Genomic DNA, 56,503 nt, shown 5'->3' with positions numbered 1-56,503 from the left:
ACGCCGTCGTTGAGCTGATCGGCGAAGATGACGCTGCCGATTCCGGCCATCGCGAACCACAGGATGTTGGCCAGAGCGAGCACGATCTCGGCGCGGAGCGTGCCGCCGAGCAGCAACCCCAGCGCGGCGAACGTGACGGTCCCGAGCGCGATCACGACCGCGCCGAGCGCGAGGCCGAGGACACTGGGCCGCCAGCCGAGCGCGAAGCCGATTGCCCCCAACAGCACCGTCTGCAACGCGACGACGATGACGACCGCCGCGCTCTTGCCGGCGATGATGCCCCAGCGTGGCAGGGGAGTGGCCCCGAGTCGTTTCAGTGCGCCGTAGCGTCGGTCGAAGCCGACGGCGATCGCCTGGCCGGTGAACGCCGTCGACATGATCGCGACCATCATCACCGCGGGGACGATGGTGTCGACGCGGTCGGTTCCGAAATCGCCGATCGGGAGCAGGGTCAGGCCGATCAGGAGGGTGATCGGGATGAACATGGTGATGAGCAACTGCTCGCCGTTGCGTAGCAGCAGTGTGAGCTCGAGCCGTGTCTGCGCGGCGAGCATGCGGGCCGCCGGCGCCGGCTGCGGGCGCGGGGCGAACGTGCCGTCGGCGAAACGGTTGTCGGCCAGGCGGTCGTGGTTCGTCACGGTCATCCCCTAATGTCCCGTCCGGTGAGTTCGAGGAAGACGTCCTCGAGTCGGCGCTGGTCCACCCGGAGTTCCGTGGCGAGCGCGTCCTGTCCGGCGCACCACGACGTCACCGCCGCGACGATGTGCGGATCGATGGTGCCGCGCACCACGTAGTTGCCGGGAGTGCGCTCCAGTGCCTGGTAGTCGGCCGGCAACGCCGCCCGCAGGGGCCCGAGGTCGAGACCGGGTGGCGCGACGAGACTCAGCTGACCCTCGGCGCCGGTGCGGGTGACCTCCGACGGCGTACCGGACGCGACGATCTGCCCGTGGTCGATGATGACCAGTTCGTCGGCGAGTTCCTCGGCCTCGTCCATCAGGTGCGTGGTCAGCAGGACGCTGACGCCGTCGCGGCGCAGGGCGTCGATCAGCTCCCACACCAGCAGACGCGCCTGCGCGTCGAGTCCCGCGGTCGGCTCGTCGAGGAAAACCAGCTCGGGACGCCCGACCAGTGCGCAGGCGAGTGCCAGACGCTGCTGCTGGCCACCCGACAGCCGCCGGTACGGCGTCCGGCGAGCGTCCTGTAGTCCGAGGCTCCGCAGGAGCCATTCGGGATCGAGCGGGTCGGCCGAGTACGACGCGACGAGGTCGAGCATCTCCCCGGCCTTCGATCCCGGGTAGGCGCCGCCGCCCTGGAGCATGACGCCGATCCGCGGGCGCAGCGCGGCCGAGTCGGCGATCGGGTCGAGACCGAGTACGCGCACCGATCCCGCATCGGGGGAGACGAAGCCTTCGCACATTTCGACGGTCGTCGTCTTTCCGGCGCCGTTGGGGCCGAGCAGGGCCAACACCTGCGCGGACTCGAGTGTGAGGTCGAGTCCGTCGACCGCGCGCAGGTCTCCGAACGACTTGACGACGCCCTCGAGTCGTACGGCGGGCCCGCCCCTGTTGGACGTCGTGTTCGACGATCTGACAATCACGAGCAACCAGCCTAGGCCCCGGCCGGATCGGTCCGAGCCGGCGGTCCGGCCGGAGCCCGCCACAGCAGCTGATTCCGGGTCAGGACGATCAGGGCGATACTCGTCACCGCGGTCGCGATCGCGGCCTGGACGATCATGAACGGCTCGTACTCGGCGCCGTTCGGCATCAGGATCACGCTGACGAACGATGAGAACGCGATCGCGGGGATGCGGAAGACGGGCCGGGTGGCCCACGCGGCCAGCGGGATCACCGCCCACAGCAGATACCAGGGCTGCACCACCGGGAAGAGCAGCACGATCGCGCCCAGCGAGACGCCGAGCGCGCCCACCGGATGGATCCGGCCGACGAGGACGGCGATCAGCATGCGGACGGTGATGAAGGCGGCGATCAACGACGCGATCGGCCGTGTGAGACTGAGCACAGCGGTGGTGTGGTCGCCCAGGCCGAGGAGGACGCCGGCGAGGCCGGTGCCCAACCCGAGCAGCGTCGGGATCGACATCCAGCTGCGCACCTCGGTCGCGGTGCCGAGGGTCTGGGTCCAGCCCATGCCGAGTCCGCTCGCGACGCTGACGAACACCGTCACCGCGATGGTCACCGCGCCGAGGAGGGCCGCGGCGGACGCCAGGGCCTTGACATTGCCGCCCCATCGCCGGGCCAGGGCCATGCCGACGAAACCGAGCGCCAGCAGCGAGGGAATCTTGATCGTCGACGACAGGGCGATCAGCGTCGCGCCCGCGATCAGCAGGAGTAGCACCCGCCCGCGGATCGGGTCCACGCTGGCGACGGCTCGCAGGGCCAGTTCGACGCCGGCCAGCATGAGCCCGATCATGAGGGCCTCGTTGTGGATGCCGGCGACGAGGTGGAACAGCACCAGTGGATTCGCAGCGCCCAGCCACAGGGCGCTGACGGCGGACACGCCGCAGCGTCGGGCGAGTCGGGGCAGCGCCCATACGATCAGTGCCACGCCGGCGAGGGCGAGAATGCGGTGCAGGAAGATGCCGGCCACGATGTTGTCGCCGGTCAGTGACGTGATTCCGCGGCCCATCCAGAGGAACAGTGGACCGTACGGCGCCGGCGTCTCGCGCCAGATGTTCGGCACCGTCCGGGTGAGGACGTGATCGACGCCGAGCGCGCCCGCCGGTCCGATCTCGTAGGGGTCGAGGCCGCGGGCGGTGATCTCGCTCTGCGCGAGATAGGAGTACACGTCCCGGCTGAACATCGGGGGAGCGACTGTGAGGGGAATCACCCACAGCAGCAGGGTGCGGTCGAGTTGCGACCGGCTCAACTGTCGGGGTGCGCGGCCCCCGCGGATGTTCCCGACCGCGAAGCGGCCGAGCAGCAGCCAGGCCAGTACCACCATCACGGTGCCCGTCATCGCCATGCTCAGCGTCGCGCTCGGCATGCGCGCCGGCAGCCCGAGGAGCCGCAGGCCCTGGACCGGGTTCTGCAGAACGGGCTGAGCGCCCGCGCCCAGCGCACCGACGGCCATGAGGACGGCACCGGTCGCGCCGAAGAGTCGGATGTGGTGCAGTTGGCGGTTCTCGCGGGCGTTGAGACCTGGCGACTCCGGTTCGTCGCCGTGTAGGGCGTCGCCTACGGACGGGCGGGGGGAACGCCCGTCGATTCCGAGCGCCCGCTTGGCGAAGGTCGTCGCCCGCTCGGCCCGAGATCGGGCCGGGGCGTCCGACTCGTTGTCGATCTCGGTCTGCGGCACACGGTGCAGCGTAGCGGGGCGTGCGGGATGCTCCCGTCACGGCGGATCGGCGACTGCTCGCGCCGGTGTGGCGCCCGTTACACAGGCAACCCTTCGTGGACCGTCGGGCCTAATTCCGTCACACTGGTGTTGTGAAATCGGAAGCGGCTCGACGTTCGAGTGGAGAAAGCGCAGCTCACGTGACTGCGTCGTCCTCCGCTGGTTCCGTGGTGTCCGTTGCCGGTACTCACGAAGGGCATACCCGCGCTGCGGTCGTTCAACTGCTCGTCGAGGAGGGGCCCATCTCGGCCACCGACATCGGCGCCCGGCTCGGACTCAGTGCGGCCGGTGTCCGACGGCATCTGGATGCGCTCATCGACGCGGGTGAGGCCCAGGCGGCGAGTGCCGCCAGTTGGCGGCAGCGTGGCCGCGGCCGTCCCGCCAAGCTGTTCCAGATCACCGCGGCGGGGCGGGGCAAGCTCGGCCACACCTACGACGACCTCGCCGGCGCCGCGATGCGGCAGTTGCGTGAGATCGGTGGCGACGCGGCCATCGAGGACTTCGCCCGACGTCGGGTGCAGTCCATCGTCGGCGACGTCGCGCCGGTGGCCGACGACAAGCCGGAGGAGGTGGAGTCCACCGCCGAGGAGATCGCGGAGGCGTTCACCTCGGCCGGGTTCGCGGCGTCGATCCGTCCGGTCGGCAACGGCGTGCAGATCTGCCAGCACCACTGCCCGGTCTCGCACGTGGCCGAGGAGTTCCCCGAATTGTGCGAGGCGGAGCGGGCCGCGTTCGCCGCCTTGCTCGGCCGACATGTGCAGAGATTGGCGACCATCGCCAACGGGGACTGCGCCTGCACCACCCACGTCCCGCTCGCGTTACCCCGAACGACCGAATAGATGTTCTCGATGTTCTCCTCGCCGGTGTCCAGCTCTCACCGGTACGTACCAAGACTCCGGAAGGAGCTCGCATGACCGTCACATCAGACCAGGTGACACCCGAGGCGCCGCTGACGCAGGAAGAGACGATCGCCTCGCTGGGCAATTACGGCTACGGCTGGTCGGACTCCGACGCCGCCGGTGCCAGTGCACAGCGAGGCCTGTCCGAGGACGTCGTGCGGGACATCTCCGGGAAGAAGAACGAGCCCGAGTGGATGCTCGACATCCGTCTCAGGGCGCTCAAGACCTTCGACAAGAAGCCGATGCCGCACTGGGGTTCCAACCTCGACGGCATCGATTTCGACAACATCAAGTACTTCGTGCGCTCGAGCGAGAAGCAGGCCGAGAGCTGGGAAGACCTGCCCGAGGACATCAAGAACACGTACGACAAGCTGGGCATCCCGGAGGCGGAGAAGCAGCGCCTGGTCGCCGGTGTCGCGGCGCAGTACGAGTCCGAGGTGGTCTACCACTCGATCCGCGAGGATCTCGAGGCTCAGGGCGTGATCTTCCTCGACACCGACACCGGTCTGCGTGAGCATCCGGAGATCTTCCAGGAGTACTTCGGCTCGGTCATTCCGGCCGGCGACAACAAGTTCTCCGCGCTGAACACCGCCGTCTGGTCCGGCGGATCGTTCATCTACGTCCCCCCGGGCGTGAAGGTCGACATCCCGCTGCAGGCCTACTTCCGGATCAACACCGAGAACATGGGCCAGTTCGAGCGGACGCTGATCATCGTCGACGAGGGCGCCTCGGTGCACTACGTCGAGGGCTGCACGGCCCCGATCTACAAGTCGGACTCGCTGCATTCCGCGGTCGTCGAGATCATCGTGAAGAAGGGCGGCCACTGCCGCTACACGACGATCCAGAACTGGTCGAACAACGTCTACAACCTGGTGACCAAGCGCACCAAGGTCGAGGCGGGTGGCTCGATGGAGTGGATCGACGGCAACATCGGCTCCAAGGTCACGATGAAGTACCCGGCCGTGTGGATGATGGGCGAGCACGCCCGCGGCGAGGTTCTCTCCGTCGCGTTCGCCGGCGAGGGCCAGCACCAGGACACCGGTGCGAAGATGCTGCACCTGGCGCCGCACACGTCGTCGACCATCATCAGCAAGTCCGTCGCCCGCGGCGGCGGCCGCGCCTCGTACCGCGGCCTGGTTCAGGTCAACAAGGGTGCGCACGGGTCGAAGGCGACCGTCAAGTGTGACGCCCTCCTCGTCGACCAGATCAGCCGTTCCGACACGTACCCCTACGTCGACGTCCGCGAGGACGACGTGACGATGGGTCACGAGGCGACGGTGTCGAAGGTCAGCGACGACCAGTTGTTCTACCTCATGAGCCGCGGTCTGACCGAGGACGAGGCGATGGCCATGGTGGTGCGAGGGTTCGTCGAGCCCATCGCCAAGGAGCTGCCGATGGAGTACGCCCTCGAGCTCAACCGCCTGATCGAACTGCAGATGGAAGGGGCGGTGGGCTAGTGAGCACCCCCGTGACGGGAGTACAGGGTGCGGTGGCCGGCGAGAACGCCGCCCCCGCGACCAACAAGGGTGAGGTCTTCACCTCGTTCGACGTGAATGCGTTCGAGGTGCCGGCCGGACGCGACGAGGCGTGGCGGTTCACGCCGCTGCGCCGCCTCCGTGGTCTGCACGACGGCACGGCTGCGGCCGGGGCGCTGGGCTCCGCGAAGGTCGAGGTCACCGGCGGCGACGTCGCCGTGGAGACCGTCGGTCGCGACGACGCGCGCCTCGGTGAGGGCGGCGTGCCGTTCGATCGTGTTGCCGCGCAGGCGTACTCGTCGTTCGAGACCGCGACCGTCGTGACCGTCGGCCGTGAGGTCGAGGTGGCGGAGCCGATCAACATCGTCGTCACCGGACCCGGTGAGGGCCAGGTGGCGTTCGGGCACCTGCAGATCCGCCTGGAGACCTTCGCGAAGGCGACCGTCGTCCTCGATCAGAAGGGCAGTGGAACCTACGCGGAGAACGTCGAGTTCGTGCTCGGCGACGGCTCGTCGCTGACCGTCGTCGCGGTCCAGGACTGGGCGGACGACGCGGTGCACGCGGCGGCCCACCACGCGATGCTCGGCCGGGACGCGGTGCTACGGCACACCTCGGTGAGTTTGGGCGGCGACCTCGTCCGCATCACGCCGACGGTCAAGTACGCGGGCCCCGGCGGCGACGCCGAACTGCTCGGCCTCTACTTCGCCGACGCCGGTCAGCACTTCGAACAGCGCCTGCTGGTGGACCACTCGCAGCCGCACTGCAAGTCGAACGTCGTGTACAAGGGCGCGCTGCAGGGCGATCCGGAGTCCGGCAAGCCCGACGCGCACACCGTGTGGATCGGTGACGTGCTGATCCGTGCCGAGGCCGAGGGCACCGACACGTTCGAACTCAACCGCAACCTGGTGCTCACCGACGGCGCCCGCGCCGACTCCGTGCCGAACCTCGAGATCGAGACCGGCGAGATCGTCGGCGCCGGACATGCCAGCGCGACCGGACGTTTCGACGACGAGCAGCTGTTCTACCTGCGCGCCCGGGGCATTCCCGAGGACCAGGCGAGGCGACTGGTCGTTCGTGGCTTCTTCCACGAGATCATCAACCGCATCGCCGTCCCCGAGGTGCGCGAGCGCCTCGAAGCCGCGGTCGAGGCCGAACTCGCCGCCGTCGGCGTCTGATCCGGTCAGCCGCCCTTCCACCGATACGTCGCCGATACCCTTCTAGGAAATCGAATGTCTGCACCTGAAAACTCGGTTCTCGAAATCAAGGACCTGCACGTCAACGTTGCGAGCTCGGACGAGAACGCCGAGCCGATCAACATCCTCAAGGGCGTGAACCTCACGGTCCGCTCGGGAGAGACCCACGCCATCATGGGCCCCAACGGCTCCGGCAAGTCGACCCTGTCGTACGCGATCGCCGGCCACCCCAAGTACGAGGTGACCTCCGGTTCGATCACCCTCAACGGTGAGAACGTCCTGGAGATGAGTGTCGACGAGCGCGCCCGCGCCGGACTCTTCCTCGCGATGCAGTACCCGGTCGAGGTTCCGGGTGTGTCGATGTCGAACTTCCTGCGCACCGCCGCCACCGCGGTCCGTGGCGAGGCCCCCAAGCTGCGCCACTGGGTCAAGGAGGTCAAGGAGTCCCTGAACGAGCTCGAGATCGATCCGTCGTTCAGCGAGCGCAGTGTCAACGAGGGCTTCTCCGGTGGCGAGAAGAAGCGCCACGAGATCCTGCAGCTGGGTCTGCTCAAGCCGAAGATCGCGATCCTCGACGAGACCGATTCGGGCCTCGACGTCGACGCGTTGCGCGTGGTCTCCGAGGGCGTCAACCGTTACAAGGAGCGTGAGAACGGCGGCATCCTGCTGATCACGCACTACACGCGGATCCTGCGCTACATCGAGCCCGAGTTCGTGCACGTGTTCGTCAACGGCCGCATCGTCGAGTCCGGTGGCCCCGAGCTCGCCGACGAGCTCGAGACCAACGGCTACGTGCGGTTCACCCAGGCTGCGGCGTCCGGGGCAGAGGCGTAGTTCGGATGACCACCACGGTGCCCGCGCTGGACGTCACCAGGATCCGGGAGGACTTCCCGATCCTGGGACGGACCGTGCGCGACGGAAAGCCCTTGGTGTACCTGGACTCCGGTGCCACGTCGCAGCGTCCGGTCCAGGTGCTCGACGCCGAGCGGCACTTCCTCACCACGTGCAACGCTGCAGTGCACCGCGGTGCGCACCAGTTGGCCGAGGAGGCCACCGACGCGTACGAGGGTGCCAGGGCCGCGATCGCGTCGTTCGTGGGCGCCGACGCGGACGAGTTGGTGTTCACCAAGAACGCCACCGAGTCGCTCAATCTCGTGGCGCACGTGTTCGGCGACGACCGGTTCTCCCGGGTCGTCGGGCCCGGTGACGAGATCGTGGTCACCGAACTCGAACATCACGCGAATCTCGTTCCGTGGCAGGAGCTTGCTCGTCGCACCGGCGCGACCCTGCGCTGGTACGGCATCACCGACGACGGGCGTATCGACCTGGACTCGCTGGAGCTGACCGACAAGGTCAAGGTCGTCGCGTTCACGCACCAGTCGAACGTGACGGGCGCGATCTCGCCGGTCGCCGAGCTGGTTCGGCGGGCGCAGGCCGTGGGTGCGCTGACGGTGCTCGACGCGTGCCAGTCCGTGCCGCACATCACGGTCGACTTCCATGCGCTCGACGTCGACTTCGCCGCGTTCTCGGGACACAAGATGCTCGGGCCGTCCGGCGTCGGTGTGCTGTACGGCAAGCGTGCGCTGTTGGCGTCGATGCCGCCGTTCATCACGGGCGGCTCGATGATCGAGACCGTGACGATGGAGGGCAGCACCTACGCGGCCCCGCCGCAGCGGTTCGAGGCCGGAGTGCCGATGACCTCGCAGGTGGTCGGGCTCGGGGCGGCCGTGAAGTACCTCGAGGATATCGGCATGGACGCCATCTCGGTACACGAGCACCGGCTCGTCACCGCGGCGCTCGAGGGCCTCGCGGGGATTCCCGGCGTCCGCATCGTCGGACCCACCGACGGAATCGACCGCGGGTCCGCGGTGGCGTTCCTGGTCGACGGGATCCACGCCCACGACCTGGGGCAGGTGCTCGACGACGACGGTGTGGCCGTGCGTGTCGGACATCACTGCGCGTGGCCGATGCACCAGCGGTTCGGCATCGCCGCAACCGCGCGGGCGTCGTTCGCGCTGTACAACACCCTCGACGAGGTCGATGCGCTGGTCGCCGGTATCCGGCGGGCGCAGGACTTCTTCGGTGTCGGCGGAGGAGCCTGAGCGTGCGTCTGGAGCAGATGTACCAGGAAGTGATCCTGGACCACTACAAGCATCCGCTGGGCCGTGGGCTGCGCGATCCGTTCGGCGCCGAGGTGCACCACGTGAACCCGACGTGCGGCGACGAGATCACGCTGCGCGTGCACCTGTCGGAGGGTGAGGACGGCCGGCTCGTCGTGGCCGACGTCTCCTACGACGGCCAGGGCTGCTCGATCAGCCAGGCATCGACGTCGGTGCTGTTCGACCAGATCGTGGGGATGCCCCTCGACGACGCTTTGCGCACGGTCGACGCGTTCAACGAGATGGTGAGCAGCCGCGGCACCGTCGAGGGCGACGAGGATGTGCTCGGCGACGGCATCGCGTTCAGCGGGGTGTCGAAGTACCCGGCACGCGTGAAGTGCGCGCTGTTGGGGTGGATGGCTTTCAAGGATGCCGTTGTTCGAATAGTCGACGGTGAGAACGACCTTGCGCGAACCGGAGGACAGACATCATGACCGAGACCCAGGCCGAGCAGGCCCAGCCCGAGAACTCGGCGACCGCGGCCGAGGGTGGCGCCGAGTACGGCGCGACGCTGACCCCGGAGCGCCTCGACGAGCTCGAGGAGGCGATGCGTGACGTCGTCGACCCCGAGCTCGGTATCAACGTCGTCGATCTCGGTCTGGTCTACGACTTCAAGGAGATCGACGAGAACGGCATCGACGTCGTGCAACTCGACATGACGCTGACGTCCGCGGCCTGCCCGCTGACCGATGTCATCGAGGAGCAGTCCAAGCGCGCCCTGGTGAACGGCAGCCTGTGCGACGAGCTGCGGATCAACTGGGTCTGGATGCCGCCGTGGGGTCCGGACAAGATCACTGAGGACGGCCGCGAGCAGCTGCGCGCCCTCGGGTTCACGGTCTAGCAGGTTGGCCCGGGATCCCCGGGCGCTGACCTACCGCGAGGTCGGTGCCACCGCCGGAGAGCTGCCGGCCGGCTACCGACATCAACGCGAATCGATGTTCGTCGGACGCGGCGAGGATGCCTTCCTTGCCGCGTCCGACGCGTTGATGGGCTGGGACGTACACCGTCGTGCCGGGCTGCGGGTGCAGGCAGATTCCCCGGTGGCAATGCCCGGCGCCACCGTGGAACTGCGCTGGTTCGGCTTCACGATCCCGTGCCGGGTGATCTATGTGGTCGACGAACCGGACCGCCGCGGCTTTGCCTACGGCACCCTGACCGGGCATCCCGAGTCGGGGGAGGAACGGTTCTGCGTCGAACGCAGCCCCGACGATTCGGTGCACGTCACGATCACCGCGTTTTCGCGCCCCGGACGTTGGTTCACGCGTCTGGGCGATCCCGCAGCACGTTTCGTACAGCGTCGGATGACGGGGCGCTACCTGCGGGCACTCGCCGGCTGAGTGCCGGCAGGTAGCAGAGGCGTCCGGCTTGCATGGCGTGGAGGCAGGTGCGAAACGTCTGTGGCCCACAATGCGCGGCGATTTCGCGGACCGACGTGCGGCGCCGTAGTCCGCGAAGTGACCGGGCGGCCCGCAGGGCATGGCTACGGCCGGCTGGTCGGGGAATCAGGCTGCAGGCGAGGGTCGCAGTTCCCGGATCTTTCCTTTTACGAGGAAAGCCGCGACCAGACCGAACACGATGAGCAGGATCGTCGCCAACCCCGCGATTGCACCGCTGCTACTGGACGTGCCGACGGCGGTGTCGAGCCCACCGGAGGAGAGGATGGTCGTCGGGTCGGTGAGGGCGTGAAGGACAATCGCGGCCCAGATTGTGCCGGTCACGCGCATCGTGAGGTACATGCACATGCCGAAGGCGAAGGTGTAGACGACGATCCCGCCGACCGTGGCCAGCGTCATGCCGGAGATGAGGTTGATCGTGTGCATCAGGGCGAATGCCAACGAGGAGACGGCCGCGACGAACTTCTCGCGGTGGCGGGCATCGCGCAGAATCTGGACCACCAGTCCTCGGGTGGCCAGCTCCTCGGTCACGCCGACGCAGGCACCCAGCACGAACATCGCCACAATCTGCCCGCCGGTCCAGGAACTCCAGTCCGTCCCGGTCAGGTGCGCGATGATCGCGGCCAGGACCAGGGCCGGGCCGATCCACATCCAGCCGCGTCCCCGGATGGGTTGGGGTCCGAAGATCTTCCCGAGCATGCCGAGGCGGGCAGTTACGATCAACAGCGCAATCCCGCCGATCGCGATCGGCAGGGCGATGCCCAGCAGGATGCTGGGCGCGGAGCCGACGACGTTGTCCTTGTCGATCGAACCGGCGAAGATCGACGTGATCAGCCACGACACAGCCAGGTAGAACGCCAAGTAGGCAACGATCAGCCCGATTGCCAGCCATAGGCGGGGACGCCGCCAGCCAACCGCTTCACTACGTTCGTGTGTCATCGGCCGATCGTATTTCGTATGTGCCGTGTCTGCTGCCTGACCACCAGTTCAGGATTCGTGTTGTCGGGGAAGCGGCCAATGGCTTTCGAGCGCAACGGAATACGTGAACGTACAGGTGCCCCGTCGGGCGGCTTCACGCCCGCTTGCGGCGGGTGCTCTTCTTCGCCGGTGCGGGCTTCGTCTCTTCCCCGGCGGCCTCGAGGCTGCGCTGCAGGGCCGCCACCAGGTCGACGACCTCGGCATCCTCGCCGGCCTCGGCGCGTTCGGCCGCGGGTATGACCTTCTTCCCGCCGCTCGCGATCGCGTCGTCGAGCAGCTGGCGCAGCTGGATCTGGTAGTCGTCGGTGAACTCGGTGGGGTCGAAGTCTTCGGCCATGCTCTCGACGAGGGTGCCGGCCATCTTCAACTCCTTGTCCTTGGGCTCCTCGGCGTCGTCGAGGGCGGGAAAGGCCGCGGCGCGCACCTCGTCCGGCCACAGCAGTGTCTGGATCACCAGCACCCCGTCCCGTTCCCGCAGTGCGGCCAGCCGGGTCTTCTGCCGGAGCGTGAAGTGCACCAGAGCGGTGCGATCGGCCTTCTCCAGCGTCTTCGCCAGCAGCACGTACGCCTTCGGGGTGGCCGAGTCCGGCTCGAGGTAGTAGCTCCTCTCGAACAGGATCGGATCGATCTGGTCGGTGGGCACGAACTGCAGCACCGGGATCTCGTGCTTCTCGGCCGCCGGCAGCTTGTCGAAGTCCTCGTCGGTGAGGATGACGCGGTCGCCGTCGTCGGAGTCGTAGGCCTTGTCGATGTCGGCGAACTGCACGGTCTGCCCACACTCGCTGCACACGCGGTTGTACTTGATCCGGCCGCCGTCCTTGGCGTGGACCTGATGGAAGCGGATGTCGTGGTCCTCCGTCGCGGAGTACACCTTGACCGGCACGTTGACCAGACCGAACGCGATGGAACCCTTCCAGATTGATCGCATGGAACCCACTATCGCCCAAATCCGGGCACAGTGACGGGTTCGCCGAGAAGATCATCACCATCTCGAGACATTCCGGCGACGTCGAGGCGACCGGTTGGCGTCCCCGGGGCGTGTGCGGCGAACGGTCCACGAACAGTGGACGAACAGACCGGCGCACGCCGCGACAATTGGTCTAGTCCGTTTCAGGCTGTTCGTTGTGGCAAACAACATCGCAACCCCCAAGGCCCTGTCCCTCCTCCTTGCGGCCGGCACGGTCGCTGCCGGCGTCGTCGGTTCGGCGGGCACCGCGAACGCCGCGCCCGCGCCGTCGGTCGCCAAGACCGTCGTCATCGGGCTCGACGGCACGATGCTCGACTACGTCAAGAACGCGAACACCCCCAACCTGCATCGGCTGATCGCCGAGGGCACCAGCGGACAGTCGTCGATTCTCGGGCACCCCACGATCTCCGGTCCGTCGTGGTCGACCATCCTCACCGGCGTGTGGCACACCAAGCACGGCGTCGTCGACAACTCCTACAACGGCGCCCGTTACGACCTGTACCCCAGCGCGTTCACCCGGATCGAGCAGGCCGACCCGGCGCTGCGCACCGCGTCGATCTCGACCTGGGGCGGCATCGCGACCATCGCCGGATCCGGAAGCCCGAAGGCCGACGTCGTCGTCACCACCCCGGGCGCCGGCAGCGGCGCGGCGACGGACACCGCGACCGCCACCGCCGTCGCCACCGAGATCGCCACCAGCGGACCGGATTTCGTGTTCACTCAGCTCGACCAGGTGGACGGTGCCGGACACTCCTCGGGCACCGCCGGATCGGAGTACGCGCCGGCGCTCGAGCGCGTCGACACGGAGGTGGGCAGGATCGTCGACGCGGTCGACGCGCGCAGCAAGGCGACCGGCGAGAAGTGGACGATCCTCGTCACCTCCGACCACGGCCACAAGCCGAACGGCGGTCACGGTGGCCAGAGCGCCGAGGAGGCAACGGCGTTCGTGATCGCGCGCGGGGCCGGCTACCAGGCGGGCGCGACCGACGACACCTACACGATCGCCGACATCGCCCCCACGGTTCTCGACAACCTCGGGGTGGCTCAGCCCGCCGACCTCGACGGTACGCCGCTGCCCAGGTCGGCGGTGCCCGCGACGGGTTCCCTCGGCCTGCTGCCGTCGTGGGTCCCGACGGGCTCGCTCGGGTCCTGAGTCACGACCGTCGGATGCCGGCCGCGGCCAGCGTCCGACGGATCGGCGGTGGGGCCGTGCGGAAGATCTCCCACATCGCCGCGGCGGTGGCCGCCGGGTGATCGCGTCCGGACAGATAGGCCCGCTGCCGATGCACCGGCAGGGCGAAGAACGTGTCGAAGAACTCGGCGCTCCTCGACGGATCGAGGTGCAGCAGCGCCCGCAGGCCTACTTCGCGCAGGGTTCGAACCGCTCGGGTGGGCAACGGCCACAGCGCTTTTGCGGGGTCCGTCCCGGCGGTGAGCGCGGAGACCACGGCGTCGACCGCGTTCAGCGAGGTGGCGACGCTGTATCCGGTGCCCGGGTGGATCAGTCCCGCCCGGGCGCCGAACGCGGCGACAGTCGCGCGAGGTCGCGGCGCCTCGACGGGGAACCTGACGTGCTCGACCTCGAGGTCGGAGTGCAGTTCCACGCCACGGTTGCGCAGGCGGGTCTCGAGGCGCGTCCGCAACGCGGTGAGCGGCAGCCCGGGCCGTCCCACGAGGCACGTCTCCTCGAGCAGCACCCGGTCACCTCCGAGGGGTGCGACGTAGAGGAACGACGCCGGATCGTCCGGTGCGGCGCCGTTGTCGCGGCGCCAGTCCATGAACCAGCAGTCGGTGCCGGACGTCGCGGGCGCCGCGACGACCTCGGACATCACGATCCCGAACGCGGTCTGTTCGGCCAGCGCCGGATCGGGGCGCAGGCCCCGCGCGTCGATTACCCGCGCGGCCCGGATCTCGGTGCCGTCGCGCAGCGTGACCGTGCCGGGACCGATCTCGGCCGCCGTGCCCCGCACGATGCGATCGAATCCGAGTCGCGCGTGCAGGACGGCGTTGTCGAGCACGGCGTACGCGCGGTCGATCGTCCGTTCCCGTGTCGTCCAGACCCGAGGTCGGGACGTCCGGGAGAGCAGCACCGACGAGTCCAGCCACGACGGCAGTTCGTCGACCCAGGCCGCGTATGTGGGCGTCCACGGTCGGTCGGGCGCCGGGTCGACACCCACCACACACAGCCCGGCCGCGGCGGCGCGGTGCGCGAGGGCGCGGCCGGCGGGGCCGAGGCCCACGACCGCGACATCGGCAGAGAAGGCAGAGATCAGAGACCGCCCGTCGCGAGCAGTCCGCCGTCCACGCGGACGGTCTCGCCGGTGATCCACGCGGCGTCGTCGGAGACGAGGAATCCGACGAGACCGGCGACGTCCTCCGGGGTCCCCAGCCGCTTCATCGGGTAGATCGACGACGCCTGATCCTCGCCGCCCGCGACGAGAGCGGCCGCGAACTTCGTCTTCACCACACCGGGGGCGACGGCATTGACCCGGATGTTCGGTCCCAGCTGCCACGCGAGTTCCTCGGTGAGCCGGATGAGCGCGGCCTTCGAGGCGCCGTACGCGGCGATCACACCCGTCGAGCGGATGCCGGCGACGCTCGCGAGGTTCACGACCGCGCCGCCGTGCTCGCCCATCCACGCCCGGTAGGCCTCCTGGACGTAGCCGAGGGCGGCGACGACGTTGACGTCGAAGATCTTGCGGACGGCGTCGAGATCGGCGTCCATCAGCGCGCCGTACACCGGGTTGATGCCGGTGTTGTTGATCAGGATGTCGATCGAGCCGAGCTCGCTCACCGTGCGGGCGACGGCGTCGTGCCGAGCCTGGGCGTCCCCGGAGTTGCCGGCGATCGCGATCACCTTCCCGCCGTGCCCGAGCGCGCGCAGGTCCGCGGCTGCCTCGTCCAGCGGTTCGGGCTTGCGGGCGGTGACGACCACGTTGGCGCCGCGCCCCAGCAGTTCGGCGGCGATGGCCTTGCCGATTCCGCGGCTGGCGCCGGTGACGAGAGCGTTGCGTCCCTGCAGATCGTTCACACGAGTCATGGCACCGAACGTTAGCCGAGTCACTGCACCGCGGTGTGGCGACAATCCCGCGTCACGGTAAAATCGGTGGTTCTTGTGCTCTATCGCGGGCACGATGACGTCCGAACAGCGCAGTGCATGCGCTTCGGGTCCGTCCCGCCTTTTCTCACCTAGGAGTTTTGCTTGATTACCGCCACCGACCTCGAAGTTCGTGCCGGTGTGCGGACCCTGCTGTCTGCACCGGGTTCGGCGTTGCGAGTGCAGGCCGGGGACCGGATCGGACTGGTCGGACGCAACGGTGCCGGCAAGACGACCACGCTGCGCATCCTCGCCGGGGAGGGTGAACCCTACGCGGGCACCGTGATCCGCAGTGGTGAGCTGGGCTATCTGCCGCAGGACCCCAAGGAGGGCAACCTCGACGTTCTCGCGAAGGACCGGGTGCTGTCGGCGCGTGGCCTCGACGAGATCATGCGCAGGATGGAGAAGCAGCAGGCCATCATGGCCGAGGCCGTCGACGACGCCGCCCGCGACAAGGCCGTGCGCAAGTACGGATCGCTCGAGGACCGGTTCTCCGCCCTCGGTGGCTACGTGGCCGAGTCCGAGGCCGCGCGCATCTGCAACAGCCTGGGTCTGGCCGATCGGGTGCTCGAGCAGCCGCTGAGGACCCTCTCGGGTGGTCAGCGTCGCCGCGTCGAGCTCGCCCGGATCCTGTTCGCCGCGTCCGACGGCTCGGGCGGCAAGTCCAACACGACGCTGCTGCTCGACGAGCCCACCAACCACCTCGACGCCGACTCCATCACGTGGCTGCGCGGCTTCCTGCAGAACCATGACGGCGGCCTGATCGTGATCAGCCACGACGTGGACCTGCTGGCCGACGTCGTGAACAAGGTGTGGTTCCTCGACGCGGTCCGCGGCGAGGCCGACATCTACAACATGGGCTGGAAGAAGTACCTCGACGCGCGCGCCACCGATGAGCAGCGTCGCCGCCGCGAGCGTGCCAACGCGGAGAAGAAGGCCGGCGCGCTGCGTGCCCAGGCCGCGAAGCTCGGTGCGAAGGCGACGAAGGCGACCGCGGCGCAGAACATGGCCAAGCGCGCCGACAAGCTGATGAACGAGCTCGACGACGTCCGCGTCGCCGACAAGGTCGCCCACATCCGGTTCCCCGAACCCGCGCCCTGCGGCAAGACCCCACTGATGGCCAAGGAGCTCACCAAGGTCTACGGCTCGCTGGAGATCTTCACCGGCGTCGACCTCGCGATCGACCGCGGTAGCCGCGTCGTGATCCTCGGACTCAACGGTGCCGGCAAGACGACGCTGCTGCGCCTGCTCGGTGGAGTCGAGACCCCTGACCTGGGCGAGCTGGTGCCCGGGCACGGCCTCAAGATCGGCTACTTCGCGCAGGAGCACGACACCCTCGACGACGACGCGACCGTGTGGGAGAACATCCGCCATGCCGCGCCCGACGCGGGGGAGCAGGACCTGCGCGGGCTGCTGGGTGCGTTCATGTTCACCGGCCCGCAGCTCGAGCAGCCGGCGGGCACGCTGTCCGGCGGTGAGAAGACGCGTCTGGCGCTGGCCGGGCTGGTGTCGTCGGCGGCGAACGTGCTGCTGCTCGACGAGCCGACCAACAACCTCGACCCGATCTCACGCGAGCAGGTGCTCGACGCGCTCCGCAGCTACACCGGCGCCGTCGTCCTCGTCACCCACGATCCGGGCGCCGCCGAGGCGTTGAACCCGGAACGGGTCATCCTGCTGCCCGACGGCACCGAGGACCACTGGTCCCAGGAGTACCTCGAGCTGATCCAGCTCGCCTAGGCGCTCCGCGCCCGTGCGCACTTCTGGTAGCTGGGACTACACAAATGGCGCACGGGCGGCGCAGCCGCCTGTTTCGTTGATCACGTGCCGGAAAGTGATCTAGCCTGGAAACCGAGGCTCGCTCAGCTGACCGGAGGTCGTCATGGCGGAGAGCACGGGAATCTCGCGGGGGGCCCGCATCACCGGGGAATCGCGTGACAAGCTCCGCGACGACCTCAAAGCGCAGTACGAGGCCGGCGCGAGCATCCGCACCCTCGCCGAACAGACCGGCCGCTCGTACGGATTCATCCACAACGTGCTCGTCGAGGCCGACGTGACCCTTCGACGACGCGGTGGGCCGAACCGGCGGAAGAAGCCAGCACAGTAGCCCACTCGGACAGATCCCACCGCAAACGGGAATCTCCCATTCGGGAACTAATACCGTCCGACACATGGGCTGGTTGGCACTCGTCGCTATGGGGGTCGTCGTCTTGGTGGTGATTGCAGTGCTGCCCCGACGCGACAGACTCGGGCGGGCGTCGGGATTCCCGTGGTTCTGGGTCGTGTTCCCCCCGACGTGCCTTGCCCTCGTTGCCGTGGTGAGCGTCTTCGGTTGGCCCCAGGTGGTCACCGGCGCGGGGAGTTTCTGGTGGGATACGCCCAGCTTCGGTCCGACGACGACGCAGTTTCTCTCGGGCGAGCAGTACCAGCGACTCGTGACACTGCGCCGGTTGCGATGGGTGCTGGCCGCCGTATCCCTCGTGGGAATCGGATTGTGCGTCTGGGCGTGGCGGCGACGCCGCGTGTGAGCCGGCCTGCGACGTGCTGGAACCGCGCGGTGTGGCTCAGTCCGTCCGCCGCACCGATTCCTCGACGAGATCGAGTACGGCCGAGAGGTTCTCGCCGCCGTGCCCGGAGGCGATGCGCGCGATGAGACCGTCGAGGACCAGGTCGAGGTAGTCGAGTAGGACGTCGGTGGGTAGATCGTCGCGCAGCCGCCCGGCCGACTTCTGGCGCTCGAGTCGTCGCACGGTGGCCTCGGTGAGTTCGGCGCTGCGCTGGGTCCAGTCGCGAGCGAACTCGGGATCGGTGCGCAGTCGGCGGGCGATCTCGAGGCGGGTGCCGAGCCAGTCGAACTGTTCGGGGGAGGCGAGCATGTCGCGCATCACCTGGACGAGACCACCCTCGGCGACGACGTCGGCCATGCGCTTGGCGTCCTCGTGGGCCAGGGCGAGGAACAGTCCGTCCTTGTCCTTGAAATGGTGGAAGATCGCACCGCGCGAGAGCCCGGTGGTCTCCTCGAGACGGCGCACGGTCGCGCCGTCGTAGCCGTACTGCGCGAAGCACTGGCGGGCTCCGTCGAGAATCTGGCCCCGCCGCGCTGCGAGATGGTCTTCACTGACCTTGGGCACAGCCGACATCCTTTCGTACGAAACTGCAACGGCGGGCCCGAGACTGACGTCCCGAGCCCGCCGTCAACGCGCTGAGTGATCCAGGGGAACCTAGATCACACGATCAGGTGACTAGCCCCGGATCATGTTGCGCAGCACGTACTGCAGGATGCCGCCGTTGCGGTAGTAGTCCGCCTCACCGGGGGTGTCGATGCGGACGACCGCGTCGAACTCGATCTTGCTGCCGTCGGCCTTGGTCGCGGTGACCTCGACCGTCTCCGGGGTGACGCCCTCGTTGAGCTTCTCGATGCCCGCGATGTCGAAGACCTCGGTGCCGTCCAGGCCCAGCGACCCGGCCGACTCGCCGGCGGGGAACTGCAGCGGGACGACACCCATGCCGATCAGGTTCGAGCGGTGGATGCGCTCGAAGGACTCGACGATGACGGCCTTCACGCCGAGCAGGCTGGTGCCCTTGGCTGCCCAGTCACGCGACGAACCGGAGCCGTACTCCTTGCCGCCCAGGACGACCAGCGGGATGCCGGCCTTCTGGTAGTTCTGCGACGCGTCGTAGATGAACGCCTGCGGCGCACCCTCGAGGGTGAAGTCGCGGGTGTAGCCGCCGGAGACACCGTCGAGCAGCTGGTTCTGCAGGCGGATGTTCGCGAAGGTGCCGCGGATCATCACCTCGTGGTTACCGCGACGCGAGCCCAGGGAGTTGTAGTCCTTGCGCTCGACACCGTTGGCGTCCAGGTACTGCGCGGCCGGGGTGCCGGGCTTGATCGGACCGGCCGGGCTGATGTGGTCGGTGGTGACCGAGTCGCCGAGCAGCGCGAGCACGCGGGCGCCCGTGATGTCGGTGACCGGGGCCGGATCCATCGTCATGCCGTCGAAGTACGGCGCCTTGCGGACGTAGGTCGACTTCTCGTCCCACGCGAAGGTGTCGCCCTCCGGGGTGGCCAGGTTCTGCCAGCGCTCGTCGCCCTTGAAGACGTCGGCGTAGGACTTGCGGAACATGTCCTGGCTGATCGCCGACTTGATGGTGTCGTCGATCTCCTGAGCCGACGGCCAGATGTCCTTCAGGAAGACGTCGTTGCCGTCCTTGTCCTGACCCAGCGCGTCCTTCTCGAAGTCGAAGTCCATGGTGCCGGCCAGCGCGTACGCGATGACGAGCGGCGGCGACGCCAGGTAGTTCATCTTGACGTCGGGGGAGATGCGACCCTCGAAGTTGCGGTTGCCCGAGAGCACCGCGGTGACCGACAGGTCGTGCTCGTTGATCGCCTTGGAGATCTCCTCCGGCAGCGGACCGGTGTTACCGATGCACGTGGTGCAGCCGTAGCCACCGAGGTAGAAGCCGAGCTTCTCGAGGTACGGCCACAGGCCGGCCTTCTCGTAGTAGTCGGAGACGACCTGCGAGCCGGGTGCCATGTTGGTCTTGACCCACGGCTTGGTCTCGAGGCCCTTCTCGACCGCGTTGCGGGCGAGCAGCGCGGCGCCGAGCATGACCGACGGGTTCGAGGTGTTGGTGCAGGACGTGATGCCCGCGACCGCAACGGCGCCGTGGTCGAGAACGAACTCGCCGCGCTCGGTCTTCACCGTGACCGGCTTGCTCGGGCGTCCGTGCGAACCGTTGGCGGCCGACGGAATCACCGCGGCGACGTCGGAGACACCGGCCGTCGAGGCCGGGTCGGAAGCCGGGAACGACTCCTCGACGGCCTCGTCCAGTGCGGAGTGCGCAGCCTCGGCACCGTTGGTGACGTAGGTGACGATGTCGCGACGGAACGCGTCCTTCGACTCCGACAGCAGGATGCGGTCCTGCGGGCGCTTCGGGCCGGCGATCGACGGCACGACGGTCCCGAGGTCCAGCTCGAGGTACTCGGAGTAGGCGGGCTCCTTGTCGGCGTCGTGCCACAGGCCCTGCTCCTTGGCGTACGCCTCGACGAGCGCGAGCTGCTCGTCGCTGCGGCCGGTCAGGCGCAGGTAGTTGATGGTCTCACCGTCGATCGGGAAGATCGCTGCGGTGGAACCGAACTCGGGGCTCATGTTGCCCAGCGTGGCGCGGTTCGCGAGCGGCACCTCGGCGACGCCCTTGCCGTAGAACTCGACGAACTTGCCGACCACACCGTGCTTGCGGAGCATGTCGGTGACGGTGAGTACGACGTCGGTCGCGGTGACGCCCGGCTTGATCTCACCGGTCAGCTTGAAGCCGACGACGCGCGGGATCAGCATGGAGACCGGCTGGCCGAGCATCGCGGCCTCGGCCTCGATGCCGCCGACGCCCCAGCCCAGCACACCGAGGCCGTTGACCATGGTGGTGTGCGAGTCGGTGCCGACGCAGGTGTCGGGGTACGCCTGGCCGTTGCGGGTCATGACGGTGGGCGCCAGGTACTCGATGTTGACCTGGTGCACGATGCCCATGCCCGGGGGGACGACCTTGAAGTCGTCGAACGCGCCCTGGCCCCAGCGCAGGAACTGGTAACGCTCGCCGTTGCGCTGGTACTCGAGGTCGACGTTGCGCTCGAGAGCGTCGGCGCGGCCGAAGACGTCGAGGATCACCGAGTGGTCGATGACCATGTCGGCGGGGGAGAGCGGGTTGACCTTGTTCGGGTCGCCGCCGAGGGTGGTGACGGCCTCACGCATGGTGGCGAGGTCGACGACACAGGGCACGCCGGTGAAGTCCTGCATGATCACGCGCGCGGGCGTGAACTGGATCTCGACGCTCGGCTGGGCCGAGGGATCCCAGTTCGCGATGGCGCGAATGTGATCGGCGGTGATGTTGGCGCCGTCCTCGGTGCGCAGCAGGTTCTCGGCGAGAACCTTCAGCGCGTAGGGCAGCTTCTCGGTGCCGGGGACGGACGCGAGGCGGAAGATCTCGTACGAGTTGTCTCCGACCTCGAGCGTTCCCTTGGCGCCGAACGAATCAATACTGGTGGTCACGTCAGCTCCACTCGTCTTTGAGGTTCGCCGTCGACGGGGCTGTGTCGACGGCTGAAGCGAGGCACGCGAACAGTCCCTGATTCGGTCGGCGGACCGAACCCGACAGTTCTGCGGGCGTCTCGAAACGAGTCTAACAGTACGCTTGTCCTGTGAGACTGCAGGGTCTTGTCGAGTTCCGGCCCGGCGACCGACGGACCTGCTCGCGCCGGTCCAATCCTCACGCAGTCGGCGCGCGGGCGCAACGGCGGAGGCGGTCGCCGCGGCTCACCGTCACGTACTGTGCAGAGCACGCTCGCCCTTTTTCGCCGAACCCGGATGAGAGATGTCTGCTCCTATCGCGCACGCCCTGCTCCCGCTCGTCGCCACCATTCCGGAGGGCGTCTCCGTCGACGCGGTGCTCGCGGATCTCGCGGACGACGGAGTCTCGGCGCCCGCATCGGACGTGGACGGTCTCCGCGATGTCGTGATCCGCGCCGAGGAGCACGGAATCAAGCTGAGTGTCGTTGTGGTGGACAAGGATCCGGCCCGGGCCGAACAGTTGCGGGACCTCGCGACGGAGGTGGGGCAGTCCGAGGGCGGCACGGTGCTGGTCCTCGCCCCGTCCTCACCCGGTACCTACAGCGACACCGTGAGCCGGGTCGTGCTCGAGGGCGCGCAGGATCACACCTACACCGGTAATGCCGTCCAGTCGGCGAACAACTTCGTCGACGAGATCACCGATTCCGGTACGCCCTGGGGGCTGATCACCGCGCTGCTGGTGCTCGTGGTCGTGCTCGTGGGCGGGGTGTCGTACTTCGCGAAGTCCCGTCGCGGTCCTGCGCCCGCGGCGGGCCCGACCGGGTCGGCCGCGTCCGCCGATTCCGGTTCCGACGGGGACGACGCCGCGCGCTGACGCCCGACTTCCAGTCGCGCGAACCTCTACCCACCGGCCTGACCGGCGCACCTGCGCCGGGGGTCGTCGATTCGGCGTCTTCGCGCCATTTCCCCAGGTCGAATTACGTCCACGTCATTTGTGACAAGAGTTCACCAGGGAGCGCAAAGTGTCGTACGGTGCCAATGGCACTTTTTGGGGAAGGAGTGTCGCGAGAGTGATGTGACGATTCGCGTGACTGTTGTGCCGTCATGTGATCTGCGCGTCGCCGGCGGTGTCGTCGGCGTACCTCCCCGCACGGGTCGGACGAGATGCCGGCCCGGTCACAGCCGTAGGGAGGGTGTTGTGAGCCGGAGGGGTGCAAGGAGTGCACGCGTCGGCGTGCGACGTCCGGGCTTCTCGCGGACGCGTTCCCGATTCGCCCGAGTCGTGCTGGGCGTGAGCATCGTCGGTGCGCTGGTGGCCGGGACACCGGGCATCGCGGCCGCGGTGCCGCCGCCACCGCCCAATCCGTCCGATGCCGAGATCGAGAGCGGGAACGCGCAGGTCTCCGAGGGCGTCGTCCAGGTGGGGGACCTGATCAACCGGGTGGCCACCGCGAACCAGGAGCTGTCGCGTCTCGACGACGAGGTCGCGATCAAGCGCGAGGACGTCAATCGCGCGCTCGTCGATCTGCAGAGCGCTCGGGATGCCGCGGACGCTGCCGGCGGGATCGTCGCGCAGAGTCAGCAGGCGCTTCAGGACGCTGGAACGCAGATCGAGCAGGCCCAGAAACGGTTCACCGACTACGCGGTGTCGAGTTACACCAAGGGTCGGAACGTGGCGTCGCTGTCGTCGTACTTCGGTGCCGAGGGTCCCGAGGACATCCTGGACCGCGCACAGATCATGCGGGTGCTGTCGGGCAGCCAGAAGGCGGTCCTCGAGAACCTGCAGCGGGCGCGGACCGAGCAGGCCAACCGTGACTCTGCCGCCCGTGAGGCCAAGCAGCGGGCGGACGCCGCCGCGAACGAGGCCGAGTCGAAGAAGGCGGAGGCGGAACAGGCGATCGTCGCGGCCCGCAGCGCACTGGAGGAGCAGGCGAGCCGGAAGGCGCAGATCGAGGCCGACCGCAACGCCGCCCAGACGCAGCTCGACGCCGCCCGCAGCAACGTCGCCGGACTGCAGGGCCAGCGCGAGGCCTACATCAACTGGGACAACCAGCGGCAAGCGGAGGAAGTGGCCGCGGCGGCCGCCGCCGCTGCCGCGCAGGAGGCGGCGCGGCGGGCCGCGGAGGATCGCGCGGCGAACGATCGGGCGGCCCAGCTGGCGGACGGCCAGCGTCCGCACACGCAGGTCGACGACGGGGACTCCGGCGGCTGGACGCCCCCGGCACAGTCGCAGCCGCGCCCGATGTCGCCGGCCGTCACCGGGAGCGCCGCGATCGAGACGGTGATCGACCGCGGCATGTCGCAGCTCGGTGTTCCCTACGCGTGGGGCGGTGGCAACGCCAGCGGCCCGACGCTGGGCATCCGCGACGGCGGCGTCGCCGACAGCTTCGGCGACTTCGACAAGGTCGGATTCGACTGCTCCGGACTCATGATCTACGCCTTCGCCGGCGCCGGAATCTCCCTGCCGCACTACACCGGATACCAGTACACGGCGGGTACCCAGGTGGCGTCGTCGGACATGCGCCGCGGCGACATGATCTTCTACGGCCCGAACGCGAGCCAGCACGTCGCCCTCTACCTCGGCGACGGGATGATGCTCGAGGCGCCGCAGTCCGGATCGATCGTGAAGGTCTCGCCGGTGCGATGGGACGGGATGACGCCCTACGCTGTCCGTATGGTGTCCTAGGTCACGTCGCCTGCGTGCGGGGACCGGGCGACACCTGGAATAGTTGAACGGACAGTCGAGTCGATGAGCACGATCTAGGTGGAAGCGGGGATTCTTGGTGACCTCACGTGACGGCGCGGTAGCTGGCTCGGGCTCGGAGGGGGCGCACGCGAGCGTGGGGACGCCGGCGTCCGATCTCGCTCGCGACGTGCACACCCTCGAGCGGGCGATCTACGAGGTCAAGCGAGTCATCGTCGGGCAGGACCGGCTGGTCGAACGCATGCTCGTCGGCGTGCTCGCCAAGGGCCACGTGCTGCTCGAGGGCGTTCCGGGTGTCGCCAAGACGCTGGCGGTGGAGACGTTCGCCAAGGTCGTCGGTGGATCGTTCTCCCGCGTGCAGTTCACCCCGGACCTGGTGCCCACCGACCTGATCGGTACCCGCATCTACCGGCAGGGCCGCGAGCAGTTCGACACCGAACTCGGCCCGGTCGTCGCGAACTTCCTGCTCGCCGACGAGATCAACCGCGCGCCCGCGAAGGTGCAGTCGGCGCTGCTCGAGGTCATGGCCGAACGGCACGTGTCGATCGGCGGCAAGACGTACCCGATGCCCGAGCCGTTCCTGGTGATGGCGACGCAGAACCCCATCGAGAACGAGGGCGTCTACCCGCTGCCGGAGGCGCAGCGCGACCGTTTCCTGTTCAAGGTGCTCGTCGACTACCCGACGGTGGAGGAGGAGCGCGAGATCGTCTACCGGATGGGTGTCGCCGCACCGGAACCCCATCAGGTCCTCGACGCGCAGGAACTCGTCCGACTGCAGAAGGTCGCGAGCAACGTGTTCGTCCACCACGCGCTGGTCGACTACGTGGTCCGTGTGATCGCCGCGACGCGCACGCCGCGACAGTTCGGCCTCGACGACGTCGCCGGCTGGATCGCCTACGGCGCCTCGCCGCGTGCGACGCTCGGCATCATCTCCGCGTCCCGAGCCCTGGCGCTGCTGCGTGGACGTGACTACGTCGTCCCGCAGGACGTGCTCGAGGTCATCCCGGACGTGTTGCGTCACCGTCTGGTCCTGTCGTACGACGCCCTCGCCGACGAGGTGTCGCCGGAGGACGTGATCGCCCGGGTGCTGCAGACCGTCGGGCTGCCGCAGGTCGGCGCCCAGCCGGTCGCGCCGCCGGCGCCGCCCGCGTTCGAGCCCGCGCCCCTGTCCGCGACGGGCACGCAGCAACAGTGACCCGTCGCGCGGGAGCAGTGCCGTCGTTCCGTTCCGGATCGCTGCGCGACCCGGAACTGACCGCGGCACTGCGGACTCTCGAACTGACCGTCCGCCGGCGACTGGACGGGGTGCTCCACGGCGATCACCTCGGGCTGATCCCCGGGCCGGGTTCCGAGCCGGGCGACGCCCGCGAGTACCAGCCCGGTGACGATGTGCGGCAGATGGATTGGTCGGTGACCGCCCGCACCACACATCCGCACGTCCGGCAGACGGTCGCCGATCGGGAACTCGAGACGTGGCTCGTGGTCGACCTGTCGTCGAGTCTGGACTTCGGAACCGTCGGGTGCGAGAAGCGCGACCTGGCCGTCGCCGCGGCATCGGCCATCACCTACCTGGCCGGGGGCAGCGGGAATCGGATCGGTGCGATCGTCGCCACCGGCGATCGGACGGTGCGGATTCCGGCGCGTGGGGGCCGCGTCCACGCGCAGGCGATGCTCCGGCGCATCGCGTCCACCCCGCACGCCGCCGACGGCGTCCGTGGGGACCTGCGCGGTGCCCTCGAGTCCCTCCGCCGTCCGGAGCGGCGCCGCGGACTGGCCGTGGTCATCAGCGATTTCCTGGGGCCGATCGACTGGGAGCGCTCGCTGCGCGCACTGTCGGGCCGACACGAACTGCTCGGCATCGAGGTGCTCGACCCGCGCGATCTGGCCCTGCCTGACGCGGGTGACGTGGTGCTGTTCGATCCCGAATCGGGTCGGACCCGGGAGTTCTCGACCACGCACCAGTTGCGCGCGGACTTCGCGCGCGCCGCGCAGTCGCATCGCGGCGACGTCGAGGCCGCGCTGCGGCGCTGCGGCGCACCGCGACTGAGCCTGAGCACGGATCGGGACTGGATTGCCGACGTGGTGCGGTTCGTCTCTTCCCGGCGACACAGCTACGGCGCTCCCGGGACACGGGTGGCGCGCGGATGAGTCTGTCGCAGTTCGCTTCTCCGTGGTGGTTGTTGTTCCTGCTGGTCGTGGCCGCCCTCGCCGCGGGCTACGTCGTCATCCAGCGTCGCCGCCACAAGCACGTGTTGCGCTTCGCGAACATGGAGTTGCTCGAGAAGGTCGCGCCCAACCGACCGAACCTGACTCGGCACATCCCGATCGCCCTGATGCTCGTCGGCCTCGTGTTCCTGACCGTCGCGCTGGCCGGGCCCACCGCCGACAAGCGCGTCCCGCGCAACCGGGCGACGGTGGTGCTGGTGATCGACGTGTCGCTGTCGATGAAGGCCACCGATGTCGAGCCGAGTCGGCTCGCGGCCGCGCAGGAGGCGGCGAAGTCGTTCGCCGACGGCCTGACTCCCGGCATCAACCTCGGGTTGGTCGCGTTCGCCGGCACCGCGTCGGTCCTGGTGTCGCCGACACCGAACCGCGACGAGACCAAGGCTGCGATCGACAACCTCGAGCTCAGCGAGCGCACTGCGACCGGTGAGGCGATCTTCACGTCGTTGCAGTCGATCGACACGCTCGCGGCCGTCCTCGGCGGCAGCGAGCAGGCGCCGCCCGCCCGCATCGTCCTGCTCTCCGACGGCAAGCAGACGGTTCCCGAGGGCGAGGACGACCCGCGCGGCGGGTTCACCGCGGCCCGGCAGGCCAAGGACAAAGGCGTGCCGATCTCCACGATCTCGTTCGGCACCAGCTACGGCACCGTCGAGATCGAGGGCGACCGCATCCCGGTGCCGGTGGACGATCCGTCGCTGCGGGAGATCGCGAATCTGTCGGGTGGCAGCTTCTTCACCGCGTCCAGCCTCGAGGAACTGCGCGATGTGTACGACACCCTCGAGGAGCAGATCGGTTTCGAGAACGCCCGCGGAGACGCCAGTCGTCCGTGGTTGGTGCTCGGCGTGCTGTTCAGTGCGGCGGGGCTCGCGACGGCGCTGGTCCTGCGGCAGCGCCTGCCCTGATCTGGTCCGTTACGTCGAATTCGTCCACCTGCGCCCGCAACCAGCAGTCGAACAGATAGGTTGATCGCATGTCGAAATCCAGCTCCCCGTCCCGTTCCGTGCTCGTGACCGGAGGCAACCGTGGCATCGGCCTGGCCGTCGCGCAGCGCCTCTTCGAGGACGGTCACAAGGTTGCCGTCACCCATCGCGGGTCGGGCGTGCCGGAGGGGCTGTTCGGCGTGAAGTGCGATGTGACGGACTCGGACTCGATCGATCGTGCCTTCAAGGAGGTCGAGGAGCATCAGGGTCCCGTGGAGGTGCTGGTCGCCAATGCCGGCATCACCGACGACACGCTCCTCATGCGGATGGACGAGGAGCAGTTCTCGCGTGTCATCGACTCCAATCTGACCGGCGCGTTCCGGTGCGCCAAGCGCGCGAACCGTGCGATGCTGCGCGCGCGTTGGGGCCGGATGATCTTCCTGGGCTCGGTCGTCGGGATGGCCGGCCAGGCGGGCCAGATCAACTACGCGGCGTCCAAGGCCGGCGTCATCGGCATGGCGCGGTCGATCACCCGGGAACTCGGCTCGCGGTCGATCACCGCGAACGTGGTGGCGCCGGGCTTCATCGAGACGGACATGACCGCGGACCTGTCGGAGGACCTGCGCGACACCGCCAAGAAGTTCATCCCGCTGCAGCGCCTGGGCAAGGCCGAGGACGTGGCCGCGGTGGTCAGCTTCCTCGCCTCCGAGGACTCGGCGTACGTCTCCGGTGCCGTGATTCCGGTCGACGGCGGCATGGGCATGGGCCACTAGGTATCCCCGGAACATCACGCACCCCACAGACTTTCACCACAGGAGTAGCAACAACATGGGCGGACTGCTCGCGGGCAAGACCATTCTCGTCACCGGCATCATCACCGACGCGTCCATCGCGTTCCACGTCGCGAAGGTGGCGCAGGAGCAGGGCGCCAGGGTGATCATCACCGGCTTCGACCGGCTGCGGCTGATCGACCGGATCGCGCAGCGGCTGCCGCAGCCGGTGCCGCCCGCCGTCGAGCTGAACGTCCAGGACGAGGAGCATCTCGCGACGCTCGCCGATCGGGTCCGTGAACTGGCCCCCGAGGGCCTCGATGGCGTCGTGCACTCCATCGCGTTCTCGCCGCGCTCGGGCCTGGGCGCGCCGTTCCTGGACGCGCCGTGGTCGGACATCTCGAATGCGATGGAGATCTCCGCGTACTCGTACGCGTCGCTCGCCAAGGCGCTGCTGCCGGTCCTCAACGACAACGCCTCCATCGTCGGCATGGACTTCGATCCGTCCCGTGCGATGCCGTTCTACAACTGGATGGGCGTGTCCAAAGCCACACTCGAGGCGGTCAACCGGTACGTCGCCAAGGAGGTCGGTGTGCGCGGCATCCGCTCCAATCTCGTTGCGGCAGGGCCGGTCAAGACCCTCGCGGCAAAGGCCATCGCCGGCGACGCGACCGGTCCCGGTGCGGAGCTGAACAAGCTGAACACCGCGTGGGACAGCGCCGCACCGATCGGGTGGGACGTCGACGACCCGACCCCCGTCGCCAAGAGCGTGTGCACCGTGCTGTCCGATTGGCTGCCCGGCACCACCGCTTCGATCATCTACGTCGACGGCGGCTTCCATGCGGTGGTCGGCTGACCCGTCCACGGCGGTGTTTCGGCGACGGGCGAGAATGAGGGCATGAGCGGTCAGCAGGACACGGGGTTCGACGCACTACTGGTGCTCTCCTTCGGAGGGCCCGAGAAGCCGGAGGACGTGCGACCGTTCCTCGAGAACGTGACCCGAGGGCGGGGGATCCCGGCCGAGCGGCTCGACGCCGTCGCCGAGCACTACATGCACTTCGGTGGGGTGTCGCCGATCAACGCACTCAACCGCGACATCATCGAGCGCGTCGAGGCGGAACTGCGCGGCGCCGGAATCGATCTGCCGGTGTACTTCGGCAACCGCAACTGGCATCCGATGGTGGAGGACACCGTCGCACGCATGCGTGACGACGGTGTCCGCTCCGCGCTGGTGTTCCCGACGTCGGCGTGGGGCGGGTACTCCGGCTGTCGGCAGTATCACGAGGACATCGCGCGGGCCCGGGACGCGGTCGGTGCCGACGCGCCGACGTTGGCGAAGATGCGGCAGTACTACGACCATCCGCTCATGATCGGAGCCTTCGCCGACGCGATTCGTGCTGCGCGGGAGCAGCTTTCGGAGAGCGTGCGGGACGGGGCACGCCTGGTCTTCACGGCCCACTCGGTGCCGATCGCGGCCGATGCCGCCGCCGGGCCACCGGCCGAGGGCGGGCATCTCTACAGCCGGCAGGTCGCCGAGGCGGCCCGCCTGTGTGCCGAGGCCGTCGGCGTCGACGACTTCGATCTGGTGTGGCAGTCGCGGTCCGGTCCGCCGCAGGTGCCGTGGCTCGATCCCGACATCTGCGATCACCTCGACACGGTGGCCGCCTCGGGTGCGCCGGCGGTGATCGTGTGCCCGGTGGGGTTCGTCTCCGACCACCTGGAGGTGGTGTGGGACCTCGACACCGAGGCCCGCGACAAGGCCGCGGAACTGGGCATCGAGTTCGTCCGGGTCGCGACGCCGGGTGCCGATCCGCGCTTCGCCGAGATGGTGCGCGCGCTGGTCGAGGAGCGGCGAACCGGCGCGGCGCCGGCTCGGCTCGGGCGGCAGCCTCTCCTGGGGGCCACCGTGGACGGGCTGCCCTGCGCCGTCGAATGCTGCGCGCCGACGCGTCGTCCGGCGGGGCGCTGACGCCGGACCCGCAGGCTCGTTTCCGAATGGAAACGGGCGGTGGCGAGGGCTATGTTGAGCGGGTGCACGACACCCTCTATCACCGTTTCGAGTTCTCGTTCATCGTTCCGCTGCTGACGGTTTCGCGGGAGACCGCGGTCATCGAGGAGTTCGGCGGCCGCGTCGACGACCGCTCGGGGCTGCAGCTGCTGACGGTGACGACCGAGGGCATGCGCTGCGCGACCGCCGGCATGAGCTTGGTGGACCAGTTGGTGGCGCGGGGGGTGCGTCCACTGCGAACGCACCCGGATCTCGTGACCCGGCAGGACGTCGCCGACCGGGCCGGGGTCACCCGGCAGGCGGTGGGCCAGTGGGTGCGCGGCGTGCGGCAGAAGGGAACCCCGTTCCCGGTGCCGTTCAACACCGTCTCGGGTGGCATCTGGCTGTGGGGTGACGTGTACGCCTGGCTGCGGCATCACGACTACGGCCGCGACACCGGCCTGCGCTACCCCACGCTCGACGAGCACGTGCGGATCGACCGGCACATCGTGATGAACCACCGCGACGGCTGATCCGGCAGCGGGCGCGATCAGGCGCGGTGCGTCGACCCCACGCATGCGGACACCGCGGCCACCCGGGCCGACCGCACCGCGGCCCACAGGGGGCGTAACAGTTCCTCGCGGGCGGCGGCACCGGACGCCGACGGTGCTTCGGTCGGTGAATCATCCTCTGCCACAGCGAGAATCGTGGCCACCTGGTCGGCGGAGTCGAGGATGCGCAGCGCCCGCGTCGGGATCGAGTCGGGATAGCGATGGTGGGCGCGGTCGTCGAGCGCCTCGGCGATGCGTCGACGGGGATCGCCCTCGGCGCGGCCGGTCTGTACCGACGACAGTCGCAGCAGCGCGTCGGCGGCGCCACGGATGGCTTCGCGCATCGAGTACTCCGCCTCGCCCAACCCGGTGTAGTCGGCGGCGGGGGGCACCGTCGCGATCGGGAAGACCGTCCAGCGCAGCACGTCCGGTCCCTCGACGACGGGAACGAGGCCGACACCGGGGTGCTCGACCTCGCCCACGACGACACCCTCGCCGGCATCGAGTGCGGCCCGCGCGAACCCGCTTCCGGCAGGCAGCCCGCGGACGTCTCCGGGTACGGGCAGGACCAGTCGCACCTCGGCCCCCGTCGCTGAGGTGCCGTGGCGCACGATGCGCAGCAGGACCGGTCCCGCGCCGTCCTGGACCCCAGGCCAGTCCAGCCCGGTCGCCTGTGCGGTTCCCGCGTCGGAGGCGCCGACGATGTGCATCGGCGCCCACTGGTGCAGGGCGTCGATCACGTCGTCGGGGGAGCTGTCTCCGGCGAGCCAGGATCCGGCCCACACGGTCAGCGTCGCGCTGGGGGAACTCACGGTTAACGAGCATAGGACGGCGTGGCGACGGGCGCGCGCACGCCTGGCTCGCATAGCGTGAAGTGCCGTGAACGCGAGCAACAAGTACGGCGACATCTTCTCCGGCCATCCCCGTACCCGGAAGCCCTCGATTCCGAAGGTGGCCGCGGAGAAGGACCTGGTGGTCGAGGACGCCGCCACCGGATTCTGCGGGGCCGTGGTCGGCTTCGAACGCACCTACGACGGCGACTTCGTCCGACTCGAGGACGGTGCCCGGCGCGCCCGGCTGTTCGCGATGCGTGAGGCCGCGTTCCTGATCGACGGTCGAACCGTCACCCTCGTCCGCCCGACGCCCCAGCAGCCGAACCGGAGCGCGGCAGCGCAGCGATCCGCGTCCGGTTCGACGCGCGTCGAGGGTCTGCGGGCACGCACCGCACTGCCCAGTCGGATCTGGGTCGAGGGCGTCCACGATGCCGCGCTCGTCGAGCGGGTGTGGGGGCACGACCTGCGGGTCGAGGGCGTCGTGGTCGAACATCTGGAGGGGCTCGACAACCTCGCCGACCGGTTGGTCGAGTTCCGGCCGGGGCCGGGACGCAAGGTCGGAGTGCTCGTCGACCACCTCGTCACCGGCTCCAAGGAGGAGCGGTTGACGCAGGGCCTCGGGCCGCACGTCATGGTCACCGGTCACCCGTACATCGACGTGTGGGAGGCGGTGCGACCCAAGGCGGTCGGGATCGCCGCGTGGCCCACGGTGCCGCGTGGCCAGGACTGGAAGACCGGTGTGTGCGACGCGCTCGGATGGGGCACACCGCAGGACGGTTGGCGGCGCGTCTACGGTGCGGTCAGCAGCTTCCGCGATCTCGAGGCCCCGCTCATCGGTGCCGTCGAGCGCCTGGTCGATTTCGTCACCGTCGATTGATCCGCGACGGCCGTGTGTTCGTCCACAACCGGATCCGCGGGACCGCGCCGGTGTCCCGAGTTCTGGTTAGATGGTGACGTGGCGGCTCTGATCTGGCTGGTAGCGGGGTTGTTGTTGGCGGCTGCCGAGGCGTTGGCGGGGGAGTTCTTCCTGCTGATGCTCGCCGGCGGCGCCCTGGCGACGGCCGGTTTCAGCGCGGTGACCGACTTCCCGGTGTGGGTCGACGCGATCGTGTTCGGTGTCGTCTCGGTCGCCCTGGTCGCGGGTGTGCGCCCGGCGTTGTTGCGGCGCTTCGAGGCTCCGCCGCTCAAGCTGACCAATGCGGCCGCCCTGGCCGGCAAGCAGGCGCTCGTCCTCGAGGAGGTCCGGGCGCACGCCGGACAGGTCAAGCTGGACGGCGACGTGTGGACGGCGCGTCCACTCGACGTCACCGAGGTGTATCCGCCGGGCACGACTGTGACGGTGATGGAGATCGACGGCGCGACGGCCGTCGTGTGGAGGGGACCGTAGAAGACATGGCAGCACTGATAGTTCTGGCGGTACTGGTCGTACTCGTCGTCGTGGTGGTCGCGAAGTCGGTGGCGCTCGTGCCGCAGGCGGAGGCGGCCGTGATCGAGCGGCTCGGCCGCTACGTCAAGACGGTGTCCGGTCAGCTCACCTTCCTGATCCCGTTCGTCGATCGGATCCGCGCGAAGGTCGATCTGCGCGAGCGCGTCGTGTCGTTCGCGCCGCAGCCGGTGATCACGCAGGACAACCTGACCCTGTCGATCGACACAGTCGTCTACTTCCAGGTGACCAACCCGCAGGCCGCGGTGTACGAGATCAGCAACTACATCGCCGCGGTGGAGCAGCTCACCATCACCACACTCCGCAACGTGGTCGGCGGCATGACTCTGGAGGAGACGCTGACCTCGCGCGACTCCATCAACGGTCAGCTGCGCGGCGTCCTGGACGAGGCCACCGGACGGTGGGGCCTGCGCGTCGCACGGGTCGAGCTCAAGAGCATCGATCCGCCGCCGTCGATCCAGGAGTCGATGGAGAAGCAGATGAAGGCCGACCGCGAGAAGCGCGCGATGATCCTCAACGCCGAAGGACACCGCGAGTCGTCCATCAAGACCGCCGAGGGGGCCAAGCAGAGCCAGATCCTGGCGGCCGAGGGCGCCAAGCAGGCGTCGATCCTCTCCGCCGAGGGCGAGCGGCAGTCCCGGATCCTGCGGGCGCAGGGTGAGCGCGCCGCGAAGTACCTGCAGGCACAGGGCGAGGCCAAGTCCATCGAGAAGGTCTTCGCCGCCATCAAGTCAGGCAAGCCGACCCCCGAGATGTTGGCGTACCAGTACTTGCAGACGCTGCCGCAGATGGCGCAGGGCGACGCCAACAAGGTGTGGCTCGTCCCGAGCGACTTCGGTGACGCGCTCAAGGGATTCGCGAAAACTCTCGGCGCACCGGGCGACGACGGCGTCTTCCGCTACGAGCCCACTCGCACCGACGACGAGGACCTGCCGCGGCCCGAGGACGACTCCGAGGAAGTGGCCAGCTGGTTCGAGACCAAGACCGACCCAGCCGTCGAGCGCGCGGTCCGTGCGGCCGAGGCCGTGGCGCGCACCCCGGTCGAGAACCCGCTCACGCAGGAACACCTGCTCGGTGGCGCCGACGAGCCCGGCGAACTGCCCCCCGGTAAGGAGTAGGACCCCGCCGCGGTGACGCGGCCTGGCGGATGACGGGACCCTTCGAGCGCTGCGAGCGCACGAAGGGTCCCGTCGTCTGACTCAGGTCAGCAGCGCCCGGCCGACACCGGCGACGGCCACGGCCCACAGCACGCTGGTGAAGGTGCCGATGATGAACTGCTCCGAGGCGTGCGGTTCGCGCAGTTCGGGGTAGCGGGCGAGGCCCTTGACAGCGAGGACGATCGCGATGCCCTCGGGCCACCCGGCGAGGATCGACACCGCGACGGCGGTTCGCTCCAGCAGACCGATGACGCGGCCACCGCGGAGTGGGCCGTCGTCGGGTTCCGGCCCGGCATCGGGTTGGCGCCGGGCGAATCGGAAGGCCGCCAACACCATCGGTGCACCGCCGGTCGCGGCGGCCGTCACGGTCAGGACGTAGGTCGCGGCGAGCGCGAAACCGGTGGCCGGGGGAGCGCTCGTCGTGGCGACAGCCGCCCCGCCGAGCGCCAGTACCGCGACCACGGGTGCGACGCGGACGGCCGTTCCGGAGTGGGCGGACGACGCTGCCAGGCGGCCCGCGACGGTTCCCACCAGCGTGGCGATCCCGAGCAGGATCAGACTGAGCGCGGTCATCGATCGGCCCTCCGGAGTAGTCGCTCGGCCAGTCGTCGGCCGGATACCTCGGCCTGCCACCCGGCGGCGGTGAGGCGCTGGGAGACCGCCTGTTTGCTGATGCCGAGTTCGGCGGCGGCCTCGGCCTGTGTGAGTCCGCGTTCCATGAGCGCCACTGCGGCGTGGCCCTGGGGCGAGCGACGCGAGACCAGGAGTGCGACGAGGGTCAGTGCGGCGTCGGCGTCGGCCGCGGCCTGTGGGGTGGCCGCCTCGACGGCGACGGCGGCCGGTGCCTTCTTCGCGCGTTCGACCGCCACCCGGGCGGCCTCGAAGGCCGGGCCCCGGCCCGCCCGCGTCTGGGTGGGCAGCGGTTCCTCGACGGTCCCGACACCTACTCCGATGCTCCAATGACCACGTCGCACCAGGTCGAGTACGAGGTCGACCACGGTCGCGGCGTCGTCGTCGACGGCCTGGACCTCGTCACCGGCGGTCCGTTCGAACGGGCGGAGCAGGCTCCGGTCCCTGAGATCGGCGAGCAGCAGGCCGACGCGGTCGATGTCGCGTCGGCTGCCCCGTTGATCCACCGTCAGAACGAACATGGAGCAAGGTTAAGAGCTTGATAGTCGAAGATCAAGCTTCAAAGCTTTACTTTTCAAAGTCCAGTATCAGTCCTTGACTTGATTCGGGGTCCGGGACACCGGTTTGCGCGCGTCGAGGATCAGCCCCGCAACACCCACCGCGATGCAGATCCCCGACAGCACCAACATCGCCGGATTGGCCTCGCCGGTGAGGGCGTCGCCGAGGAGGACGACACCCACCGTGCCGGGCAGGATGCCGACGATCGTGGCGGCGGTGTACGGGAGCGTGCGGATCGACGACACCCCGCAGCAGTAATTGATCACCGAGAACGGGATCGGCGCGATCAGCCGCAGTGACCCGACCGCAAGCCAGCCACGTCGTTCCAGGCGGAGGTCGACGGCACGTACCGCCGGATGCGTCAGGTGTGCGGCGACGGCGTCCCGGCCGATCGCGCGAACCAGCAGCAGTGCCAGCACCGCGCTGATCGTGGTGGCAGCAACGGTCACGGTGATGCCCGTGGTCGCACCGAACAGGACGCCGGCGCTGATGGTGAACAGGGTGCGGGGGACCGGGGCCACCGTGACGACGACGTGCACGAGGAAGAAGATCAGCGGAAAGATCGGCCCGACCGACTCGGACCACGCGCGCACCTGGTCTATGGAGGGGTGTGGCATCAGCGCGGCGGCGACGAACAGCACCGCCAGGCCGACGAGGGCAGCGAGGAGCCGGGGATCCCTCAGTCGCGCAATCACAATCGGCCAGGGTACCCGTGTGCGCGCAGTTCCCCGCCGACTCCGCGCGGCTACCGGCTCGGTCGGCGGCACGTCACGGTGGCGACCGCGCACGCACGGCCGTCGGCGCCGGTGCTCGTCACCCGGGCGACTGCGACCGACCGGCCGGCGCGGACCACCTCGGCCGTGAACACGACGTCGGTGTCGACGGGAACGGGCCGGAAGAAGTTGATCCGCAGTGACGCGGTGTGCATCGGCGCGTCCGCCGTGCTGACGGCGGCGTTGCCGACCAGATCGATCGCACACGCCTGGATGCCGCCGTGCATCACCCCGAGCTTGTTGGCCAGCGCGGGGTTCGCGGGCACGACGACGCGAGTGCCGTCGGAGCCCTCGAAACGCGCACCGATACGCGCCAGCGACGACACGGAGGCGGCCGGGACCGATCCGGGCGAGGCGGGGGGACGCACGACGGTCGTGCTGCGATCGGCGCCGCCGTCGACGAAGTTGCCCCACGCGGTCGCGGTCGCGAGCAGAGTGCCGGCGCTGTCTCGGAGTTCGGCCCCGGCGAGGCCGCCGTCCTCGGTGATCGCCACGGCTCGGCCGTCGGCAACTACATCGGGGCCGATCCAACCGGTCGGTGTGACGAAGTCCACCGACAGGTCCGCCGTCACCACGCCGGTTCGGTCGCCGCGGCGGTCCCACAGCGTGAATCCGAGGATGTCGTCGACCAGAATGCCCAGCGTGGCGGTGGAGGACATGCCCTGAGGAGTATGTCCGTCGACGTCCATCGTGAGGCGGTTGAATCCGTCGAGACGCTGCGGGCGGCTCATCCGGAAAAGTCGCTGAGGGGTGATCGACACACCGTCTTCCAGCACGTTCGCAACGCTCATGGGCCGAGGCTAACGAACGTCGGGTGGTCCTCACGTCAGTGGCCACGGCGATGCGGTTAGCATCACAGGTCAGAGGACGACAATCGTCCCATTTGTTTGCCCGATTGTTTTGCCCGATTGGAAAACCGGTCGCCACGCGCGATCGCACGTGAGAGTGAGAGGGAGCCGCCCCGTGTCACCAGCTTCAGAGGCCGAGGACGCCGCGCGCGCCTACTCGGAGTGGCAGCAGGCCGTGGCCGGCGTGCTCGCCAAGTCCCGTCGAGTGGACGCCGCCGAGCTGGGCCCGGAACCGCAGAAGCTTCTCGAGACGACCACCTACGACGGTGTGACGATCTCGCCGCTGTACACCGGTCGTGACGAGCTTCCCGAGGCTCCGCTGCCCGGACAGTTCCCATTCGTGCGCGGGGCCGACGCCAACCGTGATGTCAACGCCGGATGGCTGGTCAGCGCCCAGTTCGGTCAGGGCGCGCAGAACGGCGCAGAGGTCAACCGCACCGTCCTCGACGCGCTCGGGAACGGCGTCAGCGCCCTGTGGCTCGCGGTCGGCGGCAAGGACCTCCCGGTCGAGTCGCTCGATGCCGCGCTCGAGGGTGTCCTGCTCGATCTGGCCCCGCTCACGCTGGACGCCGGCGCGGACGCCGTCGCGGCCGCTCAGCAGCTCTTCGCGCTGCTCGACACGCGCGCTGCCGCCGGTGACGGCGTGACCGACCGCGCCCAGGTGCGGGTCGGCCTCGGTGCGTCCCCGTTGACGGACGCGTTCACAGGTGCCGCAGGAATCGACGTAGCGGAGGCCGTCGCACTCGCCGACGCCGCCGCGAGCCGGGCCGAGTCGGTCCGGGCGATCACCGTCGACGGCACCGCATTCCACAACGCCGGCGCGAGTGACGCCGAGGAGCTCGGAGCGGCCGTCGCGGCCGGTGTCGAGTACCTGCGGGCGCTCACCGCGCAGGGCCTGACGATCTCGGCGGCCCTGGGCCAACTCGAGTTCCGACTGGCCGCCACCGACGACCAGTTCAACACCATCGCGAAGTTCCGCGCCGGCCGCCAGGTGTGGGCGCGCGTCGCGCAGGTGTGCGGGGCCTCCGAGTTCGGTGGCGCCGTGCAGCACGCGGTCACTTCCGCCGCGATGATGGCGCAGCGCGATCCGTGGGTGAACATGCTCCGCACGACGCTCGCCGCGTTCGGTGCAGGTGTCGGCGGTGCGGACTCGGTGACGGTGCTGCCGTTCGACGTCGCACTGCCCGCGGGCGCCGCAGGCGTGTCGAAGTCGTTCTCGGCCCGCATCGCCCGCAACACCCAGCTGCTGCTGCTCGAGGAGTCGCACCTGGGTCGGGTGCTCGATCCGGGTGCAGGTTCCTGGTACGTCGAGGACCTCACCGAGGAGATCGCGGCCAAGGCGTGGGAGTTCTTCCAGCAGATCGAGACGGCCGGCGGTTACACGGCGGCACTCGGATCCGGTGTGATCGCCGATCGCGTCGCCGCGACGAAGGCCGCCCGCGACTCCGACATCGCGCACCGCAAGACCGCGGTCACGGGCATCAACGAGTTCCCGAACCTCGCCGAGGCCCCGCTGCCCGCGGGTGCCGCCGAGGCCGGCGCCACGGTGGCCCGCTACGCGGCAGCATTCGAGGCGCTGCGTGATCGTTCCGACACGTTCCTTGCCGCGAACGGCGAACGGCCGCAGGTGTTCCTGGCCCCGCTGGGTCCCGTGTCCGAGCACAACGGACGGTCCACCTTCGCGGGCAACCTGCTCGCGTCCGGTGGCATCGAGGCGCTCAACCCCGGACCCCTGGACGCCGGTGACGGCAGCATCGCGGCGGCGGTGAAGGAGTCCGGGGCCCGCATCGCAGTGCTGTGCGGCACCGACAAGCGCTACGCGGAACAGGGCGCGGCGGCCGTAGCCGCCCTGCGGGAGGCCGGCATCGAGCAGGTTCTGCTCGCCGGGCCCGAGAAGATCTTTGCCGATGTCGAGGGCGGCGAGCGTCCCGACGGATTCCTTACCGCTCGCATCGACGCAGTGACGGCGCTGACCGGCCTGCTCGACGCAATCGAAGCTGGGAGCATCAAGTGACAACGAACGAGGTGCAGCACGTCATCGGCAGTTTCGCCGACGTCGCGCTGACGGACCCGCAGTTCCCGAAGCCGGCTGCACCCACCTCCGAGCAGACCGAGGCACTCATCGAGAACCTCGCGACGGCGAACAACTACACCCCCGAGCAGGTGGTGTGGTCGACGCCCGAGGGCATCGACGTCAAGCCGGTCTACACCAAGGCCGACCGGGACGCCGCCGAGGCCGACGGCTACCCGCTCGGCAGCTACCCGGGCGCGGCCCCGTTCCTGCGCGGCCCCTACCCGACGATGTACGTCAACCAGCCGTGGACCATCCGCCAGTACGCCGGCTTCTCCACCGCCGCCGAGTCCAACGCGTTCTACCGCCGCAACCTCGCGTCCGGCCAGAAGGGCCTGTCGGTCGCATTCGACCTCGCGACGCACCGCGGCTACGACTCCGATCACCCGCGCGTGCAGGGTGACGTCGGCATGGCCGGTGTCGCGATCGACTCGATCCTCGACATGCGTCAGCTGTTCGACGGCATCGACCTGTCGCAGGTGTCGGTGTCGATGACCATGAACGGCGCGGTGCTGCCGATTCTGGCGCTGTACGTCGTGGCGGCCGAGGAGCAGGGTGTCGCCCCCGAGCAGCTGGCCGGAACCATTCAGAACGACATTCTGAAGGAGTTCATGGTCCGCAACACCTACATCTACCCGCCGAAGCCGTCGATGCGGATCATCTCCGACATCTTCGCGTACACCTCGGCGAAGATGCCGAAGTTCAACTCGATCTCCATCTCGGGCTACCACATCCAGGAGGCCGGTGCGACCGCCGACCTGGAGCTGGCCTACACGCTCGCCGACGGCATCGAGTACATCCGCGCCGGTCTCGACGCGGGCATGGACATCGACAAGTTCGCGCCGCGCCTGTCGTTCTTCTGGGCGATCGGTATGAACTTCTTCATGGAGGTCGCCAAGCTTCGCGCCGGGCGTCTGCTGTGGGCCGAGCTGGTCGAGAAGTTCGCGCCGAAGAACGCCAAGTCGCTGTCGCTGCGTACCCACTCGCAGACCTCCGGCTGGTCGCTCACCGCGCAGGACGTGTTCAACAACGTCGGCCGCACGTGTGTCGAGGCGATGGCCGCGACGCAGGGACACACCCAGTCGCTGCACACCAACGCGCTCGACGAGGCGATCGCGCTGCCGACCGACTTCTCGGCCCGCATCGCTCGCAACACACAGCTGCTGATCCAGCAGGAGTCGAACACGGTCCGTCCGATCGACCCGTGGGGTGGCTCGCACTACGTCGAGTGGCTCACCAACGAACTCGCGAACCGGGCGCGCGCCCACATCGCCGAGGTCGAGGAGGCCGGCGGCATGGCGCAGGCCATCGGTGAGGGCATCCCGAAGCTCCGCATCGAGGAGGCCGCGGCCCGTACGCAGGCACGCATCGACTCCGGCCGCCAGCCGCTGATCGGCGTCAACAAGTACGTGCCGGACGAGCCGGACAGCATCGAGGTCCTCAAGGTCGACAACACCAAGGTGCGTGCCGAGCAGATCGCCAAGCTCGAGCAGTTGCGCGCCGAGCGTGACGAGGCCGCCACACAGGCGGCTCTCGCGGAGCTCACCCGCGCCGCGGCGTCCACCGAGGGCGGCATGGAGAACAACCTGCTCGCTCTCGCGATCGACGCGGCCCGCGCCAAGGCGACCGGCGGCGAGATCTCCGACGCGCTCGAGAAGGTGTACGGGCGCCACCAGGCCGAGATCCGGACCATCAGCGGTGTCTACCGGGACGAGGCCGGAAAGGTGAGCAACATCTCGAACGCAATCGGACTGGTCGAGAAGTTCGCCGAGGACGAGGGACGTCGTCCCCGCATCCTCGTCGCGAAGATGGGCCAGGACGGCCACGACCGCGGCCAGAAGGTCATCTCCACGGGCTTCGCCGACCTCGGCTTCGACGTCGACGTGGGACCGCTGTTCCAGACCCCCGAGGAGGTCGCCCAGCAGGCGGCCGACGCCGACGTCCACATCGTCGGTGTGTCCTCCCTCGCCGCCGGTCACCTCACCCTGGTGCCGGCGCTGCGGGAGGCCCTCGCTGCGGTGGGTCGCCCCGACATCATGGTCGTCGTCGGCGGCGTCATCCCGCCGGGCGACTTCGAGGAGCTGTACCAGGCCGGTGCCGCGGCGATCTTCCCGCCCGGCACGGTCCTGGCGGATGCGGCCATCGGTCTGTTGCAGAAGCTGTCGGAGCAGTTGGGACACGATCCGATTGCCGCCGACTAACCGTCCGCCGCTCGATCTGGCTGCGCTCGGTGACGCGGTCCTGGAGGGTCGGCGAAGTGATGTGTCCAAGGCCATCACCCTCGTCGAGTCCACCCGGGCCGATCACCGGGAGCAGGCGCAGCAGTTGCTGCTGCGCCTGCTCCCGCACGCCGGAAACGCGATCCGGGTAGGCATCACGGGTGTCCCCGGCGTCGGCAAGTCGACGACCATCGAAGCACTCGGGATGCACCTGATCTCGTTGGGACACAAGGTCGCCGTCCTCGCCGTCGACCCGTCGTCGACGCGCACCGGTGGCTCGATCCTCGGTGACAAGACCCGGATGCAGAACCTGTCGGTGGAGCCGAACGCGTTCATCCGGCCGTCCCCGACGTCGGGCACGCTCGGCGGTGTCGCGAAGGCGACCCGCGAGACGATGGTGCTGCTCGAGGCGGCCGGCTACGACGTGATCCTCGTCGAGACGGTCGGTGTCGGGCAGTCCGAGGTGACGGTCGCGAACATGGTCGACACGTTCACGTTCCTCACCCTCGCCCGTACCGGTGACCAGTTGCAGGGCATCAAGAAGGGTGTCCTCGAGCTCGCCGACATCGTCACCGTCAACAAGGCCGACGGCAAGCACGAGACCGAGGCGCGGGTCGCTGCACGCGAACTGGCCGGTGCACTGCGGCTGATCTACCCGCACGACGCGTTGTGGAAGCCGCCGGTGCTGACGATGAGCGCGCTCGAGAACATCGGCGTCGACAGGTTCTGGGACGAGGTGCTCCGCCACCGCCAGGTGCTCGGCGATGCCGGTGAACTCGAACGTAAGCGGCATCAGCAGCAGGTGGACTGGACGTGGTCGATGGTGCACGACCAGTTGCTGCGCCGCCTCGACTCGAACGAGCGGGTGAAGAAGATCCGCGGCGACGTCGAGGACCAGGTTCGTGAGGGGTCGCTCACCGCGGCCCTCGCCGCGCACCGGATCCTCGAGGCATTCGACGGCTCCGAGTAACGCTCTCCCACAGTCGGAAACACGACGAGGGCCCCACACCGTCCGACGGTGTGGGGCCCTCGTCGTTGCCGTCTCACGTATCGGTGGTCAGCCGCACCCGCCCGTCGGCGTCGATGCTCCAGCCCGGATTGTGGCAGATCTCCCAGATCACGCCGTTGGGGTCGGCGAAATGGCCGTGATAGCCGCCGAATGCGGCACGCTGCGGATGCTTGATCAGAGAGGCGCCGGCCCGCACCGCGGCGGCGACGATGGTGTCGACGGCTGCGGCGTCGGCGACGTTGTGGGAGAACGTGATCCCCGAGGTGGCGACGTGCGTTCCGGGACGCCCGATGTCCTCGCGGAACTTCTCGGCGTCGAACAGTCCCAGTACCGTGCCCGGTGCGGTCTGGAAGAAGATGATCTCCCGGGGCACGTCCAGCAGCGGCTCCCACCCGAGTCCGCCGCAGTAGAAAGCCCGGGCGGCGTCGAGGTCCGGTGTGGCGAGCGTGACGAAGTGGATGCGTTGGTCCATGGACGGAGTGTCGCACCGATTCGTCGGTGCCGCCGTGGGACGGGGCTTCCGTCGTCGTAGTGGCGCCGTGCAGCCGGCCGGGCCCCGCATCGCGGGCCCCGGCCGGCGTGTGAATTGATTCAGACGTTCACGGAATGATCCGTGGTCGCCGTGGTCGACTCGGTCGGAGGTGTCCAGCGTGCGATGCGGACCTCGGCGAGCTCGGCGGCGTCCTGGGTGGTCGCGACGCTCGGGAGCAGGAATCCCCACATCTCGTCGATGCGTTGCTCGATGTCTTCGCGGCGTGCGAGCACCTGGGACACGAGTTGAACGCCGGTGAAGGACCCGATCACGAAGCGGGCCAACGTCGGAGGATCCACGGTCCCGTGAATCTCACCCTGGGCGATTCCCGATTCGATGAGCTTCTGCGCGCTGTCGATCCAATCGATGTACGGCTGGGCCGGGGCGTCCACTGTCCCGCTGAACTCGAGTGTCAGACGCGTGCCCGCGCGGACGATCGGATCGTCCACTATCTGCCGGGCCATCTCGTGACAGAGCATCACGAGTTGTCGCAGTGAACCTGCACCGGTGTTCGCGATCGCATCGACCGTGTCGATCGATGTTCGATGGTGTTGCTCTATGACGACTCTCGCGAGTTCGTCCTTGGACCGGAAGTGGAAGTAGAGCGCACCTTTGGTGGTACCCGCCCCGTCGACGATGTCGCCGAGGCTCGCTCCTTCGAATCCTGACTGCTCGAACATTCGAGCCGCTCCGGTGATGATCTGTTGCCGTGTTGCCACAGCGCGTGCCTGTCTTACCACGTGAACCGCCTTTTCCCGACTTGACGATCCGGTCGAGCGCACGGTCGCTGTGCGGACTGGACGCTCTTCCAGATCGACGAAACCGTACCAGTGTCCAGCTACCGGTCGGTTCGGTTCCTCGGGGTTGTCGCGGTGCGCGCGAATGCTGCGAGACGGCGGATCAGGTCGTCGAGAAACGCGTCGGGGTCAGTTTCCCAGGTGATCGCCGCATTAGGTGATCTTCCCCACAATCCGTGCCAGTCGGCGACGGTCTGGCCACGGGTGATGCGTCCTTCGGTTTCGACGTCCACCGTGGCGGCGCGGTAGCGGGCGATCGTGGGATCGAGTGCGACGGCTGCGGCGAACGGATCGTGCATGTGCGCGATGAAACCCTGCCCGTGGTCGCGGTGGAACTGGAAGTAGAAACGCACCGCGTCCGACAGGTGCCGCACGATCGGATTCGACGTCGTGGACCGGGTGTCCGGGGCGTCGTCGGAGCCGATGAGCTCGACCGGTGTGCTGTGCGCGAGCTCGGCCAGTCGACGCAGATGTTCGGGGCGCAGCTCGATCCGCTCGGTGACATCGAGGCCGCAGACGATCGGGGCCCGATCCGCGGGCACCGACGAGAAGGCGGCGAAGACCTCGGCGGCCGCCTCGGGATCGACCGAGATGTTCCACTCCGCGACCGGTGTGGTGTTGCCCGGGTGCTGGAAGGCTCCACCCATCACGACCAGGCGCCGGAGTCGCTGGGGGAGTTCGGGATCGGCGCGTATCGCCAGTGCCAGATTGGTCAGCGGGCCGGTCACGAGTCCGACCAGTTCGCCGGGATTCTCGCGGGTGAGTTCGCTCCAGGCTTGTGCGGCGGACCGCGCGGACGGCGCCCGGCCGGACGGCGGCAGGACCGCGTACCCGACGCCCTGCGGGCCGTGGGTGTCCTCGGTGGTGCGCAGCGGGATCGTCAGGGGGCCGTCGGCGCCGACCGCGACCTCGATGTCGGGCCGCCCACACAGGTCCAGCCAGGCCAGGTTGTTGGCCGCGACCTGTGCGGTGGGGACGTTGCCGGCGGTCGACAGGACGGTGACGATCTCGGCATCCTCGCGTGCCAGCAGATACAGCAGTGCGACCGAGTCGTCGATCCCGGTGTCGACGTCGACGATCAGTCGTGTCGGCGCGGTCATCGTGATCCGGCCGAGGCGCAGTCCCGGTCGACCGGGGGAGTCACGGACCGGGCGACGAAGTACTTCTCGTGGGCGGAATCGTCGGCGCGGGTGACGTCGAGGACGTAGCTGTGTATGGTCACGCTCCCATTCTCGCGGAATCCGATTGGATGCGAGACAAACTCGTGTCCGGCCCCGTGTGGGCGCCTAGCATGACGGCGTGATTCCTCGGCAGCACACGCGATTCCTGTGGGTGGTCTTCAGCGCGCTCGCCGCGGTGCATCTGGTGGCGCAACTGGTCGACGCGAACGGCGTCGCGAACGTCAGCCAGTGGTTCCTCATGCCGGTCCTGGCGGCAGTGCTGTGGACGTCGACCGAGCCGAGCCGGGGTCGGCTCGTGGTCCTGACGCTGGTCGCGATCGGTCTGTCCTGGCTGGGCGACACCGCGCCCGATCTCGCCGACGGCGATATGTCGTTCCTGCTGATGGTCGGATTCTTCCTGCTGGCACAGATCGTCTACATCGTGGCGTTCGCGCCCTACGGGCGTGCGGAGATCTGGGGACGTCGGTGTCCGTCGACGATCGGGTATCTCGTCGCGGTCGGGTTGCTGGTTCTCGCGTGCGCGCCCGGTGCCGGGGCGCTGCTGGTGCCGGCCCTGGTCTATGGTGTCGCGCTCGGTTCCATGGCGATCCTCGCGGCGGGGGTCAACGGCTGGGTTGCGGTCGGTGGCGCCCTGTTCCTGGTGTCCGACGGCATGATCGCGCTGGGAGCGTTCGCGGACTGGTTCTCCCCGCGGGTCGAGGGTTTCTGGGTCATGGTCACCTACATCGCCGCGCAGGTGCTGATCGTGCTCGGCGTGCTGCGCGCCGCGCACGGTCGCGATTCGGCTCCGACGCAGCTGTGCACTGAACTCGAGGATGGCAGGCCGTCCGGAGCCCGATAGCGGACCGGATCCGGCCGCAATCGGTGTGAGAGGTCGAGACGGCCTCCGATGACGTCGTCGCCGAATCGGAGTTGTCGGACGATACGGACCGGGCGAACTTCACCAGCCCGGAACTGGAGTGCATCCACGGCAGTCTGGTCGACGCGATGTCGTCATTGCGGGATCCCCGGACAGCCGCGCAAGTGTGCACGCGAAGGCTCGACGGGCGCGGGCTTCCTGCCCGGTGAACGCATTTCGTAGTCCTCGCCGGGTGTCGAGTGACGTCGGGTGGATCGTGACCCGGTGACACCGACCGCAGTCACCAGCGTGGTTCGTCGGCACCCCAGGTTCTTGCCGGGAACGGGTAGTCGTCGAACGCTGCGAGAGCCGGCCGGGCCGTGGTGCTTCCGCCGTGGGTCATGACCGTGTCCGGTCCGGGCAGCCGGGCGAAGCGTGCAGTCTCTCGGCGCCCGGTGGCGGCAAGCAACCATGACGCGGTGCGCGCGAGGGAGACATCGATGTCCCGCCCCGCGCCGTCGACGAGTCGGCGGGTCGAGGCGTGGACCACGCCGGCAGCGAGAAGGTACCCCGACGCGTGATCGAGTATCTGCGCGGGAAGCGCGCCCGGCCGACCGCCGCCCTCGATCAGTGCGATGCCCGACGCCGCCTGGACGATGCTGTCGAATCCACGCCGCCCGGCCCAGGGCCCGGCATGGCCCCACGCGCAGACTCGGCCCAGGATGAGCCCTGGGCGAACCGAGGTGAGATCCCCGACGAGCGCCTCCAGGGCGCCCGGCCGGTATCCGGTGAGCAGCACGTCCGCACCCGCGACCAGGGTACGAAACCCCCCGAGCCCCTGTGGATCCCGCAGGTCGAGCAGCGCCGAGCGTTTGCCCTGTCCGTTCTCGAGGTGCTGCCACTCGATCTCCGGAAGGTGCGGTGGATCGATCCGCAGCACCTCGGCGCCCAGCAGAGCCAGCGCGCGCGACGCCACCGGCCCCGCGATGACGCGGGTGAGATCGAGGACCCGCATGCCTGCCAACGGGGCGGACGGTGTCGCCGACAGAGTGGCCGGACCGTGATCGCGGCGGACACGGACTCCCACCAGATCGCCCGAGGCGGCCGCGATTCCGGGCGCCGACGCCGCCCACTCCGCGTCACCGCGGACCCGCACCGCGATCGCGCCGACCACCGCGGCCGCGTCCTCGATGTCGGTGGCGGACAGGCCCGCGATCCGTCGGGCGAAGCTCGCGCGATCGGTGTCGTCGGCCAGACCCACCGCGGTGAGGAGGCGCGCGCGGTGATGCGGATAGTTCGCATGGGTGCGAACCCAACCGGCGGCCGTCTCGAAGAACCCCGACAGCTCGGCGAACGCCTCCACCGGTCGCCCGTCGCGGCGGAACATCCGGTCGCCGGAGAACGACGCCGCGATCCGGTCCGGAGCAGGTCGGTACGGCGACACCGGCAGCCCGAGCGATGCCCGCAGTCCGTCAGCGGAGGCAGCGAACCGGGACACGGCCATCGCCGCCAGATCGAACGCCGGCAGCCGCGCGGACAGGTAGCCGTCCGAATGAGTGGTCACCGTCGCGAGCGTACGGATCGTGTCGCGGGTCGTCAGCGCGATCGGGGCAGGTGGAAGTTCCCGGCCGAAGTCCGCGATAGAGGACCGTTGTTGTCCGCAATCGCTCGTACCGTCATATCCATCGAGCTCCACCGACACGATCGAAGGGTGAGGGACATGACCGAGCACACCACGACGACCACCGCCGCCGAGAAGGCCGACATCCTGGCGATGCTCGCGGACCAGCGCAACAGCCTGCTGATCACCGTCCGTGGCATCGACGACGAGCAGGCTCGGGCGCGTTCCACCGTCAGCGATCTCACGCTCGGCGGTCTGATCAAGCACGTCGGCGGAACCGAGCGCAACTGGGTCCGGAGCATCGTCGAACGGGACGAGACCGCGGAGTTCGACATGGAGGTCGCGATGGAGACCTACTACATGGCGGACGGCGAGACGATCGCCGGGTTGCTCGACGACTACCGGAAGGCGGCGGAGGAGACCGAGCGGGTGGTCGCGTCACTCGACGATCTGGACCTGCCGATTCCGCTGCCGACCGCACCGTGGGCGCCGGAACGCGAGTGGTGGACTGCCCGCCGGGTGCTGATGCACATCCTGCGCGAGACCGCCCATCATTCGGGTCATGCGGACATCATCCGCGAGTCCCTCGACGGGGCGAACACCACGATGCAGATGGGTGCGGACGCGGGCATGGAGTTCTGAGGGAGAACGGGCACGCCGGACCGGTGTGCCCGTTCATACTGGTCGAAACCCGGCCTCGAACCGAGGAGGACGACGGCCATGTGTCGACTGTTCGGACTGTCCGCGGCTCCGCACCGCGTTCACGCAACGTTCTGGCTGCTCGACGCGGACGACAGCCTCGCCGAGCAGAGCCGACGCATGCCCGACGGCACCGGCCTGGGCACGTTCGACGCGGACGGAGCTCCGCGCGTCGAGAAACAGCCATTCGCCGCGTACGAGGACCAGCAGTTCGCGCGCGAGGCCAGGGAACGCGAGTCCGAGACCTTCATCGCGCACGTCCGGTACGCGACGACCGGCGAGAACGAGACCGTCAACACCCACCCCTTCGAGCAGAAGGGTCGATTGTTCGCCCACAACGGGGTGATCGAGGACCTTCCTGCGCTCGAGGCCGAACTGGGCGACTATCGCGAGCTGGTCCAGGGCGACACCGACTCCGAGCGGTACTTCGCACTGATCACCCGGCACATCGACGAGAACGGGGGCGACGTCGCGGCCGGTGTCGCGGCCGCAGTGGGGTGGATCGCGGACAACCTCCGGATGCTCGCGCTCAACTTCGTGCTCGTGACCGCAGACGAGTTGTGGGCATTCCGGTACCCGGACACGCACGACCTGCTGGTCCTGCGTCGCCGCGCCGGCGGGTCCAACGGGCGGCGACACCTCGAGCATGCCAGCACCGCCGGCACCGTCCGCGCCCGGTCCGGGGCACTCGCTTCGCTGCCCGCAGTGGTGGTCGCCACCGAGCAGATGGACGAGGATCCGGACTGGGAGTCGCTGTGCCCGGGGGAGTTGCTGCACGTGGGAGCCGATCAGACGGTGACCCGGACCATGCTGCTCGACCGGTCGCCGCGACATCGGCTCGCCCTGTCCGACCTCACGGGCCGCGCGGCGGCGGCGCAGGCACCGAGCGGCCCGTGAAGTTCAGGCGCGCTGCGCCCGAATCAGCAATCCGGCGTCCCGCAGTCGTGTGACCAGGACGTCGCCCATCGCCGTCGCCGGCGTCAACACCCCGGACGTGTCCGGGAGATCGTCGCGTTGCAACGCGAGCGCCAGTGCCGACTCGCCGAACATCACCGCGGTCGCCGCGTACCCGGGATCGCCCTTCGCGGCGACCCGGGCCGTGTAGCGGGCGCCCGTTGTCGTGTCGCCGTACAGGTCGACCGTGAAATGGCCGTTGCGCCGGGCCTTCTCACTCGGCCCCTGGCCGGGCTTCGGCAGTACCCGATCCAACAGCCAGCGGGTCGGCGGGAACAGTAACCCGGCAACTGCCGCGCCCATGCCGACCGCCACCGCGCCGGCGATCGCGCGCGACGCGAACGACGAACCGACGTTCATCACCTCGCGGTAGCGGAACTGCTTGCCGTACGCGTAGTCGGCGAGTGCGTTGCTGCGGCGCACCACGCGGGTGTTGGCCGACGCCATGAAGAACGGCGCCTTCCACCCCGACAGGCCGGGCGCGATGTCGGACCCACGGACGATGGCCACGTCGGACTGGCGGCCGAGGTCCGGTTCGGCGGCGCGGTCCGGGCTCAGCGAATACGGTGCCGCGGCGATGCGCCGGAGGGTGGCGTCGCGCTTGACGACGTCGAGTTGGGTGCGCACCGAGTCGATCGTGCCGCCACTGACGCCCCCGCTCATCGAGGTCACCACCAGCGTCGTGTCGGTCAGCTCGCCTGCGCCGTCGGACTCGACTTGACGATGCAGGACGTGAACGCCGAGGTCGGAGGGAATCGAGTCGAAGCCGCACGAGTGGACGATCCGCGCGCCGCTCGCGCGGGCGGCGTCGTGGTACAGGTCGATGCTGTCGCGGGCGAAGAGGGTCTCGCCGCTGAGATCGATGTAGTCGGTGCCGGCCTCCGCACACGCCCGCACGAGCGGAAGACCGTACTTGGCGTACGGGCCGACCGTCGTCGCGACGACGTGGGTGGCGGCAGCGAGATCTCGGAGCGAGGCTTCGTCACCGGCGTCCGCTCGCAGCAGCGGCCACTCGGCGGCGGCCGGTCCCAGCTGGGCGCGTACCTGTTCGAGCCGGTCGACGGACCGCCCGGCCAACCCGATGCGGGAGCCGGTGGGCGCATGCTCGCTGAGGTACTCGGCCACGAGCCGGCCGACGAAGCCGGTGGCGCCGTAGACGACGACATCGAGATCGCGGGTGCGTGAGGCAGCTGTCATGTCGACGACCCTACTCGCGGGTAATGCTTCGTGCGGCGCACATCACACCGGCGCTTGCCACCACCCCGAGTGACGCCGCCGAAGAACGGCGTAGCCGATCCACGATCCGATCACACATGCGGCGACGAGCCCGCGGACCAGCCCCACCGCGTTCTCGGGGTACACGACGCCGGTCAGGTAGTGGGCGATGAAACCGGTGGACGGCAGCTGCTGGTCACCGGCGCGCTGGCGGGCCCAGTTCTCGAGGTGTGTGAGAGGGCATTCCAGGCCGGCCAGGACCGTGCTGAAACCCCAGGCGACCGCCGCGACGTGCAACCAGATCGTGCGACGCCACCGCCACGCGAGGCAGCCACCGGCCACGACGTAGCCGAGGAACACCAGGTGGACCACCACCGTGGCGTCGGCCAGCAACCGATACAGCACCGCGACACCTCCCGATGTCGGGACGGGACCACTCGGCTTTCAGGCTACTGCGGGTCGAGGGGTGGCACCGGCGCTACCGAGCTACTGGCGTGCTGCCGCGATGCTACTGGGGCTCCTTGACCACCAGGATCGGTACGTCGACCTCCAGCAGCAGGCGCTGCAGCGACCGCTCGAGGAGGAACTTGCCGATCGGCGACATCCGTTTGCTGCCCGCGACGAACAATCCGGCGCCGCTGTCGGAGACCAGGTCGACGAGGGCGCCGACACGGTCGCCGCTGTGCTCGCTGGTGCGCAGCTCCCACGGGGATTCGCCCACCCCACCGTTGTCGAGGACGGTCTGCACCGATGCGCGCAACGCCTCGACATCGCCGTCGGCCGCGGCGTCGTCGAGGATCTGCAACACCAGGAGTTGCTCTCGACGCTGCATGGCCTCGCGTGCGGCGTACACCATCGCAACGCGCCCCTCCGGAGTATCGCTGTATGCAACGGCAATGGCCATGAAGCCTCCCAGACGAGTGGAACAGTGCCCGTCCAGTATCGCCGCTCGGCAGTCGAAGTACCGTGTGGCACACGTCGCGATTCAGGTGTGACGTGCCCGTCACCGTGTCGTCCGGCGTCGCTTCCGGAGGTCGCCGGCTACCAGGGCGAGGGCTGGTAGTCCTTGAGGAAGCACCCGTACAGGTCGACGCCGGCCTCGCCCTGGACGATCGGGTCGTAGACCCGCGCCGCGCCGTCCACCAGGTCGAGCGGGGCGTGGAAGCCCTCGTCGGCCAACCGAAGCTTCGTGTAGTGCGGACGCTCGTCGGTGATCCAGCCGGTGTCGACCGCCGTCATGAGGATGCCGTCCTCGAGCATCTCCTTGGCGCTGGTGCGGGTGAGCATGTTCAGTGCGGCCTTCGCCATGTTGGTGTGCGGGTGGCCTGGACCCTTGTACGCGCGGCTGAACTGTCCCTCCATCGCGGAGACGTTCACCACGTATTTGCGCCGGGCTGCCGCCGCGGCCATCGACGGCCGCAGTCGCGACACGAGGATGAACGGCGCGACCGAGTTGCACAACTGCACCTCGAGGAGCTCGATCGGATCGACCTCCTCGACTGTCTGCACCCAGCTGTTGGTGTGGGCGATGTCGGGCAGCAGGCCGCCCGCGTCGATCGCGACACCGCGTTCGATCCGGGCGGGCGTCGCCGAACCGGCCACCAGCGCGAGCGAGCTGACCTCGTCGGCCGACAGGTTCGCGGCAGAGGCGAGCGTCGCCGTCGACAGCGATCCGGCCAGGGCTGCCGGGTGGGCCTCGCTGGTCTTACCGAACGTCACGACGTCGGGCAGTTCGCCCGCAGGCAGCGCACCGGACTCCGCCTCGGCGAGCGCGCTGTAGGCGCCGGGGGAGCGGCGGACCGTCTGCGCGGCATTGTTGATCAGGATGTCCAGAGGTCCCTGTGCGGCAACGGAATCGGCGAGCGCGACCACCTGCGCGGGATCACGCAGGTCGATACCGACGACCCGAAGTCGGTGGATCCAGTCGGCGCTGTCCTCCATCGCCTTGAACCGGCGGATGGCATCGTTCGGGAACCGTGTGGTGATGGTCAGGTGGGCGCCGTCACGCAGCAGGCGCAGCGCGATGTACATGCCGATCTTGGCGCGTCCGCCGGTCAACAGCGCGCGCCGCCCGGTCAGGTCGGTGCAGGCGTCACGCTTGGCATGACTGCGGGCCGCGCACTCCGGGCACAGCTGGTGGTAGAACGCGTCGACCTGGGTGTAGCGCTGCTTGCAGATGTAGCAGGGCCGCGGGCGGATCAGCGTGCCGGCGGTCGCCCCGGCGGCGTTGGAGGTGAGCGGAATCCCCGCCGTCTCGTCGTCGATTCGGTCCGGCGAGCCCGTCGCGGTGGCCGCGACGACGGCCCGATCGGCCTCGGACACCGCGTCGCGCGTTTCGACGCGGCGGCGGCGCTTGAGCTTCTTGAACAGGTTGCCGACCGCGCGCTGCAGCGCGACCGAGTCGGGGTGGTCCGCGTCGAGCGCGGATGCCTCCGACAGCACCCGCATGCAGATGTCCAAATCAGCGGGATCGATACCCGTCATCGGTTGTGCCATCGGTAGGTAACTCAGTCCTGATCTCGTGCGCGTGTGCCTGATCCCGTGCGGGTGGTCGACCGACGAGTCTACCGAGTGCCCGACCGGGCTCCTCCGGCCGCTGTGCTGGTGACACCGTGCCCGCGTCGGAGGAGCATGTGAAGTACCAGGGGGAGTGCCCCCAGAGCAGTCCCCCGCTCGAGAGATGACACTCGAGGAGGGTGAGGACAATGAGCAAGTCGAACGGGTCCGGCCAACCCGGATCGGACCGATCGGGCCTGTCGACGGTGTCGGCCGTCGGCACATTCGAGATGTTGCACGCGGAATCGGTGGTGCCGGTCGAGTCGCCACTGCAGAAGGAGGGCCCGTTTCTTCCGGAACTGACCGAGGTGGATCTGCTGGTGCGTGCCCCCGACGCGCGGCGCGACTTCAACGTGTCGGGCTCCGGCATCACCGTGGCGGTGCTCGACACCGGAATGCGTTCCACGCACGTCGATTTCGCGGGCCGAGTGGTTCCGGGGCGGAACTTCACCTCCGACTACGGCGGCGATCCTGCCGAGATCACGGACGGGAACGGACACGGTACGTCCGTCGCGGGGATCGCCTGTGCAGGACGGATCCACACCGGGATCGCGCCGAACGCGCGGGTGGTGCCGGTCAAGGTCCTCGCCAACGACGGCACGGGTCGTTTCGCCGACATCCGCGACGCGCTGGACTGGCTCCTCGACCGGCGGTCGGCGCTCGGGATCTCGGCGCTGTGCCTGGCGACGGGTGCGTCCGACAACCGCACGACGGACACCGACATGCCCGGTGACGCGATCGGGGCGCTGCTGCAGGAACTCACCGACGAGGGTGTGTGTTGCTGTGTCGCGGCCGGCAACGACTACTACGCGCACGGCGGCATGCAGGGAATGTGTTACCCGGCGATCTTCCGTCAGACGATCAGCGTCGGCGCGGTGTACGACGCCGACGAGGGCAGCTTCCGCTACCGGGACGGCGCCAAGGCGTTCGCGTCGGACGCGGACCGCCTCACCCCGTTCACGCAGCGACTGCACCGGACCGTCGGTGGTCCGTGCGCGACCGACACCTTCGCACCGGGATCGCCGATCACCTCGTCGGGCATCCTCAACGACACCGGCGAGTCGATCCAGTACGGGGCCAGCCAGGCGACACCGGTCGTGCTCGGCGTCGTGGCGTTGCTGCAGTCGTTCTACCTGCGCACCATGGGGCATCTGCCGAGCGTGGTCGACGTCAAGCGGTGGCTGGCCCGCGGTTCGACGGTGGTCTACGACGGCGCCGACGACCACGACAACGTCAACCACACCGAACTGACCTTCCCGCGGGTGAGCGCGCTGGGGTCGCTGCTGGTGTGTGCGAAGGATCTCGCGGTGCGGGAGCTGGCGACGGCCGACCGGGCGAACACGCGGATGGAGGCGATGCGCCGGTGACGCGAGTCGACCGAAGCCGGTCGACCGCAGGGGCGGCAGGAACAGGTGCCGAGACCTGTGAGTTACGGAAACGAGAAGATCCCCGGTTCTGTGAACCGGGGATCTTCTCGTCTGTCTCAACTCAGAGTGTCCGAGGGGGGACTTGAACCCCCACGTCCGTTAATAGGACACTAGCACCTCAAGCTAGCGCGTCTGCCATTCCGCCACTCGGACTCGTTCGTTGCTCGCCTCATCGCGAGGCATTCAGTTGTTTTTCTCTTTGCCCCGTTCTCCGGGTGCCTGGAAAGATTATCCGATCTTTCGCCAGGTCCAAAATCGCCTGGTCAGCGGGGGGTTTTGGACCAAAAGTATGTATCGGCGGGTGCGGGTGCCGACGTCGTAGCGGTGGTAGGAAAGTGAGGTGCCATCACATGACGAAGCAACGTCCTCGCCGCAGCCCGTGAGTCTCGCCGAATCCGAGGTCGTCGACCTCGTCAGCGCGCTGATCCGGTTCGACACTTCCAACACCGGCGAACTCGAGACGACCAAGGGCGAGCGGGAGTGCGCGCTGTGGGTCAAGGAGAAGCTCGAGGAGGTCGGTTACGAGACCGAGTACGTCGAATCCGGTGCGCCCGGTCGGGGGAACGTCTTCGCGCGCCTCCGGGGCGCGGACCCGAAGCGGGGGACGCTGATGTTGCACGGGCATCTGGACGTCGTACCCGCCGAGCCCGCGGACTGGAGCGTGCATCCGTTCTCCGGCGCGGTCGAGGACGGCTACGTCTGGGGCCGCGGGGCGGTGGACATGAAGGACATGTGCGGGATGATGCTGGCGCTGGCCCGTCAGTTCAAGGCCGAGGGCACCGTCCCGCCGCGGGACGTCCTGTTCGCCTTCGTCGCGGACGAGGAGGCCGGTGGCAAGTGGGGCTGCCAGTGGCTGGTCGATCACCGGCCCGATCTCTTCGAGGGCGTCACGGAAGCGGTCGGGGAGGTGGGCGGCTTCTCGCTGACCATCCCGCGCGCGGACGGGACGGAACGCCGCCTGTATCTCGTCGAGACGGCCGAGAAGGGGCTCGGCTGGATGCGGCTCACCGCGAAGGCCACCGCGGGCCACGGCTCGTTCCTGCACGAGGACAACGCGGTGACGATCCTCGCCGACGCCGTCTCCCGGCTCGGCAACCACACCTTCCCCCTCGTGATGTCGGATTCGGTCGCCGAGTTCCTCACGGCGCTCGCCGAAGAGACCGGCGTCGACTTCGACCCGAACTCGCCCGACATCGACGGCACTCTCGCCAAGCTCGGGTCCATCGCCCGGATCATCGGCGCGACACTGCGGGACACCGCGAACCCGACGATGCTGAAGGCCGGCTACAAGGCCAACGTCATCCCGCAGACCGCGGAGGCCGTGTTCGACTGCCGCGTGCTGCCCGGTCGGCAGGCCGCGTTCGAGCGTGAGGTGGACCAGTTGATCGGGCCGAACGTGACCCGCGAGTGGATCACCAAGCTCGACTCGTACGAGACGACGTTCGACGGTCACCTGGTGGACGCGATGAACGATGCCGTGCTCGCACACGACCCCGACGGTCGCACGGTGCCGTACATGCTGTCCGCGGGCACCGATGCAAAGGCGTTCGCGCGTCTGGGGATTCGCTGCTTCGGATTCGCTCCGCTGCGGCTGCCGCCGGAGTTGGACTTCGCGGCGCTGTTCCACGGCGTCGACGAGCGGGTGCCGGTGGACGCATTGCACTTCGGCACCCGAGTGATGGAACACTTCCTGCTACACAGCTGACCCGCTGCACCCGAGATCTGGGAGAGGATTCACATGGCACACGATCCGTACGACGGACTGCCCGACCTGCCGTCCTTCACGCTGACGTCCGAGGACGTCACCGACGGCGCCCCGCTGAAGAACGACCAGGTCAGCGGAATCTTCGGGGCCGGTGGACGCGACATTTCGCCGCAGCTGTCGTGGTCCGGGTTCCCGCCCGAGACCAAGAGCTTCGCCGTGACAATGTTCGACCCCGACGCGCCGACGGCGTCCGGCTTCTGGCACTGGGCGGTCGCGAACATTCCCGTCACCACGACCTCGCTGCGCGCCGACGCGGGCGACGAGACCGGTTCCGGGCTGCCCGAGGGCGCCGTGACGCTGCAGAACGACGGCAGCCTCGCCCGGTTCCTCGGCGCGGCGCCGCCGCAGGGACACGGCCCGCACCGCTACATGATCGCGGTTCACGCGGTCGACGTCGACCATCTCGACGTCACCCCGGAGTCGAAGCCGGCATTCCTCGGCTTCAACCTGTTCTCGCACGCGATCGCGCGTGCCGTCATCACCGGGACGTACGAGCAGAAGTAGGTCGCGAACCACGAGGGCCCGTCACCGATCGGTGACGGGCCCTGTTCGTGGAGGCGGGGAACGCTACGTGCGTGCGCCGGCACCCACCGCGTCAGCGATCGACTGGAACCCGGCCTCGCGGACCTTGCGGGCCAGGCCCTTGTGC

Annotated in this window: 57 protein-coding genes and 1 tRNA gene (2 of these 58 running past the window's edge); 33 read left to right on the top strand and 25 right to left on the bottom strand. The window is 68.8% G+C overall.

All coding sequences use genetic code 11. The features are described 5' to 3' along the window. The 3 genes in view from AC1RIF_RS05485 to mptB are tightly spaced (at most 14 nt apart) and all read right to left on the bottom strand, a layout consistent with a single transcriptional unit that may run on beyond the window. Positions 1-644: the 5' portion of an ABC transporter permease gene (locus AC1RIF_RS05485; protein ID WP_492600371.1), read on the bottom strand. Its footprint begins 154 nt before the window's first position; 644 of the gene's 798 nt are visible here — the first part of the coding sequence; the start codon lies at positions 642-644; the stop codon falls past the left edge of the window. Beyond that, positions 641-1,594, bottom strand: coding sequence for an ABC transporter ATP-binding protein (locus AC1RIF_RS05480; protein ID WP_492600774.1), 954 nt, complete (start codon positions 1,592-1,594; stop codon positions 641-643). Before AC1RIF_RS05480 ends, AC1RIF_RS05485 begins: the two co-directional genes overlap by 4 nt. A gap of 14 nt (positions 1,595-1,608) precedes the next feature. Beyond that, the gene (gene mptB, locus AC1RIF_RS05475; protein WP_492600773.1) at positions 1,609-3,297 is read right to left on the bottom strand and encodes a polyprenol phosphomannose-dependent alpha 1,6 mannosyltransferase MptB; all 1,689 of its coding nucleotides are present in this window, start codon (positions 3,295-3,297) and stop codon (positions 1,609-1,611) included. A gap of 194 nt (positions 3,298-3,491) precedes the next feature. On the opposite strand from mptB, the gene AC1RIF_RS05470 reads away from it, so the two are divergent. From AC1RIF_RS05470 to AC1RIF_RS05435, 8 genes are all read left to right on the top strand, one after another. Further along, positions 3,492-4,190 (top strand): helix-turn-helix transcriptional regulator, encoded by a 699-nt coding sequence (locus tag AC1RIF_RS05470; protein WP_492600370.1) that lies wholly within the window; start codon positions 3,492-3,494, stop codon positions 4,188-4,190. 71 nt (positions 4,191-4,261) lie between these two features. Then, the gene (sufB, locus tag AC1RIF_RS05465; RefSeq protein ID WP_492600369.1) at positions 4,262-5,707 is read left to right on the top strand and encodes a Fe-S cluster assembly protein SufB; all 1,446 of its coding nucleotides are present in this window, start codon (positions 4,262-4,264) and stop codon (positions 5,705-5,707) included. Continuing rightward, positions 5,707-6,900: a Fe-S cluster assembly protein SufD gene (gene sufD, locus AC1RIF_RS05460; protein WP_492600368.1), complete on the top strand. Its 1,194-nt coding sequence runs from the start codon at positions 5,707-5,709 to the stop codon at positions 6,898-6,900. Before sufB ends, sufD begins: the two co-directional genes overlap by 1 nt. Before the next feature lie 54 nt (positions 6,901-6,954). Beyond that, positions 6,955-7,752, top strand: a complete 798-nt coding sequence (gene sufC / locus AC1RIF_RS05455; RefSeq protein ID WP_492600367.1) for a Fe-S cluster assembly ATPase SufC — start codon at positions 6,955-6,957, stop codon at positions 7,750-7,752. Positions 7,753-7,757: 5 nt separating this feature from the next. Beyond that, positions 7,758-9,020, top strand: coding sequence for a cysteine desulfurase (locus AC1RIF_RS05450; protein ID WP_492600366.1), 1,263 nt, complete (start codon positions 7,758-7,760; stop codon positions 9,018-9,020). A 2-nt stretch (positions 9,021-9,022) separates the two neighbouring features. Continuing rightward, entirely contained in the window at positions 9,023-9,511 is a 489-nt protein-coding gene (gene sufU / locus AC1RIF_RS05445; protein WP_492600365.1) for a Fe-S cluster assembly sulfur transfer protein SufU, read from the top strand. Further along, a complete protein-coding gene (locus AC1RIF_RS05440; protein WP_492600364.1) occupies positions 9,508-9,918 on the top strand; it encodes a metal-sulfur cluster assembly factor in 411 nt (136 codons plus the stop codon). The genes sufU and AC1RIF_RS05440 overlap by 4 nt, the downstream gene beginning before the upstream one ends. Before the next feature lie 4 nt (positions 9,919-9,922). Beyond that, on the top strand, positions 9,923-10,414 hold the full coding sequence (locus AC1RIF_RS05435) for a DUF1990 domain-containing protein (RefSeq protein WP_492600363.1): 492 nt from the start codon (positions 9,923-9,925) through the stop codon (positions 10,412-10,414). A gap of 165 nt (positions 10,415-10,579) precedes the next feature. Here the strand turns inward: AC1RIF_RS05435 and AC1RIF_RS05430 are convergent, their stop codons facing one another. Both AC1RIF_RS05430 and ku read right to left on the bottom strand, forming a co-directional pair. After that, on the bottom strand, positions 10,580-11,410 hold the full coding sequence (locus tag AC1RIF_RS05430; RefSeq protein WP_492600362.1) for a CPBP family intramembrane glutamic endopeptidase: 831 nt from the start codon (positions 11,408-11,410) through the stop codon (positions 10,580-10,582). Between the two features lie 133 nt (positions 11,411-11,543). Beyond that, positions 11,544-12,377: a non-homologous end joining protein Ku gene (ku, locus tag AC1RIF_RS05425; protein WP_492600361.1), complete on the bottom strand. Its 834-nt coding sequence runs from the start codon at positions 12,375-12,377 to the stop codon at positions 11,544-11,546. Between the two features lie 196 nt (positions 12,378-12,573). On the opposite strand from ku, the gene AC1RIF_RS05420 reads away from it, so the two are divergent. Continuing rightward, the gene (locus AC1RIF_RS05420; protein WP_492600360.1) at positions 12,574-13,569 is read left to right on the top strand and encodes an alkaline phosphatase family protein; all 996 of its coding nucleotides are present in this window, start codon (positions 12,574-12,576) and stop codon (positions 13,567-13,569) included. 1 nt (position 13,570) lies between these two features. On the opposite strand, the gene AC1RIF_RS05415 is transcribed toward AC1RIF_RS05420, so the two are convergent. Next, on the bottom strand, positions 13,571-14,656 hold the full coding sequence (locus AC1RIF_RS05415) for a lycopene cyclase family protein (protein ID WP_492600359.1): 1,086 nt from the start codon (positions 14,654-14,656) through the stop codon (positions 13,571-13,573). Between the two features lie 29 nt (positions 14,657-14,685). Beyond that, a complete protein-coding gene (locus AC1RIF_RS05410; protein ID WP_492600358.1) occupies positions 14,686-15,456 on the bottom strand; it encodes an SDR family oxidoreductase in 771 nt (256 codons plus the stop codon). A 162-nt stretch (positions 15,457-15,618) separates the two neighbouring features. Between AC1RIF_RS05410 and AC1RIF_RS05405 the strand changes: the two genes are divergently transcribed. The 3 genes from AC1RIF_RS05405 to AC1RIF_RS05395 all read left to right on the top strand — a co-directional run bounded on the left by AC1RIF_RS05405 (position 15,619) and on the right by AC1RIF_RS05395 (position 18,038). Further along, positions 15,619-17,250: an ABC-F family ATP-binding cassette domain-containing protein gene (locus AC1RIF_RS05405; RefSeq protein WP_492600357.1), complete on the top strand. Its 1,632-nt coding sequence runs from the start codon at positions 15,619-15,621 to the stop codon at positions 17,248-17,250. 142 nt (positions 17,251-17,392) lie between these two features. Then, on the top strand, positions 17,393-17,617 hold the full coding sequence (locus tag AC1RIF_RS05400; protein ID WP_031937473.1) for a helix-turn-helix domain-containing protein: 225 nt from the start codon (positions 17,393-17,395) through the stop codon (positions 17,615-17,617). A 64-nt stretch (positions 17,618-17,681) separates the two neighbouring features. Further along, positions 17,682-18,038 carry an amino acid permease gene (locus AC1RIF_RS05395; protein WP_492600356.1) on the top strand — a complete coding sequence of 119 codons (357 nt, stop codon included), beginning with the start codon at positions 17,682-17,684 and terminating at the stop codon, positions 18,036-18,038. 36 nt (positions 18,039-18,074) lie between these two features. On the opposite strand, the gene AC1RIF_RS05390 is transcribed toward AC1RIF_RS05395, so the two are convergent. Together AC1RIF_RS05390 and acnA are read right to left on the bottom strand one after the other, a co-directional pair. Then, positions 18,075-18,641, bottom strand: a complete 567-nt coding sequence (locus AC1RIF_RS05390; protein ID WP_492600355.1) for a TetR/AcrR family transcriptional regulator — start codon at positions 18,639-18,641, stop codon at positions 18,075-18,077. A 111-nt stretch (positions 18,642-18,752) separates the two neighbouring features. After that, positions 18,753-21,554: an aconitate hydratase AcnA gene (gene acnA, locus AC1RIF_RS05385; protein ID WP_492600354.1), complete on the bottom strand. Its 2,802-nt coding sequence runs from the start codon at positions 21,552-21,554 to the stop codon at positions 18,753-18,755. A gap of 322 nt (positions 21,555-21,876) precedes the next feature. Here acnA and AC1RIF_RS05380 point away from each other — a divergent pair, with 322 nt between their 5' ends. The 9 genes from AC1RIF_RS05380 (at position 21,877) to AC1RIF_RS05340 (ending at position 30,709) form a co-directional block, all read left to right on the top strand. After that, positions 21,877-22,446 (top strand): Rv1476 family membrane protein, encoded by a 570-nt coding sequence (locus AC1RIF_RS05380; protein ID WP_492600353.1) that lies wholly within the window; start codon positions 21,877-21,879, stop codon positions 22,444-22,446. Between the two features lie 360 nt (positions 22,447-22,806). Beyond that, positions 22,807-24,258 carry an NlpC/P60 family protein gene (locus tag AC1RIF_RS05375; protein WP_492600352.1) on the top strand — a complete coding sequence of 484 codons (1,452 nt, stop codon included), beginning with the start codon at positions 22,807-22,809 and terminating at the stop codon, positions 24,256-24,258. A 154-nt stretch (positions 24,259-24,412) separates the two neighbouring features. Continuing rightward, positions 24,413-25,471 carry a chaperone MoxR1 gene (moxR1, locus tag AC1RIF_RS05370; protein WP_492600772.1) on the top strand — a complete coding sequence of 353 codons (1,059 nt, stop codon included), beginning with the start codon at positions 24,413-24,415 and terminating at the stop codon, positions 25,469-25,471. Next, positions 25,468-26,424, top strand: coding sequence for a DUF58 domain-containing protein (locus AC1RIF_RS05365; protein WP_492600351.1), 957 nt, complete (start codon positions 25,468-25,470; stop codon positions 26,422-26,424). Before moxR1 ends, AC1RIF_RS05365 begins: the two co-directional genes overlap by 4 nt. Then, positions 26,421-27,401 (top strand): VWA domain-containing protein, encoded by a 981-nt coding sequence (locus tag AC1RIF_RS05360; protein WP_492600350.1) that lies wholly within the window; start codon positions 26,421-26,423, stop codon positions 27,399-27,401. The genes AC1RIF_RS05365 and AC1RIF_RS05360 overlap by 4 nt, the downstream gene beginning before the upstream one ends. Before the next feature lie 68 nt (positions 27,402-27,469). After that, complete coding sequence (fabG1, locus tag AC1RIF_RS05355) at positions 27,470-28,192, top strand: 3-oxoacyl-ACP reductase FabG1 (protein ID WP_492600349.1); 723 nt, start codon at positions 27,470-27,472, stop codon at positions 28,190-28,192. A 55-nt stretch (positions 28,193-28,247) separates the two neighbouring features. Then, the gene (gene inhA / locus AC1RIF_RS05350; protein ID WP_492600348.1) at positions 28,248-29,045 is read left to right on the top strand and encodes an NADH-dependent enoyl-ACP reductase InhA; all 798 of its coding nucleotides are present in this window, start codon (positions 28,248-28,250) and stop codon (positions 29,043-29,045) included. A 42-nt stretch (positions 29,046-29,087) separates the two neighbouring features. Then, positions 29,088-30,158: a ferrochelatase gene (locus AC1RIF_RS05345; protein ID WP_492600347.1), complete on the top strand. Its 1,071-nt coding sequence runs from the start codon at positions 29,088-29,090 to the stop codon at positions 30,156-30,158. A 62-nt stretch (positions 30,159-30,220) separates the two neighbouring features. Further along, positions 30,221-30,709, top strand: coding sequence for a helix-turn-helix domain-containing protein (locus AC1RIF_RS05340; RefSeq protein WP_492600346.1), 489 nt, complete (start codon positions 30,221-30,223; stop codon positions 30,707-30,709). Positions 30,710-30,726: 17 nt separating this feature from the next. Here the strand turns inward: AC1RIF_RS05340 and AC1RIF_RS05335 are convergent, their stop codons facing one another. Further along, on the bottom strand, positions 30,727-31,539 hold the full coding sequence (locus AC1RIF_RS05335; protein WP_492600345.1) for an Rv1486c family protein: 813 nt from the start codon (positions 31,537-31,539) through the stop codon (positions 30,727-30,729). Positions 31,540-31,606: 67 nt separating this feature from the next. Between AC1RIF_RS05335 and AC1RIF_RS05330 the strand changes: the two genes are divergently transcribed. The 3 genes from AC1RIF_RS05330 to AC1RIF_RS05320 all read left to right on the top strand — a co-directional run bounded on the left by AC1RIF_RS05330 (position 31,607) and on the right by AC1RIF_RS05320 (position 34,122). Beyond that, positions 31,607-32,437, top strand: a complete 831-nt coding sequence (locus AC1RIF_RS05330; RefSeq protein WP_492600344.1) for a DUF3097 domain-containing protein — start codon at positions 31,607-31,609, stop codon at positions 32,435-32,437. A 78-nt stretch (positions 32,438-32,515) separates the two neighbouring features. Next, a complete protein-coding gene (locus tag AC1RIF_RS05325) occupies positions 32,516-32,947 on the top strand; it encodes an NfeD family protein (protein ID WP_492600343.1) in 432 nt (143 codons plus the stop codon). A 5-nt stretch (positions 32,948-32,952) separates the two neighbouring features. After that, positions 32,953-34,122 carry an SPFH domain-containing protein gene (locus AC1RIF_RS05320; RefSeq protein WP_492600342.1) on the top strand — a complete coding sequence of 390 codons (1,170 nt, stop codon included), beginning with the start codon at positions 32,953-32,955 and terminating at the stop codon, positions 34,120-34,122. A gap of 81 nt (positions 34,123-34,203) precedes the next feature. Here AC1RIF_RS05320 and AC1RIF_RS05315 read toward each other — a convergent pair whose 3' ends face one another. The 4 genes from AC1RIF_RS05315 to AC1RIF_RS05300 all read right to left on the bottom strand — a co-directional run bounded on the left by AC1RIF_RS05315 (position 34,204) and on the right by AC1RIF_RS05300 (position 36,913). Further along, complete coding sequence (locus AC1RIF_RS05315; RefSeq protein ID WP_492600341.1) at positions 34,204-34,734, bottom strand: hypothetical protein; 531 nt, start codon at positions 34,732-34,734, stop codon at positions 34,204-34,206. Next, positions 34,731-35,312 carry a helix-turn-helix domain-containing protein gene (locus AC1RIF_RS05310; protein WP_492600340.1) on the bottom strand — a complete coding sequence of 194 codons (582 nt, stop codon included), beginning with the start codon at positions 35,310-35,312 and terminating at the stop codon, positions 34,731-34,733. The genes AC1RIF_RS05315 and AC1RIF_RS05310 overlap by 4 nt, the downstream gene beginning before the upstream one ends. A 66-nt stretch (positions 35,313-35,378) precedes the next feature. Then, positions 35,379-36,044: a TVP38/TMEM64 family protein gene (locus AC1RIF_RS05305; RefSeq protein ID WP_492600339.1), complete on the bottom strand. Its 666-nt coding sequence runs from the start codon at positions 36,042-36,044 to the stop codon at positions 35,379-35,381. Between the two features lie 50 nt (positions 36,045-36,094). Then, positions 36,095-36,913 (bottom strand): PaaI family thioesterase, encoded by an 819-nt coding sequence (locus AC1RIF_RS05300; protein WP_492600338.1) that lies wholly within the window; start codon positions 36,911-36,913, stop codon positions 36,095-36,097. Between the two features lie 172 nt (positions 36,914-37,085). Between AC1RIF_RS05300 and mutA the strand changes: the two genes are divergently transcribed. Genes mutA through meaB form a run of 3 tightly spaced genes read left to right on the top strand, consistent with a single transcriptional unit; the run spans position 37,086 to position 42,230 of the window. Further along, a complete protein-coding gene (mutA, locus tag AC1RIF_RS05295) occupies positions 37,086-38,984 on the top strand; it encodes a methylmalonyl-CoA mutase small subunit (protein WP_492600337.1) in 1,899 nt (632 codons plus the stop codon). Beyond that, positions 38,981-41,242 (top strand): methylmalonyl-CoA mutase, encoded by a 2,262-nt coding sequence (gene scpA, locus AC1RIF_RS05290; protein WP_492600336.1) that lies wholly within the window; start codon positions 38,981-38,983, stop codon positions 41,240-41,242. Before mutA ends, scpA begins: the two co-directional genes overlap by 4 nt. Beyond that, positions 41,175-42,230: a methylmalonyl Co-A mutase-associated GTPase MeaB gene (gene meaB / locus AC1RIF_RS05285; RefSeq protein ID WP_492600335.1), complete on the top strand. Its 1,056-nt coding sequence runs from the start codon at positions 41,175-41,177 to the stop codon at positions 42,228-42,230. The genes scpA and meaB overlap by 68 nt, the downstream gene beginning before the upstream one ends. A gap of 73 nt (positions 42,231-42,303) precedes the next feature. Here the strand turns inward: meaB and AC1RIF_RS05280 are convergent, their stop codons facing one another. From AC1RIF_RS05280 to AC1RIF_RS05265, 4 genes are all read right to left on the bottom strand, one after another. After that, on the bottom strand, positions 42,304-42,741 hold the full coding sequence (locus AC1RIF_RS05280) for a VOC family protein (RefSeq protein WP_492600334.1): 438 nt from the start codon (positions 42,739-42,741) through the stop codon (positions 42,304-42,306). A gap of 119 nt (positions 42,742-42,860) precedes the next feature. After that, the gene (locus AC1RIF_RS05275; protein ID WP_492600333.1) at positions 42,861-43,541 is read right to left on the bottom strand and encodes a ScbR family autoregulator-binding transcription factor; all 681 of its coding nucleotides are present in this window, start codon (positions 43,539-43,541) and stop codon (positions 42,861-42,863) included. A 98-nt stretch (positions 43,542-43,639) separates the two neighbouring features. Continuing rightward, the gene (locus AC1RIF_RS05270; RefSeq protein WP_492600332.1) at positions 43,640-44,698 is read right to left on the bottom strand and encodes a nucleoside hydrolase; all 1,059 of its coding nucleotides are present in this window, start codon (positions 44,696-44,698) and stop codon (positions 43,640-43,642) included. After that, the gene (locus AC1RIF_RS05265) at positions 44,695-44,820 is read right to left on the bottom strand and encodes a hypothetical protein (RefSeq protein WP_492600331.1); all 126 of its coding nucleotides are present in this window, start codon (positions 44,818-44,820) and stop codon (positions 44,695-44,697) included. The genes AC1RIF_RS05270 and AC1RIF_RS05265 overlap by 4 nt, the downstream gene beginning before the upstream one ends. Positions 44,821-44,897: 77 nt before the next feature. Between AC1RIF_RS05265 and AC1RIF_RS05260 the strand changes: the two genes are divergently transcribed. Then, the gene (locus AC1RIF_RS05260; RefSeq protein WP_492600330.1) at positions 44,898-45,620 is read left to right on the top strand and encodes a lysoplasmalogenase; all 723 of its coding nucleotides are present in this window, start codon (positions 44,898-44,900) and stop codon (positions 45,618-45,620) included. Positions 45,621-45,918: 298 nt separating this feature from the next. Here AC1RIF_RS05260 and AC1RIF_RS05255 read toward each other — a convergent pair whose 3' ends face one another. After that, positions 45,919-47,181 carry a CoA transferase gene (locus tag AC1RIF_RS05255; protein ID WP_492600329.1) on the bottom strand — a complete coding sequence of 421 codons (1,263 nt, stop codon included), beginning with the start codon at positions 47,179-47,181 and terminating at the stop codon, positions 45,919-45,921. Between the two features lie 156 nt (positions 47,182-47,337). On the opposite strand from AC1RIF_RS05255, the gene AC1RIF_RS05250 reads away from it, so the two are divergent. Together AC1RIF_RS05250 and AC1RIF_RS05245 are read left to right on the top strand one after the other, a co-directional pair. Continuing rightward, positions 47,338-47,880 (top strand): DinB family protein, encoded by a 543-nt coding sequence (locus AC1RIF_RS05250; protein WP_492600328.1) that lies wholly within the window; start codon positions 47,338-47,340, stop codon positions 47,878-47,880. Between the two features lie 78 nt (positions 47,881-47,958). Next, positions 47,959-48,834 carry a class II glutamine amidotransferase gene (locus AC1RIF_RS05245; RefSeq protein ID WP_492600327.1) on the top strand — a complete coding sequence of 292 codons (876 nt, stop codon included), beginning with the start codon at positions 47,959-47,961 and terminating at the stop codon, positions 48,832-48,834. A 3-nt stretch (positions 48,835-48,837) separates the two neighbouring features. Here AC1RIF_RS05245 and AC1RIF_RS05240 read toward each other — a convergent pair whose 3' ends face one another. The 4 genes from AC1RIF_RS05240 to AC1RIF_RS05225 all read right to left on the bottom strand — a co-directional run bounded on the left by AC1RIF_RS05240 (position 48,838) and on the right by AC1RIF_RS05225 (position 52,602). Further along, positions 48,838-50,088 carry a saccharopine dehydrogenase family protein gene (locus AC1RIF_RS05240; protein ID WP_492600326.1) on the bottom strand — a complete coding sequence of 417 codons (1,251 nt, stop codon included), beginning with the start codon at positions 50,086-50,088 and terminating at the stop codon, positions 48,838-48,840. A 42-nt stretch (positions 50,089-50,130) separates the two neighbouring features. Then, entirely contained in the window at positions 50,131-50,511 is a 381-nt protein-coding gene (locus tag AC1RIF_RS05235) for a DUF2784 domain-containing protein (protein ID WP_492600325.1), read from the bottom strand. Between the two features lie 103 nt (positions 50,512-50,614). Continuing rightward, positions 50,615-51,010 carry a universal stress protein gene (locus AC1RIF_RS05230; protein WP_492600324.1) on the bottom strand — a complete coding sequence of 132 codons (396 nt, stop codon included), beginning with the start codon at positions 51,008-51,010 and terminating at the stop codon, positions 50,615-50,617. 137 nt (positions 51,011-51,147) lie between these two features. Continuing rightward, positions 51,148-52,602, bottom strand: coding sequence for an SDR family NAD(P)-dependent oxidoreductase (locus AC1RIF_RS05225; RefSeq protein WP_492600323.1), 1,455 nt, complete (start codon positions 52,600-52,602; stop codon positions 51,148-51,150). Positions 52,603-52,811: 209 nt separating this feature from the next. Here AC1RIF_RS05225 and AC1RIF_RS05220 point away from each other — a divergent pair, with 209 nt between their 5' ends. Beyond that, positions 52,812-54,029, top strand: coding sequence for a S8 family serine peptidase (locus tag AC1RIF_RS05220; RefSeq protein ID WP_492600322.1), 1,218 nt, complete (start codon positions 52,812-52,814; stop codon positions 54,027-54,029). Positions 54,030-54,156: 127 nt separating this feature from the next. Here the strand turns inward: AC1RIF_RS05220 and AC1RIF_RS05215 are convergent. Further along, positions 54,157-54,242 (bottom strand) — tRNA-Leu (locus AC1RIF_RS05215). Positions 54,243-54,429: 187 nt separating this feature from the next. Between AC1RIF_RS05215 and AC1RIF_RS05210 the strand changes: the two genes are divergently transcribed. After that, a complete protein-coding gene (locus tag AC1RIF_RS05210; RefSeq protein WP_492600321.1) occupies positions 54,430-55,794 on the top strand; it encodes a M20/M25/M40 family metallo-hydrolase in 1,365 nt (454 codons plus the stop codon). A gap of 33 nt (positions 55,795-55,827) precedes the next feature. Then, entirely contained in the window at positions 55,828-56,358 is a 531-nt protein-coding gene (locus AC1RIF_RS05205; protein ID WP_492600320.1) for a YbhB/YbcL family Raf kinase inhibitor-like protein, read from the top strand. Positions 56,359-56,421: 63 nt separating this feature from the next. On the opposite strand, the gene AC1RIF_RS05200 is transcribed toward AC1RIF_RS05205, so the two are convergent. Then, on the bottom strand, positions 56,422-56,503 hold the final stretch of the coding sequence (locus tag AC1RIF_RS05200; protein ID WP_492600319.1) for a quinone-dependent dihydroorotate dehydrogenase. It continues 989 nt past the right edge of the window; only the last 82 of its 1,071 coding nucleotides appear in the window; the start codon falls outside the window, past its right edge — the gene reads right to left on this strand; its stop codon occupies positions 56,422-56,424.

The organism is Prescottella sp. GW823-FHT02E09 (assembly GCF_058797375.1).
The sequence above is the reverse complement of the archived record's forward strand: the minus strand, read 5'-3'. Positions and strand labels throughout refer to the sequence as shown.

What these genes read in the sequence shown, in the direction of transcription:
- AC1RIF_RS05205 (WP_492600320.1), top strand. Translation starts at nt 55,828, where the DNA reads ATGGCACACGATCCGTACGACGGACTGCCCGACCTGCCGTCCTTCACG.
- sufB (WP_492600369.1), top strand. Translation starts at nt 4,262, where the DNA reads ATGACCGTCACATCAGACCAGGTGACACCCGAGGCGCCGCTGACGCAG.
- AC1RIF_RS05395 (WP_492600356.1), top strand. Translation starts at nt 17,682, where the DNA reads ATGGGCTGGTTGGCACTCGTCGCTATGGGGGTCGTCGTCTTGGTGGTG.
- AC1RIF_RS05410 (WP_492600358.1), bottom strand. Translation starts at nt 15,456, where the DNA reads ATGACTCGTGTGAACGATCTGCAGGGACGCAACGCTCTCGTCACCGGC.
- AC1RIF_RS05360 (WP_492600350.1), top strand. Translation starts at nt 26,421, where the DNA reads ATGAGTCTGTCGCAGTTCGCTTCTCCGTGGTGGTTGTTGTTCCTGCTG.
- AC1RIF_RS05240 (WP_492600326.1), bottom strand. Translation starts at nt 50,088, where the DNA reads ATGACAGCTGCCTCACGCACCCGCGATCTCGATGTCGTCGTCTACGGC.
- AC1RIF_RS05315 (WP_492600341.1), bottom strand. Translation starts at nt 34,734, where the DNA reads ATGACCGCGCTCAGTCTGATCCTGCTCGGGATCGCCACGCTGGTGGGA.
- AC1RIF_RS05225 (WP_492600323.1), bottom strand. Translation starts at nt 52,602, where the DNA reads ATGGCACAACCGATGACGGGTATCGATCCCGCTGATTTGGACATCTGC.
- AC1RIF_RS05430 (WP_492600362.1), bottom strand. Translation starts at nt 11,410, where the DNA reads ATGACACACGAACGTAGTGAAGCGGTTGGCTGGCGGCGTCCCCGCCTA.
- AC1RIF_RS05300 (WP_492600338.1), bottom strand. Translation starts at nt 36,913, where the DNA reads ATGAGCGTTGCGAACGTGCTGGAAGACGGTGTGTCGATCACCCCTCAG.
- inhA (WP_492600348.1), top strand. Translation starts at nt 28,248, where the DNA reads ATGGGCGGACTGCTCGCGGGCAAGACCATTCTCGTCACCGGCATCATC.
- fabG1 (WP_492600349.1), top strand. Translation starts at nt 27,470, where the DNA reads ATGTCGAAATCCAGCTCCCCGTCCCGTTCCGTGCTCGTGACCGGAGGC.
- AC1RIF_RS05380 (WP_492600353.1), top strand. Translation starts at nt 21,877, where the DNA reads ATGTCTGCTCCTATCGCGCACGCCCTGCTCCCGCTCGTCGCCACCATT.
- ku (WP_492600361.1), bottom strand. Translation starts at nt 12,377, where the DNA reads ATGCGATCAATCTGGAAGGGTTCCATCGCGTTCGGTCTGGTCAACGTG.
- AC1RIF_RS05250 (WP_492600328.1), top strand. Translation starts at nt 47,338, where the DNA reads ATGACCGAGCACACCACGACGACCACCGCCGCCGAGAAGGCCGACATC.
- AC1RIF_RS05450 (WP_492600366.1), top strand. Translation starts at nt 7,758, where the DNA reads ATGACCACCACGGTGCCCGCGCTGGACGTCACCAGGATCCGGGAGGAC.
- AC1RIF_RS05345 (WP_492600347.1), top strand. Translation starts at nt 29,088, where the DNA reads ATGAGCGGTCAGCAGGACACGGGGTTCGACGCACTACTGGTGCTCTCC.
- AC1RIF_RS05220 (WP_492600322.1), top strand. Translation starts at nt 52,812, where the DNA reads ATGAGCAAGTCGAACGGGTCCGGCCAACCCGGATCGGACCGATCGGGC.
- AC1RIF_RS05320 (WP_492600342.1), top strand. Translation starts at nt 32,953, where the DNA reads ATGGCAGCACTGATAGTTCTGGCGGTACTGGTCGTACTCGTCGTCGTG.
- AC1RIF_RS05270 (WP_492600332.1), bottom strand. Translation starts at nt 44,698, where the DNA reads ATGACCGCGCCGACACGACTGATCGTCGACGTCGACACCGGGATCGAC.
- AC1RIF_RS05310 (WP_492600340.1), bottom strand. Translation starts at nt 35,312, where the DNA reads ATGTTCGTTCTGACGGTGGATCAACGGGGCAGCCGACGCGACATCGAC.
- sufC (WP_492600367.1), top strand. Translation starts at nt 6,955, where the DNA reads ATGTCTGCACCTGAAAACTCGGTTCTCGAAATCAAGGACCTGCACGTC.
- AC1RIF_RS05280 (WP_492600334.1), bottom strand. Translation starts at nt 42,741, where the DNA reads ATGGACCAACGCATCCACTTCGTCACGCTCGCCACACCGGACCTCGAC.
- AC1RIF_RS05400 (WP_031937473.1), top strand. Translation starts at nt 17,393, where the DNA reads ATGGCGGAGAGCACGGGAATCTCGCGGGGGGCCCGCATCACCGGGGAA.
- meaB (WP_492600335.1), top strand. Translation starts at nt 41,175, where the DNA reads ATGCGGCCATCGGTCTGTTGCAGAAGCTGTCGGAGCAGTTGGGACACG.
- AC1RIF_RS05230 (WP_492600324.1), bottom strand. Translation starts at nt 51,010, where the DNA reads ATGGCCATTGCCGTTGCATACAGCGATACTCCGGAGGGGCGCGTTGCG.
- AC1RIF_RS05440 (WP_492600364.1), top strand. Translation starts at nt 9,508, where the DNA reads ATGACCGAGACCCAGGCCGAGCAGGCCCAGCCCGAGAACTCGGCGACC.
- AC1RIF_RS05245 (WP_492600327.1), top strand. Translation starts at nt 47,959, where the DNA reads ATGTGTCGACTGTTCGGACTGTCCGCGGCTCCGCACCGCGTTCACGCA.